Annotated in this window: 33 protein-coding genes (1 of these 33 running past the window's edge); 7 read left to right on the forward strand and 26 right to left on the reverse strand. The window is 31.0% G+C overall.

Annotation, left to right across the window (positions count from 1 at the left end; translation table 11 throughout):
- From WAO74_RS05145 to WAO74_RS05210, 14 genes are all read right to left on the reverse strand, one after another.
- The coding region (locus tag WAO74_RS05145) for an MFS transporter (RefSeq protein ID WP_422160104.1) at nt 1-1,385 on the reverse strand (1,385 nt) is incomplete at its 3' end.
- A gap of 10 nt (nt 1,386-1,395) precedes the next feature.
- Nucleotides 1,396-2,910 carry a glycoside hydrolase family 30 protein gene (locus WAO74_RS05150; RefSeq protein WP_422160105.1) on the reverse strand — a complete coding sequence of 505 codons (1,515 nt, stop codon included), beginning with the start codon at nt 2,908-2,910 and terminating at the stop codon, nt 1,396-1,398.
- 12 nt (nt 2,911-2,922) lie between these two features.
- Complete coding sequence (locus tag WAO74_RS05155; protein ID WP_422160106.1) at nt 2,923-4,212, reverse strand: glycosyl hydrolase family 17 protein; 1,290 nt, start codon at nt 4,210-4,212, stop codon at nt 2,923-2,925.
- Between the two features lie 31 nt (nt 4,213-4,243).
- Complete coding sequence (locus tag WAO74_RS05160) at nt 4,244-5,995, reverse strand: glycoside hydrolase family 3 protein (protein WP_422160108.1); 1,752 nt, start codon at nt 5,993-5,995, stop codon at nt 4,244-4,246.
- Between the two features lie 74 nt (nt 5,996-6,069).
- Nucleotides 6,070-9,489, reverse strand: a complete 3,420-nt coding sequence (locus WAO74_RS05165; protein WP_422160109.1) for a hypothetical protein — start codon at nt 9,487-9,489, stop codon at nt 6,070-6,072.
- Between the two features lie 151 nt (nt 9,490-9,640).
- A complete protein-coding gene (locus tag WAO74_RS05170) occupies nt 9,641-10,483 on the reverse strand; it encodes a glycoside hydrolase family 16 protein (RefSeq protein WP_422160111.1) in 843 nt (280 codons plus the stop codon).
- 17 nt (nt 10,484-10,500) lie between these two features.
- The gene (locus WAO74_RS05175; RefSeq protein WP_422160112.1) at nt 10,501-11,910 is read right to left on the reverse strand and encodes a hypothetical protein; all 1,410 of its coding nucleotides are present in this window, start codon (nt 11,908-11,910) and stop codon (nt 10,501-10,503) included.
- A gap of 45 nt (nt 11,911-11,955) precedes the next feature.
- Nucleotides 11,956-13,341 (reverse strand): glycosyl hydrolase family 16, encoded by a 1,386-nt coding sequence (locus WAO74_RS05180; RefSeq protein ID WP_422160114.1) that lies wholly within the window; start codon nt 13,339-13,341, stop codon nt 11,956-11,958.
- A gap of 3 nt (nt 13,342-13,344) precedes the next feature.
- Nucleotides 13,345-16,524 (reverse strand): glycoside hydrolase family 2 TIM barrel-domain containing protein, encoded by a 3,180-nt coding sequence (locus WAO74_RS05185; protein WP_422160115.1) that lies wholly within the window; start codon nt 16,522-16,524, stop codon nt 13,345-13,347.
- 412 nt (nt 16,525-16,936) lie between these two features.
- A complete protein-coding gene (locus WAO74_RS05190; RefSeq protein ID WP_422160117.1) occupies nt 16,937-17,854 on the reverse strand; it encodes a glucan endo-1,3-beta-D-glucosidase in 918 nt (305 codons plus the stop codon).
- A gap of 11 nt (nt 17,855-17,865) precedes the next feature.
- Nucleotides 17,866-20,049: a hypothetical protein gene (locus tag WAO74_RS05195; RefSeq protein ID WP_422160118.1), complete on the reverse strand. Its 2,184-nt coding sequence runs from the start codon at nt 20,047-20,049 to the stop codon at nt 17,866-17,868.
- A gap of 11 nt (nt 20,050-20,060) precedes the next feature.
- A complete protein-coding gene (locus tag WAO74_RS05200; RefSeq protein WP_422160120.1) occupies nt 20,061-21,539 on the reverse strand; it encodes a RagB/SusD family nutrient uptake outer membrane protein in 1,479 nt (492 codons plus the stop codon).
- 11 nt (nt 21,540-21,550) lie between these two features.
- A complete protein-coding gene (locus tag WAO74_RS05205) occupies nt 21,551-24,598 on the reverse strand; it encodes a SusC/RagA family TonB-linked outer membrane protein (RefSeq protein ID WP_422160122.1) in 3,048 nt (1,015 codons plus the stop codon).
- A 208-nt stretch (nt 24,599-24,806) separates the two neighbouring features.
- A complete protein-coding gene (locus tag WAO74_RS05210) occupies nt 24,807-27,608 on the reverse strand; it encodes a triple tyrosine motif-containing protein (protein WP_422160123.1) in 2,802 nt (933 codons plus the stop codon).
- Between the two features lie 202 nt (nt 27,609-27,810).
- On the opposite strand from WAO74_RS05210, the gene WAO74_RS05215 reads away from it, so the two are divergent.
- Nucleotides 27,811-27,990: a hypothetical protein gene (locus WAO74_RS05215; protein WP_422160125.1), complete on the forward strand. Its 180-nt coding sequence runs from the start codon at nt 27,811-27,813 to the stop codon at nt 27,988-27,990.
- A gap of 90 nt (nt 27,991-28,080) precedes the next feature.
- Here the strand turns inward: WAO74_RS05215 and WAO74_RS05220 are convergent, their stop codons facing one another.
- The 10 genes from WAO74_RS05220 to WAO74_RS05265 all read right to left on the reverse strand — a co-directional run bounded on the left by WAO74_RS05220 (nt 28,081) and on the right by WAO74_RS05265 (nt 44,820).
- Complete coding sequence (locus WAO74_RS05220) at nt 28,081-30,126, reverse strand: glycoside hydrolase family 97 protein (RefSeq protein ID WP_422160127.1); 2,046 nt, start codon at nt 30,124-30,126, stop codon at nt 28,081-28,083.
- Nucleotides 30,127-30,136: 10 nt separating this feature from the next.
- Nucleotides 30,137-31,783 (reverse strand): alpha-amylase family glycosyl hydrolase, encoded by a 1,647-nt coding sequence (locus tag WAO74_RS05225; RefSeq protein WP_422160129.1) that lies wholly within the window; start codon nt 31,781-31,783, stop codon nt 30,137-30,139.
- Between the two features lie 9 nt (nt 31,784-31,792).
- Nucleotides 31,793-33,667, reverse strand: coding sequence for an alpha-amylase family glycosyl hydrolase (locus WAO74_RS05230; RefSeq protein WP_422160130.1), 1,875 nt, complete (start codon nt 33,665-33,667; stop codon nt 31,793-31,795).
- Between the two features lie 9 nt (nt 33,668-33,676).
- Nucleotides 33,677-36,103, reverse strand: a complete 2,427-nt coding sequence (locus WAO74_RS05235; RefSeq protein WP_422160132.1) for a TIM-barrel domain-containing protein — start codon at nt 36,101-36,103, stop codon at nt 33,677-33,679.
- Between the two features lie 123 nt (nt 36,104-36,226).
- On the reverse strand, nt 36,227-37,195 hold the full coding sequence (locus WAO74_RS05240) for an alpha/beta hydrolase (protein ID WP_422160134.1): 969 nt from the start codon (nt 37,193-37,195) through the stop codon (nt 36,227-36,229).
- A gap of 66 nt (nt 37,196-37,261) precedes the next feature.
- Nucleotides 37,262-39,199 carry a glycoside hydrolase family 13 protein gene (locus WAO74_RS05245; protein WP_422160135.1) on the reverse strand — a complete coding sequence of 646 codons (1,938 nt, stop codon included), beginning with the start codon at nt 39,197-39,199 and terminating at the stop codon, nt 37,262-37,264.
- Between the two features lie 9 nt (nt 39,200-39,208).
- Nucleotides 39,209-41,515 (reverse strand): glycoside hydrolase family 65 protein, encoded by a 2,307-nt coding sequence (locus tag WAO74_RS05250; RefSeq protein WP_422160137.1) that lies wholly within the window; start codon nt 41,513-41,515, stop codon nt 39,209-39,211.
- Nucleotides 41,516-41,619: 104 nt separating this feature from the next.
- Nucleotides 41,620-42,273 (reverse strand): beta-phosphoglucomutase, encoded by a 654-nt coding sequence (gene pgmB / locus WAO74_RS05255; RefSeq protein WP_422160139.1) that lies wholly within the window; start codon nt 42,271-42,273, stop codon nt 41,620-41,622.
- Nucleotides 42,274-43,623: an MFS transporter gene (locus tag WAO74_RS05260; protein ID WP_422160141.1), complete on the reverse strand. Its 1,350-nt coding sequence runs from the start codon at nt 43,621-43,623 to the stop codon at nt 42,274-42,276. It abuts the gene before it with no gap.
- A 174-nt stretch (nt 43,624-43,797) separates the two neighbouring features.
- Nucleotides 43,798-44,820, reverse strand: a complete 1,023-nt coding sequence (locus WAO74_RS05265; protein WP_422160143.1) for a LacI family DNA-binding transcriptional regulator — start codon at nt 44,818-44,820, stop codon at nt 43,798-43,800.
- A 197-nt stretch (nt 44,821-45,017) separates the two neighbouring features.
- Between WAO74_RS05265 and WAO74_RS05270 the strand changes: the two genes are divergently transcribed.
- From WAO74_RS05270 to WAO74_RS05290, 5 genes are read left to right on the forward strand one after another with little or no spacing between them, the layout of a single operon-like run.
- Nucleotides 45,018-47,924 carry a SusC/RagA family TonB-linked outer membrane protein gene (locus tag WAO74_RS05270; protein ID WP_422160144.1) on the forward strand — a complete coding sequence of 969 codons (2,907 nt, stop codon included), beginning with the start codon at nt 45,018-45,020 and terminating at the stop codon, nt 47,922-47,924.
- Nucleotides 47,925-47,941: 17 nt separating this feature from the next.
- Nucleotides 47,942-49,552: a RagB/SusD family nutrient uptake outer membrane protein gene (locus tag WAO74_RS05275; protein WP_422160146.1), complete on the forward strand. Its 1,611-nt coding sequence runs from the start codon at nt 47,942-47,944 to the stop codon at nt 49,550-49,552.
- 22 nt (nt 49,553-49,574) lie between these two features.
- Nucleotides 49,575-50,669, forward strand: coding sequence for a SusE domain-containing protein (locus WAO74_RS05280; RefSeq protein WP_422160148.1), 1,095 nt, complete (start codon nt 49,575-49,577; stop codon nt 50,667-50,669).
- Nucleotides 50,670-50,695: 26 nt separating this feature from the next.
- On the forward strand, nt 50,696-52,375 hold the full coding sequence (locus tag WAO74_RS05285) for a SusE domain-containing protein (protein WP_422160149.1): 1,680 nt from the start codon (nt 50,696-50,698) through the stop codon (nt 52,373-52,375).
- 59 nt (nt 52,376-52,434) lie between these two features.
- Nucleotides 52,435-55,194, forward strand: coding sequence for an alpha-amylase family glycosyl hydrolase (locus WAO74_RS05290; RefSeq protein WP_422160151.1), 2,760 nt, complete (start codon nt 52,435-52,437; stop codon nt 55,192-55,194).
- Between the two features lie 26 nt (nt 55,195-55,220).
- Here WAO74_RS05290 and WAO74_RS05295 read toward each other — a convergent pair whose 3' ends face one another.
- Both WAO74_RS05295 and WAO74_RS05300 read right to left on the reverse strand, forming a co-directional pair.
- Nucleotides 55,221-56,354, reverse strand: coding sequence for a cysteine desulfurase family protein (locus WAO74_RS05295; protein ID WP_422160153.1), 1,134 nt, complete (start codon nt 56,352-56,354; stop codon nt 55,221-55,223).
- Between the two features lie 78 nt (nt 56,355-56,432).
- Entirely contained in the window at nt 56,433-56,981 is a 549-nt protein-coding gene (locus WAO74_RS05300) for a Smr/MutS family protein (protein WP_422160155.1), read from the reverse strand.
- A 63-nt stretch (nt 56,982-57,044) separates the two neighbouring features.
- On the opposite strand from WAO74_RS05300, the gene WAO74_RS05305 reads away from it, so the two are divergent.
- Nucleotides 57,045-57,671, forward strand: partial view of a hypothetical protein gene (locus WAO74_RS05305; protein ID WP_422160156.1) — the 5' portion only. 6 nt of this gene lie beyond the right edge of the window; 627 of the gene's 633 nt are visible here — the first part of the coding sequence; its start codon is at nt 57,045-57,047; its stop codon lies off the right edge, out of view.

The following is a 57,671-nucleotide window of genomic DNA, read 5'->3' on the forward strand; positions in this document are numbered from 1 at the left end:
GCTCTATCTTCACTTAAGCTATAATTCCACATAATCCAAATTGCAATACCAGCAGTTAATGCAGGAATCGTAATATCTGCAATTCGTAAATTGGTCATTGTTTCAGCGCTTTGCGTTGGTGCATCTGAAATAAAACCTACAAACTTTAAAACGAATCCTTGTAATACTAAGGCTAAGGCTTGTCCCATTTTTACCATCCACCAATATATTGCACCAAAAGTTCCTTCTTTTCTTGGCATTCCGTTTTCTAATTCGTCCAAATCACAAACGTCTGCAGTCATACTCATCATTAATGTAAACAAACCACCTAAACCAAAAGCCATAAAAGGGATTGGCATAAACATTAACCAAGGATTACCAGGATCGAATCCCCACCATTTTAAAATATAACCAACAATAGAAATTAATGTGGATATTATAAATGCATTTTTTTTACCGAACTTTTCAGCAATGGCAGTAACGATTGGAATTACTGCAAATGCAGTAACAATAGCAGTTATTGTAGAAAACCAAGCAGGCCAGTGACCAGCCCCAGCAAAATCGCCATTAAACATGTAATAAACAATGATAAAAAAACTGAATGATGCAACTAATTGAAAGCCATTAAATACTAAAAACGTAGCACCACAAAGTCTCATAAAAGGTTTACTTTTAGATACTTGAACAATCCCTTTAAATAAATCTACCATATTAGAACCTAAAGATTTTAGGTTTATTTCTTTTCTATTTTCCATATTAGCAGAGTCTATTCCTCTACAAAATATTGCAGGTAAAACACCTAATAACATACAAATAACACCTACAATAATTGAAAGTTGACGAACACCAATTGCTTGTGTTGCGAACAAATCCTCATCAGCAATTAACACCCAAAACCAAGGCACAATCATCCAAGCAATTTGACCAATTGTTTGAGAAAATGCCATTAAACGTGTTCTTTCATTATAATCTGATGTCATTTCATAACCCAAACCAACTAAAGGCGTTGCAAACATTGTGTTACCAATTAGAAAAATCATAGAAAAAATTAAGAAATACCAGAAATTAAATGCCTGTGTATTCTCTGGATCTAATTGCCATAAAACAGCAAATAAAATTCCACTTAAAATTGCACCTACAAAAATGTATGGTCTTCTTCTACCCCATTTCGAATTTGTGTTATCTGAGATAAAACCCATAATTGGGTCTGTAATTGCATCAAAAATTCTTGGTAAACCACCTAATAAACCTGCTAAAACAGGATCCATTCCGAAAGCGGTTAATAAGAAAAACATAAAAATACCTAAAGCTCCAGGTAATAAATTTAGCACTAAATGACCTGCACCAAATGCAGCTTTTTGTCCAAATGGAACTTTACCCCTTGCTTTTTTTACTTGAGTTGACATATAAATTATTTTAGTTGGTTTTATTATTAGTTGACGGAATTACGATTGATTGAATTGCCTGTCCTTGTAATTGAATATTTACACTTTTATCACCTAAATTTATGGTTATATTCTTGGCGGATTCTTTTTCGTTAAATACTACTACTGCTATAGAGCCATCTGGATTTTCTGCTGCAGCAACCATCAGACTTTCATCAGAATTATTTACGCCTATTACCTGCGCATTTGGTCTTATGAACTTACTGAAATGAGCCATTGTGTAATATAGAGGTGTAAAATAAACTTCGTCTGTTTCTGGGTTTACAATTACTGGAGCTATGCACCAGTTTTTAAACCAATTTGGACCTCCTTGAGTATCTAAAACCATATTCCAATCAATCCAACCATCTACCCAATTATTTAAACAACCTATAATATCTCTGGCATATCTATTTACTGGAGAATATTTTGGATGCATATGCTTATCTTTTTCTGGAGCCCAAGTCCAGCCCCAATCTGTAGCTTCTTTTTTCCAATACCAAACATCGTCTTTCCAAACTGGAACTTCTGCATCTATGCACGCTTCTGATTGAATTAAATATTTATTGGGTGCTTTTTCATGCGCATATTGCAACTCTTCTGGATAATAATGAAAAGTACTTGCGTACCAATGAATAGCTGTACCATCAAAATATTTACTAGTTTCTTCGGTTTTATATTGAGAATCTACCCATTCGTTTAAATGTTCTCTGTTTTGATCATATCCTAAAATTTTTATGTTTGGATAATCTGATCTTAATTTGGGGCCTAAATAATTCACCACAAAATTGGTCATTTCATCTGGTGTATAATGCATACTTTCCCAGTTACTATCGTTTCCTAAGGGTTCGTTTTCTACTGTAAAACCCCAAATATCTATGCCTTCGTTTTTGTAAGCAGTTACATATTTAGAGAAAAATAATGCCCAAGTATCATAATATTCTGGTAATAATTTTCCTCCTGTCCATTGTTTATTGTCTTTCATCCAAGGTGAAGCTGTCCAAGGAGAAGAAAGTATTTTAAAGCCATCTTTAGATACTTTCATAGCATCTTTAATCATTGGAATGATATCATCTAAATCTTCTTCTATTGTGAAATGAATTAGCTCTGTATCATTTTCTACAGGTGCATACGAATATTGTCCTAAAGAAAAATCACAAGAATTCATGTGAGTTCTTGTCAAAGAATATTTTGCTCCACTTTCACCAAAATAAGCTTCAATAATTGAATCTCTATTTTTTTTACTTAATTTATTTAACAAATATGCAGAGGCTTCTGTAAATGAACCACCAAAACCAGTAATTGTTTGCAACTTTTGCTCTGGTAATAAAGTTATTTGAACATTATTCTCTTGGTTTTCTATCTCAGAAAAGTTCTCTAATTTCTTAAGATTGTTACCACTTGCAGAAGTTTCATATACCTCTACAACTAACTTATCTTGTGCAACATCACAACTTAAAATCATAATCGATACTAATAAATAAAAAAAGGATTTAATTTGTTTCATCATTTGTGCTCATTATCTTCTATAATCTGTATTTGGTACTAAAACCGTTTTCATTAATGCATCTTTATTGCCATTAAATGTTTTTTTAATTTCGTTTCCATCTCTTTTTAAATCTTTAAAAACTCCTTGATCTACCAAATCCCAAATTGGATATTTTGCTTCACCTTTTAAAGTAAATAATCCAAAGTGATTTTCTGATCCTTGTGGGTTATGAGCATCTTTCCATTGTTCATCAAAAGCTTCAAAATAAAAGCAAGAAACACCTTCTTTGTTTGTCCATTCTCTTAAATGCTTATAATATAAACCTTGCTTATACTCGTCTGTTGCCCTAGAACCATGAATCCCATAATGTCCATCAGAAATGCTAGCCCACCCAGTTTCTCCTATGTGAATGGTTTTAGTGCTATCGATGCTTTTTACAAAACTCGAAACATCTTTGTATTGTTGTTTTGCAAAATTCAACGCACGTAACATCGCTTTATCTACTTTTTCTATTTCAGTAAGATTTTGCTCATTGTCTGGAACTTTCCAAAAAGCTGGATTGTAATGCGAGTTGTGATATGCATACGTATGCATAGACACATAATCTACTGCTTTGATAATTTTTTTCAAATCATCAACTCTATAACTAGGATCTCCTCCACCCCAAGAAGCAAAGTCATCTGAACACGTAATCCATAAATCTTTGGATAATTTATTTTCTTTCTTTAAATTTTGTAAGTGATTTACCCATTTTAAAATAACATTTGGTCTTACAAAATAACTTGTTGCCCAGCGAATCATAGCTTCATTACCAACAGCAATTACTTTTACAATGTCTGGGTATTTATTAGCCAGTGCAACTGCTCTTGCAATTTCTCCTTCGTTTTCTGGACTTTCAATTTCGTGATTTGGAGCTAATTCTGTCCAAGCGTTTAAACAATCTATCCAAGCACCCAACATTACATACATTTCGAAATTAGGGTCTTCTTGTTTTAGTTGATGTATTGCTTCTAAAATATTAGCAGCATGAGGTAGTTTAGGTTGCACATTGTAGGTGCGTAAAATACGAATACCCATTGCATTCATTAACCTTAAATCTTCTTTTAATTGAGGTATTGTTGGTTGGTTATCTTCCCTTGATTTTTCTCTATATCCTCCATAAGAAATTGCCAAATATTTTGGATTTCCAAGAATATCTGCAGCTGTTAACTCTTTCTTTGTTATCGACATTTCTGTTTCTTTTTTTTCTTTTTTATTTACACAAGAAACCATAAAAATGAAGCAAGTTATCCATAAAAGAGTCTGCATTTTATTTTTCATAATTGTCTTGTTTTATGATGATTCGTTTTTCTTATTTTTCAGTTATTTTAGAATATTCTAATCCATATCCAAATTCGAATAATGGTATATTGTTTTTATCCCAAAAATTAGGACCGTATTTTCCTTTAAAACTTTCTATTGATAATGGCCACGAATGTGGTAATTTTCCTTTAAAATTATAATCTCCAAAAAGTACTTCTGCTACTCCATCACCTTCAGAACCCAATAACCAAGCTATTAAAAAAGCCTCTGATTGATTTATTTGTTCTGTAACCACTAAAGGTCTTCCAGAAACTAAAACTACGATTGTTTTAACCCCTTTTTCTTGATATGTTTTTATATATTTTTGATGTTCCTGTGTTAATGTTAACTGTAACTTATTAGATTCGTGGCCAATATCCCCAAAAAATTCTGCATATGGTTCCTCTCCTACAACTATAATTGCAACATCAGCATCAAAATGTTTTTTGGTTGCTGTTTTATCATATACAACTTCTCCTTTCGAATGTTTTGTTATACCGTCTAAAATTGTTGTTGCTCCTTTATAATTTTCTTTGGTTCCTTGCCAATTAATGGTCCAACCTCCAGATTGTAAGCCTGAATTATTGGCATGCTCGCCAACAACCACTATCTTTTTTGTTTCTTTTGATAAAGGAAGTATATCATTAGTGTTTTTTAATAATACCAGAGATTCTCTAACTGCTTGCTTTGCAACTTTTCTATGTTCTTTTATTCCGATTTTAGAAATAAAATCTTTATTTGGAAAAGGATTCTCGAATACCCCTAATTTAAATTTTTGACGTAAAATTCTTTTTACAGCATCATCAATTCTATCCATAGAAACTTCATTCGTTTCTACACCTTGTTTTACACCATCGAAAAAATCATCTAAATCACCATCAACAGCCATTACAACATCTACGCCTGCATTAATAATATCATTACCTCCAAAACGTGAATACGCTTTCCAATCAGAAACTACAATTCCTTTAAAATTCATTCCCACTTTTAAAGTATCTGTAATTAATGCTTTGTGAGCATGCATAGAAATTCCAGAAATTGTATTAAAAGATGCCATAATTGCACCAATATTTTCTTTCACTGCAACCCTGTAAGGTGCTAATAGCAAATGGTTTATTTCTTGACTAGACAAAGAAGTATTACCACCTTCAATACCATAATCTGTAGCTCCATCACCAACAAAATGTTTTGCTGTTGCCATTACTGATGTTGGGTTTTCTAAATTTCCTTGATGACCAGTAACTGATGCTTTTGTTAGCTTTTCTGTAAGTGCTGTACTTTCTGAAAATGCTTCATATACTCTACCCCACTTTTCATTTAAAGGAATTGCAATACAAGGTGAAAAAACCCAATTAAAACCAGTTGCTCTGCTTTCTAAAGCTGTTATTTTTGCAATTTCTTCTACCAATTTTTCATTTTGAGTTGCGCCTAAACCAATATTATGTGGAAAAATTGTTGCACCTTCAAAGGTGTTTTGCCCATGAACTGCATCAACTCCAAATAATAAAGGAATTCCTAATCTTGTTGATAAAGCTTTCTTTTGAAGCACTGTAAATCTTTTTTGCCAATCCAAAGCAGTTTTACCTGGCAAAGCACCTTGGGTATGAATAATAGAACCTATAAATTTATTGGTAATTTCCTCATCAGCATTTTCTTCAAAATGTCTAATTTGAGTCATTTGCCCAATTTTCTCTTCTAAAGTCATTAGCTTTAAAAGTGAATCTACTTTTTGTTCAATTATGTCATCTTTACTTATCTTCACTTCTTTTGTACAGGAAAAATTTATCAATAAAAAACAACAAATTAGGTATGCGTAATAGTTGCTTTTCATCAATATTATTTAATTATTGATACTTTTAAATGACTAATTTCATTGGTTCTGTCAAATAATTTAGAACTCGTTTCTTTATCTAAAGACAGACCATTAAAAATTAAATTATTATCATCATTAAAAATTACTTCAATTGCATTTTTTTCTGATAAAGAATAAATAATTGGTACTTGGCAATAGGTAAAACACAACTGGTTTTTATCAATGTTTAATTGCCTTTTTTCGTTGTTGATATCGATAAAATTAAAAACTTTAGCTTCCTTTAAAAACTCTGAAGTTTTTAATAAACGAGGCATAAAAACAATTTTTCCTTCTTCAACAAAAACACCTAACTCACCAAATCTACTTAACAAATCTTCTTTCACTTGACCTGTCATTCCTGGTTGTTGTGCTCCTTTTCCAGCTGGTGTATGAGAATATGCATCTGTTGGAAAAGCACCATATAATTCAGGTGATTTATGAACTCCAATTCCTGCATTTATTTCGTAATAATGATCTAATAATTTACCAATTATAGTTTCATCAGCATTGGAATTGATTGCCAATAAACAGTTTTCTTGCACTGCTAACAGCAACTTAGAAACCATGTGCCAATAAATTGAACCTAAACCTTCGTAACCAAAGAAAGTTCCTGAACGACCTGTAAATGATTTATGATCAAAAATTTCTTCAAAAACATCTAAAATGTATTTTGATTCTTTTTCAACTAAATCTTTATAATCTTCAGAAAGATTGGCTAATGCATTTTTAACACTGTTAGCATTATTAAAATTACCATTAAAATGAAAGTTCCCTAAAACATCTTTTTCAACTAATTGTCTGTTTTGATCAGCAACTAATTTTTGTAGTAATTTTGAGTTTTCAACTTTTTTAGCTGGAATATTATTTTTCTTGGTAAATCTTGGTAAATCTTTATTTGGATATAAAATATAGCTGTATTGGTCTGGTCTAAACAAAGCTGAAGCTTTTAAACCATCTAATAAACCTAAAGCTTGTGTTGGTGTTAAATAACCAGAACTTAAAGCAGCAACTTGCCCTTCTAACATTTCTGATAGATAAGAAATTGATACTTCTTCAGCATTTTCAATTGTCATTAAATTGTATGCATGATACATATTATCATCGCGTTTATTTGCTCTAATGCTATGCTCTAAATAATTTTTAGTGATAGCAAAAAAGTGTAATAATGATGTTTTTGTTAGTGATGATTTGTTTGTTGAAAATCCGTTTTTGTAAATAAATTCTCTATAATCACTTGCAGGATTTCCTAAGCCATCCAATACTCTTTTGCGTTCATTATGTGTAACATTTCTTGATAAAATAGTTGCTTTTTCATCTAACGTTTTTAAAATATCATTAAATAATGATGCGACTTCATCAGAAATTTCGATGTTATTTGCATTCGAATTTGCTACAATACCTTCAAAGAAATCAATGAATCTTCTTAAGTAATATAAAGTTACCATAGAAACTCCATTACCAACCAAAGCATTGTTGGCGTCATTCCATTCTGGTCTTTGCGTGTTTAACCAAATTCCACCTTCTGGAATAAAGTTGGATATTTTTGCTAAAACAGTAACTAGTAATTTTTCAATTAAATTTACTTTATAAGGATTGTTCTTTTTATCTCTTAATAAAGTACCATCTGCACCAATTTTATTTCTTCTTTCATCGATTTCTGAATTTAATTTGTAGTCAAAATCGATAGTATCTTTTGAATTTTTTAAAATATCTGCATAAGATTTTATCTTATAAGGAACATTTGCATACACAAAAACATCGTCTGAAAATAATGAAGCTAATTTAGCAGGATAATGTTTTTCTATAAATTCTAAGAATTTTAACAAATAGATTATTTGATGATCACCCCAATAACCTATGTAAGACCAAGGATCGTGTTCTTCTATAATTTCCCAATCAAAACCGCCTTTTGTAACTCTATAAGGATTGTAACCATCGAAAGTTGTAGCGTTTAAAAATTTGTGAATCATACTCTCTATAAACTGAGGATATGAATGTGCTAAAGCTTCCCAGTTTTGAAAAATATCTCTCCAGTTACCTTCGTAATCTAAAATTTTAGAACCGTCAATTTCACTTTTTGTATTGATAGAAAACTTATTCCAAGGTCTACTTGGATCTCCATGTCTTCTGCTAAACTTTAATGGTAAATATTCTAAACACAAACGTTTAAAATCTTTATCATCATCATTTTCTGCTAATTTTTTGATAAAATCTAACGTGAATTTTTCTGGTAAAGTTGCTAAAGTATCTTTTTTGGCTGCAAATAATTGCTTATTTGCGTTTGATAAATAGGTTTTAAAATCGTCTTTTTCGATTGTGTAATTATCATCAAAAATTCCACCTCTCATGATGTTGAAAAGTGTGTTTGAAAAATGTCTTGTATTGATTAATGGATCGTTTGAAAGTTGCAATCCATCTGAAGCTGCTGCTAATCTTATTAACTTTTTAGTACCTTCATTAATACTGTTATCTATTAATAAGGCAACATTTTCATCATTTTTAATTAATTCAGAAATTCGAGTTACATCAGAAACAGTTTGATTTACATTGGCTACTTGCATCCAATTTTTTTCACTGTTCGCTTTTAAAGTTATTTCTGCATTTAAAAAGTAAGCACCTTTTTCTGCTTTTACATCAACTTCTTGCTCAAGTGGAATATTATTTCTAAAATTACTTAGCTGTTCAGATGACAATAAATATGTTGGATTTTTCAATCCTAAAGACCAAACTATGTTTGCCTTTAATGCTTCACTTGGTTCTGCTTTGTCTACAATTATTGCACTTAAAGCATATATACCCAAACCAACTTCTGCTTCTAATTCACATTTTTTATATGCGTCTACCAAATTACTTCTTGTAGCTTGCAAATCTGAATTTACACCATAAGGTAAAAGATTTTGCAAACCGTCTAATAAATCCACACTAATGTTTTCATTAGCCTTATTTTCTAATGTTGCTTTTCTTACAAAACCGTACTCGTCACTAGAATTCCATTCGTATTTAAAAGTTACGCCTAAATCGTTATTTATTTCTTCGAAAATAATTTTATTGCCGTAAATATTTTTATATAAATTTCTAGTAATTTTAAAAATACCAGCTTGTCTATCAGAAAATGGTTCCCATAAGTGAAATTTTCCATTCTTATGGATTCTAAATATTGATTTAGAACCTGTAATTTCTGCTAGTTCTGTAATTTTATCATCAGTGTAATAAGGAAATAAAGAGTAATCAGCATTTTTTCTACCTGCAGTTAAACCTCCATTACTTGATATAAACATCCAATGATTTGAGTCTGAGACAATGGTCATAAAAAAAGGACGCATTGCATGACTGTTAGATATTTTATAAAAAGATTCGTTTTGAATTGTTACTAATTCTCCAGTGATATTTTTTGAAATAGACATATTTCTTATGGCGAGTAAGTTGGTTACTCATTAATTTTAGTTAGTTAGGATCTACTTTTTCTTTACATTCAACAACAAACATTTTGTTAAATGTTATAAAAAGAATGATGATAAAAACAAATTATCATCATTCTTTTATTCTTCTTTTTTTTTATTGATAAACTCTTACGTAATCAACAATCATTTCTTGAGGAAAAACTGTTTCTGCATTTGGTGGTCCACCTACAAACGTACCTCCAACAGCAATATTCAAAATGATGTAGAATTCTCTATCATTAAAAACCCAATCTGTACCTGCTGGTAAATCTGCTGGTGTTATTTGATTGTATAAAACATCATCTACATAATAATTGATATAATTTTCACCCCATTCAATACCAAAAACATGAAAATCAGTATCAAAACGACTATTTGACAATTGGTAACTTTTGGTAATGGCATTTGCTGCTGAATAACCTGGACCATGAATTGTACCATGAGTTATAGTTGGCTCTTGACCTCTGTTTTCCATAATATCAATTTCACCTCTTTCAGGCCAAGTAATTGTTCCATTTGCATCATCACCTAACATCCAAAAAGCTGGCCATAAACCTTGACCCCAAGGTAATTTTATACGAGCTTCAATTCTACCAAACTTTGTTTGGAATTTTCCTTTTGTTAATATTCGAGCAGATGTATAGCCTGAGGTTAAAAAAGATTCTTTTTTAGCAATAATGTGCAACATTCCGTCTTTTACAACTACATTTTCTGAACGATCCGTGTAATATTGTAATTCATTATTTCCCCAACCAGGAATTCCTTGTGCAGTTCCATCACCTAATTCGTAAACCCAATATGGACTTAAAGGCGCTCCATCAACCTCAAAATTATCTTCCCAAATTAATCTATTTAGTTTTGTTACTGTTTGGGTTTCGCTAGAATCACAACTTGAAAATATTACCATTAAAACTATTAAGGGAATTATATTTACTATTCTATTATTTTTTAATTTCATATCTATTGTTTTTAATTTTATTTATAGAAATAAATGTTATCTACTAAAATATTTTTGATGGATGCATCTGTTACAAATACTATTTGCGCTAGGTTGAATTTACCTCTTAAAGAACTTAAAGTTGACAATTGCACATCGTAGCTTGCCCAATTATTCGTAGATAAAGTAGATGGTGTTAATCTAACTTCACCACTTGTATCATTACCTCCACCAAAAGCATTATCACTTCCTATGTCTACTAAACGAACTACTAAAAAATCCGATGCTTGCATCGCTTCTTCAACTCTAACATCGATATGAAAATGGGTCATTCCTGAAACGTTTATGGTAGGTTGGGTAAATTGAATTCCTACAAAGTTTAATTCAGAATACTTAATAATATTATCTCCATTAATATTGATATCATTTTGCCCTAAAGTTGTTTGAAAAGGTGCCCAATAACCATTATAATAGTCTACTTGTTTATTTACATATGCATCACTAAATATAGAAATTACATTTGAGGCATTTACTGTTGGAGTTGGTGCTGGTGTAAAGGGACCTAAAGATTCTAATTGCAAAGATCCTTCTGCTGTTACACCACCAATTGAAGCTGTAATTTTTGCAGTTCCTGCACCAGTTACAGTAACTTTACCAAATTCATCTACTGTTGCTACTGATGCGTCTGATGTTTCAAAATCAAAATATCCAGGTGCTGCACCTACAGCAGGATTTGTACCATCTTCTAAATTAAAGGTTTGCGTTAAACCATCAATGGTTATTGCTGAACCTATAAACGTTTGTTGAGCTATGTTTTGGCTGTTTAAAATAGCAGGTCTTGGTTGAGCTACAGTTCCTAATTTTTCGAATTGAACTTCGTCCAACCAAAAAGTATAACCACCTTCGTCATTCGCATTCTGTGCTCCTTCTGCATACCAAAAAAGCCCTGTTTCCTGTGTTAATTTCGACGGATCAGGAATTGGAACAATGTATTTTCTCCATTGCGTTGTAATTGGTAAATTACTTCTTACAGCTCTGTATTTATTTCCATTAGACTCTGTTAAACCAAAACCAATTTCATTAATTATTGCTCCTTTCGATGCTTTCGCCCAAAAAGTTAATGCATCGTAACCTGACAAGTCTCTAGGTGAGCTTGTAGGGAAATTTGCACCACCATAACCCGCTCCAAAAACTGGAATATCAAATCGCATTGATGCTGATCCTTGATAAACTTCTTTCGTATCTACTGAAAAAGCTTCTTGATAAGAATCGCCAAAAGGAAAGTAATCTAAACCTCCACTAAAAGCATCAATAAAAATACTTCCATCTTTTGAGAAAGTTGTTAAAACCGCTTGATCAGAAATTTCTCTTTCACAGCTTATAAATGCAAATGAAAACAAGCCTAAAATTAGAGCCGTTTTTAAATTTGTGTTTTTAAAATTTTTCATTTTATTATTTTTAATATTTTATGTTTTTACTTTGTAAATCATAATTTAATTATGAAAATAAATATTATCAACATATATATTATCTAAAGTAGAAGCGCTATTTAAAACAATTTGCGCTAATGCATCTCTTCTAGATAATCCTAAAGTACTCATGTCTATTGTTAAACTCATCCATTGTTTAGAAACTAAAACTGTACTGTTAAATACAGCTCCTGCTCTTGAATTGGGTTGATTAAAGTCTATTAAATCTATGTACATTACAGATGGCGCTATAATTGGGCTTGTTGTATACATATCTATGTGCATGTATCTCATTCCAGAAGCATTAACAGTTGGATTGGCAAATTGTATACCCACAAAGTTTAACTTACTGTAATTAATCATTGAATTATTATTAACAGAAATTTCAGATGATTCTGTTACTTGATAAGGTTGCCAATAACCATTAAAGAAGTCTACATTTATGTTTGTATAGCTATCACTATAAACGGATATTACTTGACTTGGGTCGTGAGTTGGTGTTGGTGCTGATTGGAATGGAATTGATTCAATTGTTAATGATCCTAAAACTGGTTTGTTATTAAAACTTGCAGTTATTTTTACATTACCAGGAGCATGAATAGAAATTATTCCAGCCTCATTAACGGTTGCTATGTTTATATCTGAAGATTCAAATGTAAAATACGAGGGCGCTATTTGAATTGTTTGATTTGCACCTGAACCTAAATTTACTGTTTGAGTTAAACCATCTATTTTAATTTGAGAATTTACAAAACCTGTTAAAGATTTGTTTTGACCATTAAAAATTGCGGTTCTATATTGCCCTAAGTTTCCTAATTTTTCAAACTTTAGTTCATCAATCCAAATTGAATATCCATTTCCATTTTCTGGACCTTCTGAATACCAAAACATACCTTTTTCATTAATTAATTTCGAAGCATCTGGTAATGCAATGGTATACTTTTCCCAATCTGTAGAAATTTTTAAATCTCTGAGTGTTACAATATATTTGTTTTCTTCAAAATCTTGTCCAAAACCAATTTCATTTATAGTACCTGAAGAGGATCCTTTAGCCCAAAAAGTAAGCGCATCAAAACCAGATAAATCTCTACCTGATGCAGTTTTAAAAATTGCACCTGCATATGGTCCTTTTGGGTTTCCTACATTTGGTACATTTAAACGCATAGAAGAAGAACCCATGTATTTAACCTCTGTATCTACTCTAAAAGCATCGAAATTAGAGTTTGCAAATGGAAAATAATCTAATCCAGCACTAAAACCATCTATATAAACATCACCTATTGTAGGAAAAGTAGCTAATTCTGCTTCGCTAGACAATTCTCTTTCGCAATTGGAAAAAGTTATGAATGCGAAAACCAACATCGCTATTGTTGCAATTGATTTAAGTTTTATATTATTTTTTAGTTTCATATATTATTTACCAATATTAATATGAATATAGGTTCTTATTTCCCATTCAGAACCGTTTGGAAAACCTACAGGACTAATTGTTGGTGCTGTAGCAAATTCAGAAGATGTAGCATTAGGAGAATATCTTGGAGAATATTGATTTAAAGACCTCCAAGTACCCATAATACCTACTTTAGTATCTGGTAAAATAAACCAATCTGGTTTGCCAACAGATGTAGAAAAATCTAATATAAATTGTAAAGGGAAGGTTAGGTTAAAATCTCTATGGTAATCAAAAGGCCCCCAATCGTTTACCTTCACCATTCCAGTTAATTTCATTTTATTATAAATCATTCTTAAATCTGCTCCAAAACGTGTTATCGTTCTTTCGCTATCACCATTTGCTTGACCTGTACCATAGTAAAAGTTTGAAATGAAACCAAATTCTGGTCTTAATTTAGATATAACTCTAGAATGAAGTTCCCATAAATCTTGTGCAGGTGCTGAGTTCGCAAAACGAAGTAATGAACGATTTGCTTGAAAACCAATAGCTGCATCTTGTGTAGTTGGTAAATGACGATAAACAAAACCTAAATTCATTGCGAATTTTGCATCTTCTGCTCTATCATTATCAAACTCATACATATAAGTTGCAGGAGTTGGATCGAAGGTTAATAAAATTTCTCCAGCAGTGGTTTCTCTACTTCCTGCTCTAACTGCAAAAGGATCATCTACGAAATTTCTTAATCTACCTGGAGCTCCAATATCATTAGGCATTGGCCCTACTAATGGTTTTTGGTACATAAAGTTAGGAGCTACTTGCCATTTACTTCCGAAATTGTAAGCAAATCCCGTTAAAAAATTTGTCATATTTCCACTACCAGAATCTTTCAATTTCCACCCAGTAAAGGTTAATGTTTGATCTGCTCCACCATTTGCAACTAAGCCCATTATTGAACCTTGTGCATACGCATTGAAACCACCTTTTGTATAGGTAACTTTTGCTTTACCACCCCAATTGTCTTTAGATTGAATTCTATCATTAAAAACTGTATAATTACCAGCTGTACCTGTTGTAACTTGATAAGTTCTACCATTTAAAGGTCTACCTGCCCAAATTGCACCCAGTTGAAATCCGAAATTATCGAACTCTCTAGCAATTGCTATTGTTGCTCTTTCTGTTGGTAATGCAGGAATTACACCTGTTCTAGCCTGAGTAGGATCTAAAACTCGATTTCCATTCGCATCAATACCATTACCTGAAACAATATCTTTATGATATAAAGCAGAGAAATCATAATTTCCTAATTTTCTGGTATATTTTAATAAAACTGCTGGGTTTGCTCCCCACCAAAGTTGAGGGCCAAATGCAGCTTTTACGCCATCTAAAACTCCTTTTCCATCTACTTCTACACCAAGAATTTCACCATTATATATATCTAAATTTGGACCATAATAAGCCTCTGGATATAAGCCAAATAAATCACCTTCATAACCCCAATGATAATGCCCTGTTCTGTAGAAACCACGCATATCAAAATCTTTTGCATTCCATTCAAATTCAGCATTATATACGCGTAATCTGTTATTATCTGTTAAAGTTACCACTCCATTTGGTGAATCTACTTGAATTGGTCTTCCAACATTTTCGTAAAAAATATCGTCAATAGGATTTCCTGCCACGTTTCCTAAAATATTAAAATTAACCTCAGCACTCATATTTTCTGAAGGTTTACCTGCAACTCCTACATAATAAGATTGCATATGGTCGAAACCTCTTCTGTCTGGATAAGTTTGTCCTGAACCATCAGAAAATTCAGGTGTGGTAAGTAAAGAGCCACCAGTGTTAAAAGTGGTAAACTCTGCTCTTAAATTGCTTAATTTTATTTTTTGATTATCTCCTAATGCAGCTCTATCTCCTCTTGCTCTTAAAACCGCATCCATTAAATTAATTTTTGCAAAATGACTTTGAAAATCTGCATAGCTACTTGCAAAAGGGTTAAATTGATGAGCCTCTTTTAATGCATAGTAAGACGCTCTTGGATATAATGTATACAAACCTCTTACATCTGTAGGACCTTTTGCTGCAATACCAAACCATTCTTCATTCATGTTTTTATCCCCTGGCTTTGCCTGGTCTCTGCTATAACCATTACTAGGCCAATTAGCCTTGGTATCATGAACGTCTGCATTTTTTCTTTCATCAAAACCTGATTTAAACCATCCATCACTAGATTGAAATGTAAAACCTCCTAAAGAATTTTCAGCTTTACCTAAGCCATATGCGTTTTCATAAATTTCTTTCCAATTACTTAACATATAAATTGCCTGCATTAACTGATCCTCTTTATTGTCTCTAGCATTAAAAGCATCCGAACCAAATTCAGTAAATAGTACAGGTTTATTAAATTCATTTTTAATTCTATCAAAGGCATCTACAAAAGATTCTCCACGATACATATTCGTTCCGTAAATGTCAATATCTTTACATTGTTCTGCAACAATATCTAAATACAATAAATCACCATTACAAATACCTATTGGATGAGAAGTATCTACTTTTTTCATAGCCAATGTAGCATCATTAAATAATTTATACATTGCTCTTGCTTCAGCTCTTTTAGCTTCATCTTGATCATTAATAACGATTCCTTCATCCGTTTCTGCGCCTTCCCAAGTTAAGTGATAATTGTTTTCGTTACCTAACATGAATAGTAAAAGACCTGGTGTATTTGCATACATTTTGGTCATTTTTACAGATTCATCAATAAGATGTTTTCGTACTTTAGGGTCTGCATATTTTGTTTGTGGATTCCAAACACCATCGATTGTAAGACCATAAGCACCAAACTGATGATTGATCATGGTGTAAATACCAAAATTCTCATACATATAAGTAATCCATTTTGGCGGCATACCTATATATGTTCTAATGGCATTTACACCCATATTTTGCCATAAGGGCATTTCTTCATCTAAGGCAGCTTTAATTATTTCATCTGGTTTTTCCCAAAATTTTGCATCAAGTACGTTATAACCAATTGGAACATAATCCCAGTTAATACCATTAACAATAAAATCTTTCCCATTCACCACAAGTTTGGAACCTTGGTCGTCATTCACAACTATTACCTTAGCTACATTCTGCGAAAAAATACTTGAAGTAACTAAAAAAAGCAACAATCTTAAAAAAATGTTCTTCATAAATTTGGTTTTAAAATTAAGATTTGCCCAACTTGTAGAGGAAAGCAAAATCGGTTATACTATTTGATAAATTAAACTTTTATAAATTTAAAGCGTTTATTCTGTGATATTCTTAAAAAACACCCCAACAACACATATACAATTTAAAAAACTGACAAATCCCTTGATTTAATATACTTTAGGTAAGCTTCTAATTCATATACTCTTTTTACATGTTGTGGCAATGTATGGAAATTTGAATGAGATCTTACTAAAAAAACTAGGTTAAAAAAATTATTAAAATGAATAGAAATATTTGATTCTTAAATTAAAGTATCAAAAAAGACTCCAATATTATAATCGAGTTATAAAAAAAATCTATTAAACAACAAAGGTCAGATTAACTGACCTTTGTTTGTTTTTAATTATTTAGTTATTCTAAAACTAAAATGAACCACCAATCAAATCCTGCATTTCCATCTGTAGTTTTAAGAATCATTTCATTAGGAGTGTTTCTATCAAAAATTTGATATTGATGATTTCCTCCTGTATAATATCCTATAAAGCTAAAACCTGAAAGAGCTATAGTTTCTACACCTCCAGGAGCAATAAGAGAATACGTTCCTGAATAATCTGCATACACATAATTTTCTATATCTGCACCATTCACATTTCCTCCTGTATTTGGACCTAAATCATTTACTATTAAAGGATCTCTTCCAAAAATATCACCATTTGTCATATGCATAAAAGTACCATCTGAACTAAATATAAATCTATCATCATACATACCAACACCTGCTTTTTCATCTGGTGCTGCTGAAAACCATTCTGATAGGACAGATCCTCCAACTGGACCTAATCCAAAATGACCAGGTTTTGCAGATTGAATTTTCCAAGTTCTTGATGTTAAGGCTGCCGGATTTGCAGGATCGAAGCCATACAATTTAGCTATTAATGCTTCTGGTGGAGCATAAGTTGCAAGCACATCTACTTGAATTGTTTTACTAGAAGTAACTCCTCCAGTACCTGAAGCAATAGCAGTAATTGTATATGTGTTTAAACCTAACTTACTAAATACAATCGTTTGCTCACCCGAAAGTGCTAAATAGTCTGTACCTTCATAAACTAGTTTATATGAAACAGCATTATCTGCAGTTACAGTGAATTTAACTTCACCACTTCCATCTCCATTAGGATTACTTGCATCAGAACCAGTAATTTCTGCTGTAATTTGAATATTTGTTGGTGTTATAATCTCTCCAAAAGAATATTTTTCTTCTTGACAACTGTAAAAAACAGTTGCCAAGGTGAATAATAATAGGTAATATAATTTATTAATATTTTTCATTTTATAATATTTTAGTAATAGTTAACATTGTCTATATATGCAGTAACAGTATCGTTATTGTTTTCCCCATTAACTTGTATTACAACTTTGTCTAAATCAGTTCTATCAATAGGGTTAGGATCTACCCCATTATTATTTAGATTAATCCAATTATCATTTACAAAATCAAAAGTGATTGTTTGCCATTGGTCTAAAACTATATCCTTAATAATTTCAGTTTGTGTTTGCCAAGAATTACCTCCTAAATCACTATTTTGTAATTTTAAAGAAACTTGATTATTCTGACTCCCTGATATACTAGATGATGGAACGTAAATCATTATTGAAAATACGTTTTTATTTACAAGATTGAATTTTTCTGTAATAGTAAAATTAACATTTGCATATTGCCCACCTGTATCTGTATATTCTAAAACTGTAGGTGAATTATTATCTGAATTGATAAATGGATTTGCAAAAGAAGTATTTGCACCAGCTGCATCTCCTACCCAAGCAGCAATTGTTCCAAAACCTTCAAAACCATCTCTAACAATTGGAGCTGTTTCTGGAATTTGAGCTAAACCATAATAAAAATCATCTATAAAACCGGTAACAGCATCATTATTGTTTTCTGAATTTAATTGAATTACTACTTTATCTAAATCTGTACGATCTACTGGATCAGGATCAACTCCATTATTATTTAGATTTATCCAATTGTCAGTTTCAAAATTAAATGTTACTGTTTGCCATTGATCTAAAACAATAGTCTTAATTATTTCTGTTTGAGTTTGCCAAGAATTACCTCCTAAACCACTGTTTTGTAATTTTAATGAAACTTGATTTGGTTGGCTTCCTGTAATACTAGATGATGGTACGTAAAGTTTTATAGAAAAAACGCTTTGTCCGTTTTTTAAATCAAATTTGCTTGGAGCAGTAAACTGTATATTTGCATATTGACCACCAGTATCTTTATATTCTAAAACTTTGCTAGAGAAGTTACCTGCGTTATTAAAAGGATTGTCTATAACATTTGCTCCTGCAGCATCTCCTGAAAAAGCAGGGATATTTCCATTTCCTTCAAAATTATCTGATAATAAAGGTGGTGAAGCGCCAGTTGGTGCTTTATAGAAATAAAGATTATCGATAAAAACAGTACCAGAACCAACAAATTTAAATTGTTTTAAAGTATTTACAGGTAAACCTTGATCTGTAAAATCTGTCATTGGAATGTCAAAACTATTCCATTCATTTACTACTAATTGTTTAGTTACAAATCTTTCATCTGCTGGTTGAACGCCATTAGGTAAAGGATAAATATCTATACTTGTAGCGTCTGCAGTCCATATATCAATATGGAGCATTTCCATAGATGAAGCATCAATTTCTGAGCCTATGTCAATACCTTGATAATTTAAATTGCTATACTGAATCATAGCATCCCCATTTAAATCAAATTCTGTGTATTGTGTATTTTGTCCCCAATTTGGATAAAAATTAGAGCCTGCAACATCTGTATAAGCATCACTAAATATAGAAATTACATCGACATCGTTTCTACTTGGTGGATTGGAAGCTGAAGCAATTGGTGCTAAAATTTCTGTAACTTCAAAATCTTGCATATATTCTGTAGTTTCGATTGCTCCACCTTTTACAATTACCTTAATTGAATAAGTTCCTGGGTTTTGATAAACATAATTTAATGTTTCGCCAATATTTGCTGTTTTTACTGGTTGTGTTACCCCAGTTTCTCCAGAATAAAACTCATACATTGTAGCAAAATCTGCTTTCGCATTTACGTTTACTTGTTTCGATATTGCTGCATCGTTTGCTATAGTTACTACTACGTTTTCTGGAGCTTTAAAAGAAACTACTAATTGCTGAGTTGCTTCTGCTTCATTTCCATTTAAATTCGCTGCAACAATTTTCACATTGTAAGTACCTTCTGCATATGTATGTTTTACATTTTCTCCCTGAGCCAACTTGGCAGGTGCTGTTGTTGCATCACCAAAGTAAATTTCAAAATTTGTTGCTCCTTCTGCACTTGGTGTAATTGTTACTAAACCTGTATTGTCTTGAGTAATATTGTAAGCTGCAGCTATATTGCTTGGTGGTGCAATATTATCAGCAAAAGATATATCTCTTAACTCTTCATCACATGCTACAGCCAAAAATAGCACGAATAAAAATTTATAAATATTTTTTATTTTTTTCATTTTCTTATATTTTAATAATTAGGATTTTGAGCCCAACGATTTCCTGTTAATTGAATTTCAATTGCAGGTATTGGGAATACTTCATGCTTGCCAGTAACAAAACCGTTAATTTCTGTTGCAGCTCTGCCTGTTCTTACTAGGTCAAAAAATCGATGACCTTCACCAACCAACTCTACTCTTCTTTCTTGAAGAATATTATCATATAGAACATTTCCTGAAGCTGAAATATTATTTAAAGTATTACCAAAAGCTCTTTCTCTAACTCTGTTTAAGTAAGATTGTGCTTTTGTATCATTTGGCGATGTACTTCTATTAAAAGCTTCTGCAGCCATTAAAAGAACATCTGCGAAACGAATAGCTCTATAATTATTAGGATTTGTTAGGTTTCTATCTCCTTGTGCATTTGCACTTCTTGTTCTTGGAATATATTTTCTATTAAAATAACCTGTATGTTCATAACCAACACCAAATGTAGCACCTGTTGCTGCAGCCCATGCATTGATATCTAAAATAGCAACATCTTTTCTTAAATCTCCTGCTTGAAAAGCGTCTACTACTTCTTGCACTGGAACATTAAAACTAAAACCTGATGTAAAATCTGGTCCTGTATAATTTCTAACTCCACTAAAACCTACTGCAACATTCCCTTCGCTACACTGTAAGCAACCAAAACCAGCACCCTGTCCATCAAAATATTGAACCTCGAATACAGATTCTGAGTTATTTTCACCAGCTTCTTCGAAAATTGAATTATAATCTGAAACTAAAGTATAAGCATTACTTGTAACAACACTTTCTAAAACTGGTGCAGCTAAGTCGTATTTTTGTTGATATAAATAAACTTTCCCTAATAATGCTTGTGCTGCTCCTTTTGTGATTTTACCAGGAATGTTTTGTACTACAGGTAAATTATTAGCTGCAAATTGTAAATCTGCTTCAATTTGAGCGTAAACATCCGCTTTAGGTGTTCTGTCTATATTAAACTGTTCTCCAAATTGTATTCTTTTATCAACAGAAAGCGGAACATCTCCAAACCATTTTACTAATTCAAAATAGTAATAAGCTCTTAAGAAAGTTGCTTCTGCAATTACAACATTTTTACCAGTAAAGTCTGTTTTATCTTTAAATTCTAAAATATAATTAGCTCTGTTAACACCTGCAAACATCCAATTCCAAATATCTCTTAACTGTGCATTTAATGGTGTGTGGGTCATGTCATCAACTTCCTGAATTCCTAAAACGTCTGTTGCACTTTCTCCACCAGCTAAAGTATTGTCTGAGGCTATTTCACCTAACATTACGTTTAAATAAGTAGATTGTAACAAATCGTAAGCACCAATTAGTGCATTTTGGTAATCTTCTTCTGAGTTAAAAAAATCTTCTGAATTGTCTGATGTTGGCTTTACGTCAACAAAATCGTCACTACAAGATATGTTTAAGCTTAAAATTAGAATAAGTACTGTGTATATTTTTATGTTTATTTTTTTCATCTTTTTATTTATTAAAAATTAACATTCATTCCAAATAAAAATGTTTTTGGACTTGGATAAAAACCTTGATCTATACCACCACCAATTGGAGAACCATTTGATGTTGTAGGATCATAACCTTTATATTTTGTTACTGTTAAAAGGTTGCTTCCAGAAACGTAAAATCTTAATTTACTGAATTGTAACTTATCTAAAGTTTTCTGACCAACACTATACCCTAATTGTACACTTTGTAATCTAAGAAAAGAACCATCTTCTACAAAAAAGTCTGAAAACAAATTATTACCAGTAGCCCCAGTTGTAACTCTTGGAACTGTATTGCTTGTTCCTGGTCCAGTCCATCTATCTAAAAAGTAAGTAGCTCTGTTTGTTAAAGGTAAAGTTCTTTCGTAATTTCTAACTATTTCATTTCCTAGGGATGCAAATGCATAGGCATTAAAATCCCAGTTTTTGTAATTGAATGATAAATTCAATCCCATTGTAACATCTGCAATTGGGTCTCCAATATAAGTTCTATCATCTGGATCGATAACTCCATCTCCATTTGTATCAACAAATCTTAAATCTCCAGGAGCTGCATTTGTTTGAGTTGCATGTGCATTCACATCTGCTTGAGTTTGAAATAAACCATTTGTTTGGTATCCATAAAAATAACCAATTGGGAAACCTGCTTCCATTCTAGATGGTGGCTCTTGACCTACACCAAAAGAACCGCCTTCTAATATTCCTGTATCATTACCTACAAAAGTTACGTTATTGTTTAATGTTGTGAAATTATAGTTTACATTAAAATTAAAGTCTTCTGAAACTGTTTCTTTATAACCAATAGCAAATTCAAAACCTGTGTTTTCTACAGTACCTGCATTTATAATTGGAACAGAAGATCCAGGAGCTGCAACACCAATAATTCCTGATGTCTGCGCAGAAACTAACAAGTCTTCTGTCGTTTTCTTAAAGTAATCCATAGTGATATTAAATTTATCAAACAATTCTACGTCTAAACCAATATCTAAAGGTATTTGTTGCTCCCATTTAATTTCTGGATTCGCAATAGGACCTGCTGCAATTCCTTGCACCAAAGTATTATTAAAAACATATTCTGCTTCTCCATTTAATACTGATACAAATCTGAAACCAGGAATTCTATCATTTCCAATAATACCATAACTCGCTCTTAACTTTAAAAAGCTAACAACATCTGAATCCTTTAAAAAATCTTCTTCTGATGCCACCCATCCTATAGATGCTGTTGGAAAGAAACCAAATTTATTTTTAGGTCCAAAATTTGAAGAACCATCTCTTCTTAAAACTGCAGAAAATAAGTATTTACCATCATAAGCATACTGCAATCTGGTAAAATATGATAATAATCGGCTGTCGTAACTTAGATTATCACCATTGTTATTATTTCTGAATATCTCTAAACCATCTCCATTTAGAACTGGATTTCCTATAATCAAATTATTTAAATCTTCTCCAGAAGCATTACTGGTTAAAATTGTATTAAACCTTCCAATAGATTGAAAAACAGAAGTTCCAACCATAGCCTTTACACTGTGTACATCATTAAATACTCTTTCGTAATTAATAAATGCATCAAAAGTGTAATCGAAAAAGCTTTGACTAAAATCTGTAAAAGTTGGAACATCAACATTAAAAACATTACCATTTCCAAAATTTCTAAGCTTATTATATGTATTAGAGTTAGCTACTGCATAATTTGCTTGATATCTTACATCTGCAGAGAAATAGTCGAAAAATTTATAATTTAAACCATAACTACCAGATATTTTGTTAACCGTAGATATATTCTCTGCGTTGTCTATTTGAGTTAATGGGTTTGCAACCTCTATTCCTGTTCCTACTGCAGGTGGTAAAGAAAAATCTCCATTAGCGTCACGCACAGGAGTTGTAGGTGGCATATTTAACGCATTAAATAAAATTGAACCTAAGGTGTTTTCTATTAAATTTTTCTTGTTTGTATTTGTATAAATAGTAGAAGAAGTGAATTTTAAGTTTTCTAAAACATCTGTATCAAAATTAAAACGGATGTTTCTTCTATTAAAATTAGCTTTGCTACCACCCACAATACCATCTTGACTTGTAGCTGCTATACCTAGAGAATATGTAGATTTTTCTGTTCCTTTATTTAAGGTGTAGTCTAAACTATATGTTGGTGCAGTTTCAAAAACTGAATTTTGCCAATTTGTTCCTCTACCTAAAGCACTAATATTAGTAAAAGGCAAAGCGTCTCCATTTGCTGCAAAAGCCTCATTTGCCAATAACGCATATTCTGTTGCATTTAAAAGTGGAATTTCTCTTGTTGTTTGTTGAAAACCTACAGACATGTTTAAAATAGATTGAAAAGCTGAATTCTTTCTACCGGTTTTTGTTGTAACCAAAATAACACCATTTGCAGCACGAACCCCATAAATACCTGCAGATGCATCTTTTAGAATATTAATAGATTCTATATCTGATGGATTAACAACACTTAAGTCTTCGATAACCCTTCCATCTAATAATATTAAAGGTCTACTATCTCCATTTGTAGAAACTCCTCTAATTCTAATATTAGAAGCTGCTCCAGGTGAACCAGAAGACTGTGTAATATTTACACCCGCAACTTGACCTTGCAATGCTTGCTCGATTCGAGTTGGGTTTAAATCTTCTATAGTTGCACTAGACACTACAGAAACAGCACCTGTTACCTCTTTTTTTCTTTGAGTTCCATAACCAATGACTACAATTTCGTCTAAAGATTCTGCTGATTCTTCTAGAGAAACATTAATGGTAGTTTCTTGATTAACCTGCACTTCTTTTTGTTTGTAACCTAAATAGTTAAAAACCAAAGTTGCACCTTTTTCTACTTTAATGGAATAAAGTCCATCAAAATCTGTTTCGGTTCCAGATGTTGATCCTTTAATGGATACACTAACTCCTGGAAGTACTCCTCCTGTAGAGGCCTCTTTTACAACCCCATTAACTGTGACTGTTTGCGCATTTGAGCCAAAAGCAATCAACAACATAAAGCATAGTAATGTTATTTTTTTTCTCATGAAAAAAGTTTTAATTATTGTTCATGTAAATTTAAGGTCAAAATAATATTGAAGTCATAATTTAACCTCAACAAAAAACATACATTGGTAAAAAAAAGCAATAATCCTAATATTAAAGGTATGTTAAGGAAGTGTTAAGTAGGAATACCAAGCGTAAAAAGGGTAATTGTTGTGGTATTGTATAGGTAGTTTTTACTTATTGCAATCTCTACACTTCAATAATATAGTTTGTTAAGTTTGCTTCATGGTCTAAATCCATTTTCTTTCTAAGCCTATATCTTTTAACTTCTACGCTTCTTGGAGATATATTTAAAAGTGGCGCAATCTCTTTAGAAGATAGGTTTAACCTGAGGTATGCACACAATCTTAAATCGTTTGGAGTTAATTGTGGATGCTTTGTTTTTATCTTTTTTAGGAAATTTTTATCTGCATTGTTAAATGCCTCTTGAAACATTTTCCAATCATCTGTATTGTTTAAGTTTTTATCAATAATTTTTACAACTTTATGAATACTGTCTTTACCCTCAGAAACCAACTCTGTTTTTATTGAATTTAAAAACTCGTTCTTTTTAATAATACTCATTGTAGAAGTAGCTAATTCTCTGTTTTTACTCTCAATATCACTTCTTAATTTATCATTATTTAATTTTATAATTTCTTGAGAAGTTTCTAATTCTTTTAATTCTGATTCCTTTCTAGTTTTTTCTAACAATTCTTCTTTCTGTTTCTTGTAATATCTTTTGGAAGCAATATGAACTGAATACAACGCAAATATTGACAGAAGTATATAGAATACTATAAGTGGGTTAGAAATATACCAAGGCTTATTTATTTTAAAAGTGTAGGAAGCTTCGTTACTACTTGGAATATCACCTATAATGGCTCTAACCTTTAAAGTATAAGAACCATGCTGTAAGTTTTTAAACAAAATAGAATTGGATTCTAAAGGAGCACTCCAAGTTTTATTAAAACCTTCTAATTGATATTGGTATTTAGTGGTAAGTATTTTGTTAAAATTAGATACACTATAATAGAACTCCAAGTTATTGTTATTATAATCTAAAGAGGCATTCTCTGATAATTTCAGGTTATTTCTAGGTAAATCAGTTACAAAACTATGCACTTCGTTAATATGCACTTTAAAATTAGCAGTTTCTGTTAAGTTTTTTAAGTCGACTTTTATATACCCATCTGAAGTACCAATTAAATATATTTCATTACCTATATTAATTATATTTTCGTAACCTGATGCTGCTTTCGCAATTGTCTCAGAAATTGCTATTTTATTGATTTCGGGTTGATTACTTAATTTACCTGGCGATAAATATTTAATATGATCTAAAGAAAAAGACCATAATTTATTTGTAGATGAATTGTTTACTAAATTTGCAGAAATAAAAGAATCCTCTGACACAAGTTTACTGTAAATACTGTCTTTTTTAAAAGAATCTAACTCTTTATCATAAATATATACACCTTTTTTATTTGCGTATAGAATTTCATTCTGATATTTTAAGATACTCGAGTGTATCCCTTTTTCTAAAGATTTTTCTAAATCTATTTTTGTAACCTCTTTATAATCTTTATCTAAGGTTAATTTGAATACTCCTTTATACTCATGATTTACAAAAATTCTATTATTGTCTGCGAGTTCTATCATTTTACTAGAATTACGAAAACCTTTAATTTTATGACTTAACTTCCATTTAGAATCCTGTTTCTTTAATACATACAAGCCTTCATAACAACCTTGAATTATGGTATTTTCGTTTATTTTTAAAATCTCCCAAGTTCCTTGATTTCTAAAAATACTTTCAGCTTGTTTACCTTTAATAATAAAAGTACCTGAATCATGCCCACAAAATAATTGGTTATCAATTTCTTTTAAACTCCATACTTGACCCTGAGTATTTTCTACAAACTCAAAATCATTATCAGAATTAACTCCTCTATAAAAAAGTCCTTGATTGGTTCCGAAATAAATATTGTCTTCATACACGATTGATGTATAAATGGTTCCTAAAAAATCGGTATTCTTATTAGACATTTTAAAAGGAGACGTGTTGTTAATGCAGACGATCCCATTATCTAAACCTAACCAAATATTCTTCTGACTATCTTCCATCACAGAAAGCACTGTGTTATTTATAAGTCCAGAATTTTGATTTATTTGGTAGTTTAATTCTCCATTTTCTTTTAAATAAATTAAGCCATCAGATATGGTTCCAATAGCAAAACCTTTATCTTCTAATTGTCTTACGCTGTATACAGTTTTACTGGTTAATAAGTTATCTAATGCTGTTTTCCACTTTATTGGACCCTCATTCTCTAAATAGTAGAAACCATTTTTTTGCGTTAACACAAGTAGTTTGTCGTCCTTTTTAAAAACTTCTACAATAAAATTATCTTTTACTATTTCATGATTAGAAACCAACTTTGCAGCTCCATTTTCTATTTTGAATAATCCTCTTTGCTTTTCATGAAAATAAATTACTTCATCTACCTTGGATAAACTATTAATTCTATTTTCTACATCGATAAATTTTACTGCCCTAGATTCTAAATTATAGAGATAAATTCTTTGTAGCGATTTAAAGAGCATAAATCCATCAATTTCTACAATGCTCCATATTTGCTCATCTTCGAGCATTTTAATGTTCTGATTTTTAACAATTGAAATATATTGAAGTTTCCCAATATCATTTCTTTCCCAAAACCCAAAACCCATATAAAATCCAGTAAATATTTTTTCTTTGTAAGCTTTTACAGATCTTACAATGGTTTCATTTGGTGTTTCATATAATTGCCATGAAGCTCCATTAAATTCTAGTAAACCTTTATTGTTTGCAACATAGATAAATCCTTTATCAGATTGAGAGATTCCCCAATTCTGATTTTCACCTCCATAATCTTTCGTATAATAGACATTTATAGGTGGAAGTTCTTGAGAACAAATTGAAAAACTAATAAAGAGAATTTGAATAAAAAAAAACCTAAAATTTTTAAACATTATAGTATCTTGTTTGGTTACGAATGTAAGAAATAATATACCAAATCTAATAAATTAAATAAATTGTATAGTAATAAATTAAAAATGTATAGAATCTTATTTATTTATAAATATAATAAATAACATGTTTTATTGGCAAAACGTTAAGAATTACGATTTATTTAATTAATTTTATGTTTTAAAACGATAAAGAATTTATTTAATGAAAAAGTTAGGCGTATCTAACATTCTAATGTTACTATTGTTGAGCATCATTATTCTATTTGCAGAGTATCTGTTTTTAACAGGTGATAAGTTGCATGGAATTTTTCTTGGGCTTTGGGCTCCTACATTATTGGGTATAATGATTTACTTAAAATTGATTAGTAATGAGCGTAGATAATATAGTATTCTACTTTTCCGTCTTTGTAGGAATTTGCGTAATTATTTGGGCATATTTTATGATCAGAGAATTTGATAAGGTTGGTAAAAATTAGATTTTCTTTTTAATACTAATTGCGAAACCACCACCTTCTTTTAAGCTAAATTTAATTTTAGCATCATTGTTGATATCAATTTTTTCAATCAAAATATCTAAAGGATTCTTATTCCAATGAGCATTTTCACCATCTTTATAAATTTTAGCTTCGTACGTTATTTCATCATCTAAAAAATCAAAGTTTATTTCAATTTCTCTTGCGTTTTCATCTGTAATACTTCCTAAAAACCAATCACCAGTTTTTCTTTCTTTTCGTACAATGGTTACAAAATCTCCAACTTCACCATTTAAAACTTTCGTTGTTTCCCAATCTACACCAACATCTTTTATAAATTCTAAAGGAGCTGGATTTGCTTCATAATGTTCAACTAAATCTGCTGCCATTTGCACAGGACTATAAATAACAACATACAATGCCAACTGATGTGCCAAAGTTGTATTTACTTGTTTACCCTTTTTATAATTATCAAATTTTATATGAAAAATTCCAGGTGTATAATCAATGGGGCCTGCTAACATTCTGGTAAATGCAATTATTGGTAAATGTTCTGGAGGATTTCCTCCTTTTGGATCCCAAACATTAAATTCTTGACCTCTTAAACCTTCTCTTGAAATTGTATTTGGATACGTTCTTCTTAAACCTGTTGGTTTTATAGGCTCGTGAGCATTAATGGCAATTTGATATTTGGCCGCTTTTTCTATAGTTTTATTATAATGATTTACCATAAATTGTCCATGATGATATTCTCCTTCAGGAGTAAGATTACCAACATAACCCGTTTTTAGAACGTGTATTCCTAAAGATTTCATTAACGCGAAAGCAGTGTCTTGTTGCTTTTCATAGGTTGTTACATTGCCATAAGTTTCATGATGCATAATAATTTCTACACCTTTTTGGTTTGCATACTTTACAAGTTCTTGTATATCATAATCTTTATAAGGGGTTACAAAATCGAAACCACCTTCATTAGGTCCCCAGCCTTTATTCCATCCTTCTACCAAAACACCACCAATATTATTTTTAGCAGAAAAATCGATAAATCGTTTTACATTTTCTGTAGTTGCTCCATGTTTGTCTTTAGTAAGATTCCAAGTTGATTTTCCTAAATGCATTTCCCACCAAACACCTGTATATTTTGTTGGTTTAAACGAAGAAACATCACCTAATTTATTTGATTCATTTAAATTGACAATTAAATTCGAGTGAATTAAATCTGGTGCATTATCTGTAATTTGAATAGTCCTCCAAGGAGTTCTGAAAGGAAGTTGCCTTTTTACTTTATAGCTTGTATTTCTAGAACCAACTAAAGTACTCTTAAAACTTAAATTTGTTGTGTCAACTGCTAAAGTCATTCCTGAATAATCTAACAAAGCTGCTTCATGTATACTTAAATGTATTCCGTTTTTACCAACTAAAGTAACTGGTGTATTTACGGCATTATTTGGAATAAATGTTTGCGCAAGTGGTTGATTTCTATAGTTTAAAGCATTAATTTCTGAGAGTTTTGTGGTGTTATATAAATGTTCATAAATATCCCAATCTCCAGGAGCCCAAAAAGTTTTATAATTTTCAGTTAAATTAAATTCAGTATTTTCTTCAGTGATTAAAACTTCTTTCAAGTTGTCTTGTTCTGGGAATTCGTATCTAAAACCAACACCATCATTATACACTTTAAAAACAAGGTTTAACCTTCTTTTTAAGTTAGATTTTTCTTGCAATTCTACTCGCAATTCATTGTTATGATTTACAACATCTAATTGCTCTCCCCAAGGCATTTGCCAAGTTTCATTAAATTCTTTTGTTGATGAATTTATTATTTCGAAATTATCTAATAATGAGTTTGCATCCTCTAAATCAAAACCTAGAAAAGATTTTTTTATGATGGTTTGTTGATTAAACGTTACTACGTAAAATGGTGAAGCTTTTTCATCTAAATTAAAGCGAACAGAAATTTTATTATCAGGTGATGTTACATTTGTCACTTTTTCTTTACTACAAGAAAAACTGATTAAAATGAAAAGCCCTAATATTTTTTTCATTATTAGTGATTTATATTTTTTCTAACAAAATAAGACTGTAAATAGACGAAAAATTAACTTTTCCTTCTTTAACTTCAAACTCTGCATCAGAATAAAAATCTCTTAATTTGTCTCCGTTTTTAAATATTGATGAAACATCAATACTCATATTTTCGTCGTACAAATTCATTCCAACAATAACTTTGTCTTCATTTCTTGTTCTAGAAAAAATCAATCCATTTTGATAAGAAATAAGTTGATGTTTTCCTGCTCCAACAGCCATATGATTTGCTCTAAACTGCCCTAATTTTTGCCAATGTCTAAGAATTTTTTTGGTTTCATCAGAATTTTGAATTTCATCCCAATTCATAAAAGAACGCAAAGTTGCATCACCAACTGTGCCTTCTATAGTTAAATCTCTTGCAGATTCATCTCCATAATAAACTTGCGAAGTTCCTGGAGTTAACAATAACATGGTTGCTGTTTTGTAAGGTATTTCTCTTTCTTTATCAAATGGCTGACCATCATCATGAGAAGTCATATAATTTAAAACTCCATAACCTTTTAAATTTCCGTTTAAAAGAGAATCGTATTTATAAAAAACATCTTTTTCTGCCATTTGTTTGGCATTCCATTTTATCTCAAAATTTATCAAACTGTTAAATGCTTTATCAAAATAATTTACTTTTTTATCGCCAAAATCAAATGCTTTTCCATGCGATATTGCATAATTATACACTTCACCCACTAAATAAAAATTGTTATTATCTAAAACCTTATCAGGATTGTTTTTCTTGTACTCTGCAAAAGCTGCATCACATTCTTGCTTGAATTCCTGCCAAACAAATTCTTCTGTATGTTTCACAGTATCAACTCTGTAACCATCAATTCCGAATTCTGTAATATAATCAGTCAACCATTTCATAATATAAAAACGAGGTGCTTTTGGATGACCAGTTCTTTCGAAAAACTCTTTCAATTCTTTTATTTCTTGTTCATATCTGCCTTCAGCTTTCCATTTTTCGATTAACTGTTTTGGCAATTCTACAGCTTCATTACTCTCAGTTTTAATATCAGGCAAATTCTCAACTAAAGAGCAAGCTGTTGTTGTTTCATAATTTTGATACGTACAAGTTGGCGAAGTTCTTACCCAATCACTTGGCCAAACAGGATCTTTATCTGTAACTGGACCTGTGTGATTAATTACAGCATCTAACAACACACGAATTCCTTTTTTATGGGCAGTTTCTACTAACTCTTTTAAATCTTCTTTGGTTCCATAATTTGGATCGATATTCGTCCAATCTTTTGCCCAATAACCATGGTAACCATAAGAAACTCCTGTTCCTTCATCTGTACCAGCATGAATTTGCTCAACAATTGGTGTCATCCAAATGGCATTGATTCCTAAATCTGTAAAATAACCTTCTTTAATTTTTTGAGTGATTCCTTTGATATCTCCACCTTCAAAACCTCTTAATTTTCCTGTTTCTTTAGTTCTATTAAAATTGATATCATTGGTTGTATCTCCATTATTAAAACGATCTGTTAGCAAAAAGTAGACGTTTGCTCCTTCCCAAACAAATTCTTTCTTTTTCCCTTCTGAAATCTTTTCTGAAGGTTTTTCTTGACAGCTAAAAATCGATGTAAATACGAATAAGACAAGTATATTTTTCATAATAAATTTTTATTGAAGTTTTAAAATAAAAGATTCCAAAGGTTTTACATCTACTCTTACTTTCGCTTGATTATTCTTTACAACTAAAGTTGATGAATAAGTATTATACAGTTGATCTGTAACTTTATATTCACCCTCTTTTAAGTCCCATTTTTTAATGATATCAGCTGGTAAACCTAACTCAAAACCATAAGTGTTTTCTGAATTAAAATTAGAAATGATAATTAGTTTTTCATTGTTTTTCCAACGCACATAAGACAACACTTTTTCATTGTACCATTGCGTATTTTCTCTATTAAATTGATGAATATCTTGGTATTCACCCATTAAAGCATTAGAAGTAATTGTAAAGTTCAGTAAACGCTTGTAAAAATCTCTTAAATCTAATTCTTCTTTTGTTAATTGCCCTCCATCAAATTGTTTGTTATTTACCCATTTTTGTAATGAAGGAACACCTACATAATCGAAAATGGACGTTCTAGATGGAGAACCAAAACCTGCATTTTCTGAGCCATCTTCACCAAATTCTTGTCCGAAATAAATCATGGTTGGAGATGTTGAAATCGATGTAGAAACCACCATAGCTGGTTTTGCTTTTAAAGGATTTCCTGCAAATTCTGGACTTGCGATTCGTTGTTCATCATGATTTTCTAAAAAGTGCAACATATTGTGCTCAATATCTTTTAGATATTCTTGTATTGGAGGTATATGATCTGTTAATCCTTTTCCTTGCATAATATTTTTAATGGTATCGTACAACTGCACTTTATCATACAAATAATCCATTTTTCCTTTTCTAATATAATCTCTATACAAACTTGGGTTATATACTTCTGCTAATAAAAAGGCCTCAGAATTTTTCATCTTAATGTTAGAATTTAGATAACTCCAAAACTCAACTGGTACCATTTCTGCCATATCAAACCTGAAACCATCAACCCCTTTTTCTAACCAATATAAAGCAATATCTCTAAATTTTACCCAAGAATTTGGAACGGTTTTATCTTGCCAGAAATCAAAATGTTTTTGATAATTTTCGTTTTCAAAACCTGCAGGTAATTCATTAAAATCTTTTTTTCCATCAGGAGAAATTCCATAATTAACTTTTACAGTTTCATACCAGTCGTAAAAACTAGGCTTTGGAGAACGCGAACCATTTCCTGTCCATTTTGCAGGATTTTCATCAAATTTTCCATCAGATAAAGGATGATTTTCTCCCCCTAAAGGTTTGTATCCTTTTAAAAAATCGGGTACTTCAAAAGCTTTATTTGGTGCGTAATAAAAGTTATTATTTACATCATATTCAACAGAAAAATTATCATCTGCACCAAAATCTTTGGTTCCTTCAGGATTGGAAATACTTTGGTAGTTTCTAGCAACATGATTTGGTACAATATCAATAATTACTTTTAAATCGGCTTTGTGAGAACGCTCGATTAAAGCTTCGAATTCTTGTAACCTGTTTTCTATATTTTCTGCTAAATCAGGATTTACATTGTAGTAATCTTTGACAGCATAAGGAGAACCAGCTCTACCTTTTACCACATCTGGATCGTCATTTGAAATTCCGTGTTTTGTATAATCTCGAATCACATCATGATGTGGAACCCCAGTATACCAAATATGGGTAACTCCTAAATTTTTGATTTCTGACAAGGCTTTATCTGTAAAATCGTTGAACTTTCCTACTCCATTTTCTTCAATAGTTCCCCAAGGTTTATTGGTGGTGTTTGTGTTTCCAAACAAACGTGTAAACACCTGATAAACAACCTGTTTTTTAGGTTTATTTTCTACAATCATCTTCTTTTCTAATACTTTATTTTGTGTACAACCAACTATTATTGCTAAAATTAAAATGATACAAAGGCTATGTATTTTTTTCATAATTGATTTTTATTTTAATGAAATGGTTACTTTTAATTCTTTATTTAGATTCCATTTTACAGGTATTACTATAGAATTATTTTCTGTTAAAATTTGATTTCTTTTACCATCTACTTTTATCTTTTTGGGTTGCCAATAGATATTATGAACTATTAATTGAATTTCTTTTTCTTCTGGATTCCAATTTTCACCTAATTCTGCTTCAAATTCTATTTCTAAAACTCGTTTTGACAATTCAGCTTCGAACTCCATAATTTCAAATTGTCCTTTTTCAAAAGCATTTGCTGTTAATCCATCGTCATTATAAAAAGTTCTTTCACTTTTTGCTACAGAATCATCAAAATAATAATGAAGTTCTAATTTATTTGCATTGTAATTATCCGTTGTTTGCACCAATTCAGTCATCAAAATAAATGCGCCTCCCCTTACATAAGTGGGAATTGATTTATCCTTCACTTTAACAGTTTTCGTTTGTCCTCCTTCAATTTTTTCATCAAAATAAAAGTTAAACCAATTTGCAGTTTTTGGAAAATAAATTTCTTTTGTTTTTACTGAATCTTTTATAATTGGAGTAATTAAAAAGTCTTTTCCCCATAAATAGGTTTCTGAGTTTTCAATCAATTTTACATCATCTTCCTCAAAGAAAATAGGTCGCATTAAAGGTGTTCCTTTTTGATTGTTTTCAAATGCTAAATTATAATTGTAAGGCAACATTTTGTAACGTAACTCAATAGCTTTTTTAGCATGTTTTTTTGCAAAATCGCTTCTAAAAACAGGTTCACTTGGCACATCTTCTTGTGCATGAGGTCTAAATATTGGCTGAAAAACACCATATTGCAGCCAACGTGTATATAAATTATCATCTAAATTTGCCCCTGCAAATCCACCTAAATCTGAGTGCATATAACCCAAACCTTGCATACCCATTTGCAACGCAATTTCTGGTTGACTTTGCAAACCACCCCAAGTTCTATTGACGTCTCCAGACCAAGGTATCATTCCAAAACGCTGAGAACCAGAAGATCCTGCACGCATTAAAATAAAAGGTCTTTCAGTTGGATATTCTTTTAGATAACCTTCAAAAATTAATTTTGCCCAATCATGTCCATAAATATTATGAATTTCATCTGCTTTTTGATTTTCATTAAAAGTTACCCAATTTGGTAAAACTTCGGGTTCGCCTAAATCTCCCCAGAAACCTTTAACACCAAAATCTAAAATTTCTTTGTAGATATTCCAAAACCAATCTTTGCCCTCTTTTTTGTAAATATCTACAATCCCTGTATTTCCAAAATAGAAATTGTATTTCGCAGAATTATTGAGAGTATCTTTCGCTAAAATTTCTTTTTTATCAGCTTCTTCCCATTTTTTTGAATTTGATAATACAAAGGGCTCTGTAATTAAAACGGTTTTTACACCTTTATTTTTTAAACGCTCAACCATACCTTTCATATCTGGGAAAGAATCTTTGTCAACTTCCAAATTGCCCATAGTTCCTTGAATGGTTTTTCCAAACCAATACAAGTCTAAAATAATTGCATCTACTGGAATGTTTTCTTCTTGAAATTTTTGAATTGTTTCTTCGGTTTCTTGTTGTGAATGATAGCCAAATCTGCTCGAAAAATTTCCTAAAACCCATCTTGGAGGTAAAGGTTGTTTTCCTGTTAAATTGGTATAATTATCAATCAAATCAACCCAAGAATCACCGACAATAATTTGATACGTTTTGCGACCAGAAATAGTTTCGTAGGTTAAAGAATTGTCTTTTTTAGAATCCAAATCTAAATAACCAATGGGTGCATTATCAAAATGAATCATGTATTTTTTTGATGAAATTACCAAAGGAATTGTAAAATTCATCAACTCAGAATAGGTTTCATAACCATAATGAGCCCTATTGTAAAGAGCCAAACGATTTCCTCTTCTATTCATTCCTAAAGCTCTTGCTCCACCACCAAATAAAACTTCATTTTCAGTTAAATTAAACTCAATTTTTTCGGTTTCATTATAAACAATATTGCCTTTTACATTGTCTAAAGGAATATGTTTTGATTTAAAATACCCTCTTTTTTCTGAAGTGATTTCGCTGTCTTTATAAAAGTAGGAAATTTGAAAAGGAGCTTTTTGAATTTTTATAGAAATGCCATCAGACTTGTAAATTATTTCGTTTGTATTCTCATCAATTTTAATGTGAGTCAGTTTTGGTTGTAAAACCACTGCATGTGAATCATTATTTTTTTCTTCCTCTTTAGTTAAAAAGGTTGTTTCAATTATTTTAGAATTGTAAAAATTGATGAAATATAATCCATCTGAAACTTCAATTTTAAATTGATTTTCTTTTACAAGATTCGCACTTTTAAAAACCCTATCTGAATTTTGAGAAAAAATGGAAATAGATAGAAAAAGTAATAAGAATAGATTTTTATAATTTTTCATATTAAATATTAATGTGTTCTCGATACAATTTCGATTAAAAATCGAAATAACTCGAACTGACAAATTGTTATTTTATTCTACCTAAAAGTTTTTTAAAACCTTAAAGGTATTGCACTGTTTTGTTTACTTTTTTAATAAAAAAGTCAATGGAATATCTACTCTTTTTTGCCAAGAAAGTTCTGAATGATTGGTGCCTTCAAAAAATAAATTTTTAAAATTTGAATCAGAATAACCTCCATTTTTAAAAATCGAATCTACTTTTGGTGCATATTGAGGATAGTATTGATCTAAGGTTTTATTTCCGTAATCAAAATACATTTTATGGCTTTCAGTACTTGGTAAATTCTCCTCTAAATATTCAAAAATTGCTTGTGGCAGAGCGTTATTTTCTTTTGGTGAACCACCAACCCAATGTGTAGAAATACATGCTGCACCTTCAAAAACCTCTGGATATTCTGCAACTGCATACATAGACATTAAACCTCCCATAGATGAACCTGCAACAAAAGTGTTTTCTTTATTAGTGTATACAGAATATGAATCGTTTATATAGGGTTTTAGCTCATTAACTAAAAACTTTAAATATTCATCTCCTTTTAAATTGATGTTAAAATTATTTTTCGAAGCGTCTTCATACAAAGCATCTTTGTCCTCTTTTGATAAAAAATCCATTGCCTTTTCTGGAAACAAATCTTGCCAACGTATTTGCGGAATATTATGAATTCCGACTACTATAAAATCTCTTACAACTCCGTCTTTCATTAATTGCGTTGCAACTTCATCAATTTTCCATTCTTGTTTGTTCCAAGTGGTGGTTTCATCAAATAAATTTTGTCCATCATGCATGTATAAAACTGCATATTTTTTTTCTGATGAATAGTTTTCTGGCAACCAAACATCAACAGGTCTTGGTACAATATTTTTTGAAGGAAAAGAATCTACTCTTATCAATTTTCCACCTGCTAAAACTGAATTTTCCAATACTTTTGTAGTAATATTCGAATATTTGTTTTGTTCTTTTTTTGTTTCTGTATTTTGAGATTTGCAAGAAAAAGTGATTAAAATAGAAAATAGGATGAATACATTTTTCATTTTATAATTTTAAAAAGTTCTCGATATAAATTTTTTCATTCTTCAAAAATTCACTCGAACTGACAGTTAGTTAGTTTTTGTAGTTAAAATAATACTTCCTTTTTCTTTAAGTTCGATTTCATCTTTCCAAATAAACTCTTCTTCAGAAACAATATTTTTTAACGTTTTTCCCTCTAATCCAACTTCTACATATCGTTTTAAATCTATTGTAATTGGTTCATCATTTTTATTGATAATGTGCACAACTGTTTCATCACCTTTTATTCTAAACAAGAAATAAGTTCCCATAAATGGCGCAAAATGAATGGTTTTACCAAACTGAATTGCTTCACTTTTTTTACGATAGTTTAAAACTTTACTTGTGAAATTTTGCATTTCTATTTTTTCTGATGATAAACCTTCACCTGTAAACGCATTTATTTGATCTCCATTCCAACCTCCAGGAAAATCGGTTCTAATTAATCCATGATCTCCAGGGTTTGCAGTATCATCCATTAGAATTTCTGTTCCGTAATAAATTTGAGGTATTCTTGGTAGCATTAGCATGTAACTTAAAGCCATTTTCGCTTTGGTAACATCCTCATCTAAAGCCGTAAACATTCTTTTTTCATCATGATTGTCTAGGAAAATCATAATGTCATTTGGGCTTGCATAATAAAAATCGTTTGCTAAACCTTCATAAATTTTAACTAATCCTGTTCCCCAAGTTTCATCTTCATTAATTCCTTCTATGATAGCTTTCTGCATTGGAAAATCCATCGTAGATTTTAAGTTACTTTTATAACCATCTTTATTTATTGCTCCTTTTTGCCAATAACCAACTAGCAAAGGATTGTAACTCCATTCCTCGCCTACAATAGAAAAATTTGGATATTCTTTCATAATGGTTCCTGCCCAATTTGCCATAAATTGTTTGTCTGGATAAGGATAGGTATCTTGACGAATGCCGCCCAAACCTAAAGTTTCAATCCACCAAATTGAGTTTTGAATGATGTATTTTGCTAAAAACGGATTTCGCTGATTTAAATCTGGCATATTTGCCACAAACCAACCTTCGTTATTTCCTTTTTTATCAACTTCTGAAGCATATAAATCTTGATTTGTAGTTCGTCTGTGATTGGAACCTATATTTTTATCATTTCCCCAAGAATTAATATTGTCTTCGTAGTTTTTTTGGTTGTTTACCCAATCATCAAAGGGAAGACCTTTCATCCACCAATGTTCTAAACCACAATGATTTGCAACTTGATCCATAATTAGTTTCATTCCTTTTTCTCGTAATTTATTTGCTAAATTTTTATATTCTTCTAGCGTTCCAAAACGCGGATCTACTTGATAATAATCTGTAATTGCATACCCATGATAAGAACCTTTAGGCATATCATTTGTTAAAACTGGAGTTGGCCAAATTGCTGTAAAACCTAGATCAGAAATATAATCTACACCATTTATAATTCCTTGTAAATCACCTCCATGACGTTTGTAACCATCAGTTCTATCTATGGCAGTTTCTTTTAAATTTTCAACAATATCATTGTTTTCATCTGCATTCGCAAATCGATCTGGAGTAATTAAATAAATAGCATCAGAGCTATCAAAACCTTTATAGTCTTCTGCAGTTTTTTCTCTATTTTTTAATTCGTAAGTATGTGTTTTTTTTGTACCATCGTCAAAAGTAAAAACGATATCGAATTTACCTGCCTTTGCATTTTTATCAATGTTTAAATCAATAAACAGATAATTTTTACTTCTTGCTTTGTTTACTTTTTTTAAAGAAACTCCAGCATAAGAAATAGATGGTTTTGAGTTGCCAATATTATCTTCTTTTACCAATAATTGTAGCGAAGTATCTTTAAAATCAATCCACCAATTTGTAGGTTCTACTCTTTCTAAAAAAGTATTTGAAACAGAAACTTCAGAAACATTTTTTAGGATTTCTTCTTTTTTGCAAGAGAGAAAAAATAATATTGATAATGAAAACAAAATGTTTCTGAAGAGTTTCATGTTTATATTTTAAGCTGTTTGTAAATTATTAGGTGAAACGTTTACGACTTCTCCATTTACTAAAATTTGTAAATTAGAATTGCCTTCAATTTCAAAATAAGTTTCATTTTGACCAACATTTACTTTTATAATTTGATTTCTAAAATTAACTTTAAATGTATAAGATTTCCATTGTTTTGGAATTTTTGGAGAAAAAGAAAGCATATTATTTATAATTCTCATGCCTCCAAAACCTTCCACAATACTCATCCAAGTTCCAGCCATAGAAGTAATATGCAAACCTTCTTCTACTTCGTGATTGTAATCGTCTAAATCTAAACGTGAAGTTCTTAAATAAAAAGTATAAGCTTGTTCCATTCTATCTAACTTTGCAGCTAGAATACTATGTACACAAGGCGAAAGCGAACTTTCGTGAACTGTAAATGGTTCGTAAAAATCGAAATGGCGTTCTAATTCCTCTGTAGCAAAATGGTCTTCAAACATATAAAAACCTTGCAAAGTATCTGCTTGTTTTATGTAAGGTGAACGTAAAATTCTGTCCCAACTCCATTTCTGATTGATAGGTCTTTGGCTCTTCTCTAAATTGGCAACTGTAATTAATTCTTTGTCTAAAAATCCATCTTGTTGTAAAAAAACATTGTGTTTTTCTGAATATGGAAAGTATATATTGTCTGAAACTTTTTTCCATTTCATTAGTTCATCATCAGAGAAATTAGTTTTTTCTTTGATTCGGATGTAATCAGAAATATGATCCGATTTTACAATATTGATGTTTTCTAAAGCATAATTTATACACCATTTTGCAATGTAATTTGTGTACCAATTATTATTGATGTTATTTTCATATTCATTCGGACCAGTTACGCCCAAAATCATAAATTTATTTTTGTTTGACGAAAATGTTGCTCTTTGTTGCCAAAAACGTGCAATACCAATTAGTACTTCTAATCCTTTTTCTGGGATGTAAGAATAATCGTTTGTAAATCTGAAATAGTTAAAAATTGCAAAGGCAATTGCTCCATTTCTATGAATTTCTTCAAAAGTTATTTCCCATTCATTATGGCATTCTTCGCCATTCATGGTAACCATTGGATACAATGCTGCTCCATTTTTAAAACCTAATTTAGTTGCGTTTTCTATGGCTTTTTCTAAATGATTATATCTGTATTCTAATAAAGTTCTTGCAACAGATTGGTCTTTGGTTGCCATATAAAATGGAATGCAATAGGCTTCTGTGTCCCAATAAGTGCTACCACCATATTTTTCTCCAGTAAATCCTTTTGGTCCAATGTTTAAAGAAGCATCTTTCCCTAAATACGTTTGATTTAATTGAAAAATATTAAATCGAATACCTTGTTGTGCTTTTATATCACCATCAATGGTAATATCTGACATGTTCCAAATTTTTGCCCAAGAATTTTTCTGCATTTCTAACAATGCATCAAAACCAAAACTTACAGCTTTGTCTAAAATATCTTTTGCAGCATGAATTAAATCCTCTTTTTTATGATTTCTATCCACTACATAACCTCCAAATTTATGAATTGTGTAGGTTTGATTTTTTTTAATTTCTTGTTGATAATTACATGAAGTATAATTTGTTGTTTTAGTATTATTACATCCCGTAATTACTTCATCATCATTTATAAACAATCGAGATTCCATAAAAGTACATGTATAAAAATGTGTTTTCATGGTTCTTGCCTTAATAAATGACTGTTGGTTGTTTTGATAAACTTCTAAAACATCCCAAAATTGATCATCCCAATTGGTATCTTCATTGGTAATACCAGCATCTAAATAAGGAGAAAAAGTTATTTTACAATCTCCATTTAAAGGGGTAACACTATATTTTATTGCACCAACCTCATCTAATTCTAAACTTAAAAAACGCTGGGTTTCTACTTTAACTTTAATACCATTTTGTAATTGAGCTTCAAAACTTCTAGACAACCAACCTTCTTTCATGTTGAGTTCTCTTTTAAATTTTGAAACAGACTTACACGTATTTAAATCTAAGTTTTCAGTATTAATAAGTACATTTATTCCTATCCAATTTGGCGCATTTAAGACTTTTGCGAAATACTCTGGATACCCATTTTTCCACCATCCAACACGTGTTTTATCTGGATAATAAACACCAGCAATATAACTTCCTTGAAATGTTTCACCTGAATAGTTTTCTTCAAAATTAGCACGTTGTCCCATGGCTCCATTTCCAATACTGAACAAACTTTCTGAAGATTTTACCATTTCTTTGTCAAATCCTTCTTCGAGAATTGACCAAGCGTTTGGTTTTATATAATCTTGATTCATTTTTTTTTCTTTTTGAGAGAAAAGAACAGAGAAGAAAGAATAAAGATAAGTCTGGAATTATTTTAGAATATTTCTTTTTTCTTGTTTCTAAACTCTTGTTTCTTTTAACTAACTATTAATTTTTTTATAAAATTGGTATTGATTTCAGTAAAATCTTTGAAATTAAATTGAGCTTCAGAAAGCACATTTTTATCACCAATGCCAATGCTTACCATTTTTGCAACATTTGCAGCTTCAACCCCAGCAACAGCATCTTCAAATACAACACAGTTATTAGAATTAACTCCTAATTGTTTTGCTGCAAGCAGAAAAACTTCAGGGTCTGGTTTGGCTTTGGTTACATTATTTCCGTCTACAATGGTATCAAAATAATGCAATAAACCTACTTTCTCTAAAATTGGTTGTGCATTTTTACTAGCTGACCCTAAGGCAATTGGAATTTTATTTTCTTTTAAAAATTCTAAAATTTTAGGAACATCTGGCAGAATCTCTGATTCGTCCATATTTTCTATGTACTTTAAATAGTCTACATTTTTTTCGACCATCCAAGTATCAAATTCTTTTTGTGTTGCTTCTCTATTACCAATTTCTAACAAAATTTCTAAACAACGTTTTCTACTAACGCCTTTAAATAGTTCGTTTTGTTCTTTGGTAAATTCGAAACCTAATTCGTTTGCTAGCTTTTTCCAAGCTAAATAATGGTATTTTGCAGTGTCTACAATAACACCATCTAAATCAAAAATAAATCCTTTTTTCATTTAATTCGTTTGCACTACATCATCTACATCTTTTACTTTGTAGACTAAAGCTGCAGCAATTAAGAAACTAAATCCACTAATCATTAAAGCGAAAATTGCTTCATTATTGTAAGCATATTTTACTAATGGACCGCCAATTAAAGCATTGATAATTTGTGGAATTACAATGAAGAAATTAAAAATCCCCATGTAAACTCCCATTTTTTTAGCAGATATTGAACCTGCTAAAATTGCATAAGGCATTGCTAAAATACTTGCCCAAGCAATTCCAACTCCTATCATAGAAACAATTAACCAATTTTCATCTGGCATTATGTAAATTGATAAAAGTCCTAAGCCTCCAATAATTAATGAAATAGCATGTGTTCTTTTTCTTCCAATTTTCTTTGCGATATAAGGTAAAGCAAATGCATAAAATGCTGAAACAAAATTGTAAATCCCAAAAAGAATTCCGACCCAATCTCCTGCATTTTGATATGTTACACTACTACTATCTGTGTGTGGTAAACCGTAAATGTGTTGCGCTATTGCAGGTGTAGCAAAAACCCACATTCCAAAAAGTCCAAACCAAGAAAAGAATTGCACCCAACTTAATTGACGCATTGTTGTTGGCATCTTTTTGAAATCATCAAAAATATCCATCAAACTAGAACTTTCTTGTTCTTCTTGAGTATCTGCAGATTCGTTATCAAAACTTGCTAATTCTTCTGGAGAATATTCTTTGGTAGTTGAAACTGTAACTAAAATCGAAATAATTAAAATAATTGCTCCAATAATAAAAGACCAAATTAAATTTGCTGGCACAACACCTTGGGAAGTTTCGTTTGAAACACCAAACCAATTTGCCAAAGCGTAAGGAAGCCAAGAACCAATTACGGCTCCAAAGCCAATTAACGCTGTTTGAATACTAAAGCCTGCTGTTCTCTGATCTGTTCTTAAATTATCGCCCACTAACGCCCTAAAAGGCTCCATAGCAATATTAAAAGAGGCATCCATAATCATTAAAAAACCTGCTCCAACCCAAAGTGCTGGTAAAAAGGCTATAAAAATATCTGCTTGTGGCATTAACACCAAACCAATAGAAGCTAAAATAGCTCCAACTAAAAAATAAGGTTTTCTTCTACCGAATTTTCCCCAAGTTTTATCACTATAATAACCAATGACGGGTTGAACAATCAATCCCATTAGAGGAGCAATAATCCAAAACCAAGAAAGTTCGTGTACGTCTGCACCAAATATTTGAAGAATTCTACTTGCGTTCGCATTTTGAAGTGCAAAACCCATTTGTATTCCTAGAAATCCAAAACTCATGTTCCAGATTTGCCAGAAGCTTAATTTACGCTTTTCCATTATCGAATATTATTAATGAATATTACGATAAGTTTTTATGACTTATCAATTATTAAAGTGTGGAATGAAATTTATTGATAAATCTTAATATGGTAACAAATATATGTTTTTTTTACGAAGTTGATAAAAAACATGTATTTTTTTTACGACGACGGTTTCGTAAAGGAATAGTATTTACGACGACGTTTTCGTAGATTCTCTCAACTTTAAGTCGCTAGAAATTACAATTTTCTTAGGTTTATAAATTGCAGACTCGTTTTCAATTCTTTCTATTAAAAGTTCTACAGCTTGCTTACCCATTGTAAAGCCATGTTGTGCAATTGTAGTAATAGATGGAGAAGAATATTCAGATATTAAACCGTCTGTAAAACCAATAATTGAAATATCATTTGGTATGTGCAAACCTTTTTCTTTGGCTATTCTCATTGAGTTTGCTGCATAAATTTCATTTACAGCAAATACTCCATCTATATCCTCTTTGAATACTTTTTCAATTTGATTTTTAATGTCTTTATTCTCATCTATCTCAATTATTAGATTCTTATCCGTTTTAATATAAGCCTCTATTAATGCTTTTTCATAACCCTGTCTTCTTAGTGTTCCTACATTTACATGTTTAGGCGTAGTAATTAAAGCTATTCTATTTCTACCATTTTCCAACAAATGTTTGGTTGCTTTATAGCCAGCTCCAACATCATCTACAACTACTTTATCACATAGAATTTCATCTACAACTCGATCAAATAAAACCAGAGGAATTTCTTCAGAAACCAACTCTTTTAAATGATCAAACTCTCTATTCTCTAATGTTTCACTAGCTATTGAAATAATGATACCATCTACACTACCATTAGATAAAACCTTTAGTGTTTCAACTTCTTTTTTATAAGATTCGTTAGAAAAACAAACCATAATATTATACCCTTTTTTATTTGCGCCATCTTCAATTCCCATAATTACTGTAGAGAAAAAATGATGCACTATTTTAGGCAAAATAACACCAATCACCTTGGTTTTTTGGTTACGTAATTGCAATGCTAAATGATTAGGTTTATAATTGTAATGATTAGCATAAGCCTGTATCTTTTCTTTAGTTTCTATACTTATCTCATGGCTATCTTTTAACGCTTTTGAAACCGTAGATGTTGAAACTCCTAATTCTTTTGCTATTGTCTTTATGGTAATTTTTTGCTTCATTTTTTATAGAAAGAAAAGTTTTGGTTTATTTTTTTTGCTAATTTAATGAATTTTAAGTAAAAAAAGTTGTCAACACGAAACCGATTTCGTAACTTTTAAAGTATTAGAATTAAGTATTTCTTAACTATATTTATAACGTGGAATGTGAATTTATTGTTAACCAAATCAAATTTACATTATTATTTAACAAATTATACATGAAAAAATTTAAATTATTTTTAATTGGAATTCTCTTTATTTCTTCTTTTGCCGCATTTGCTCAGCAAACAGTAAAAGGAGTTGTGAAAGAAAATGCTACTGGGCAACCTTTGCCTGGAGTTAGTGTTGTAGTGAAAGGAACTACAACAGGTACTGAAACAGATTTTGATGGAAACTTTACAATTGACAAGGTAAAAACCGGAGATATTCTTGTTTTCAAATATTTAGGTTATGCAGATAAAGAAGTGGTAATAGCTTCTAATTTTAACCTAATAGTGCAATTAGAAGAATCAGCAGAGTCTTTGAATGAAATTATAGTTATTGGTTATGGTACAACAACCGTAAAAGATGCTACAGGTTCTGTGGAGGCAATTACTGCCAAAGAATTTACTAAAGGTAACATTGTAACTCCAGAAAACTTATTAAGTGGACGTGTTGCTGGGGTAAACATTACTACAAGTGGTGCTCCTGGTTCTGGTTCAGAAATTAGAATTCGTGGAGGTTCATCTCTAAACGCTTCAAATAATCCTTTGATAGTTATTGATGGTCTGCCATTATCTGGCCTTGATTTAAATAGTATAAACCCAAATGATATAGAGTCTTTCTCTGTATTAAAAGACGCTTCTGCAACTGCAATTTATGGTTCTAGAGGTGCGAATGGAGTTATTATTATTACTACTAAAAAAGGTAGAACAGAATACTCATTAGATTATGACTATCAAGTTGCATTTGCAGAAATTAAAGACAGAATTAATGTTTTTGATGCAAATGCCTTTCGCCAACTTATTGCACAACAAAGACCTGGAGATGTAGGTTTATTAGGCAATGCAAATACAAATTGGCAAGATCAGGTTTTTCAAAAGTCTGTTTCTACACAGCACAATATTAGTGCAAAAGGGCAAATTTTTAATAGAATTCCTACAAGACTTTCTGTAAACTTCTCTGAAATTGAAGGAAATATTTTAACATCTAAATTTGATAGATCAAACGTTTCTTTATCTATGAATCCATCATTTTTTGATGATCATTTAAAAGTGAATTTAAACTACAATAGAGCTTTTGTTAACGAAAGATTTGCAGATGCTGGACAAGTGAATGCAGCTTTACGTTACGATCCTACACAACCTGTGTATGATCCAACATCGCCTTTTGGTGGCTTTTACCAACATATTACTAGAACTCCAGGAGGTATCTTAATTGATAATGGTACAAGAAACCCGGTTGCAGCACTATTGCAAAATGAAAATAGATCTAACAGATTTAGACAATTTGGTAATTTAAAAATTGATTATAAGTTACACTTTTTACCTGAGGTTATAGCTAGTGTAAGTGCAGGTTTCGATAAATCCGTTCAAGAGGGTTCTTTTTTTAATCCTTTAAATAGCCCTGCAAACTATACAGATTTATTTATTGGAGGAGAAGGTTCATATACAAACGAAAGTCTGAATGAAAACTTTAATGCAACATTAAACTACAATAATACTTTTGGCAAATTTAAAACGGATGTTTTAGTAGGTTATGATTATCAATCTTTTAATGGTAATGGAGATAGCACTGGAAACACAAGAAACCCAAATGACGCAGGTTTTACTTCTTATGCAAATACACCTGTTGTATTAATTGGATTTTTAGCACGTGCTAATTTAACTTTTAATGAAAAATACCTGTTAACGTTGAACTACAGAAGAGATGGTACATCGCGTTTTGGTCCTCAAAACAGATGGGGTGATTTTGGAGGAGCTGCATTCGCTTGGAGAATGAGTGATGAAGCTTTCTTAAAAAACAATAAAGTAATTTCTGAATTGAAATTGCGTGCTTCTTATGGTATTAATGGTCAACAAGATGGTATTACAGGTGATTTATACTTGGATAGATATCGTTTTGGAAACCAAGGTTCTGGATATATTTTTGGTGGTGTTCCAATTCAATCAACCATTCCTTCTGAAAGAAGTAATTTAAGATGGGAAAACGTTGCGACTATAGAATTTGGGCTTGATTATGGTTTGTTTAATAACAAAATTTCTGGTTCTATAAATGCTTTCCGAAAAAATTCAACTGATTTAATTTCGGATGCACCTGTTGCAGATGGTTCTAACTTTACCAATAGAGTTTTACAAAATATTGGAGACTTGGAAGTAAATGGTTTAGAATTTACAGTAAATGCTGATGTTATAAAAACAGAAGATGTAAATTGGAATATTAACTTTAATGCTACTTATTTAGATAGAGAAATTAAAGAACTTGCTTTAGGGCAAGATATTACAACAGGAGGCATTGCAGGTGGTACAGGTAACTTTATACAATTATTTAGAGAAGGTTTTGCACCAAACTCTTTTTACGTATTTAAACAATTGTATGACACATCTGGAAACCCAATAGAAGGTGCTTATGCCGATTTAAATGGAGATGGTATTATAAATACGCAAGACAGATATTTAAAAGAGGATCCACAAGCCGATTTAAGTTTTGGTTTTCAATCTAGTTTTAATTACAAGAACTTCGATTTAGCATTCAACCTTAGAGCAAATATTGGTAACTATGTATACAATAACGTAAACTCTGGTTTAGCTCAATACGATTTACTACAAGACAATGCAGTATTAGGGAACATCCCAACATCTGTTTTGAATACAAATTTTAATAGCACTTCAGATGTTATTATATCAGACATTTATCTTGAAAATGCATCATTTTTAAGAATGGACAACATTACCTTTGGATATACTTTTGATAGACCAATCAAAAAATTTGCATCAAATAGCATCCGTTTATGGGCTGGTATGCAAAATGTATTTACAATAACTAACTATACTGGTTTAGATCCGGAATTAGGAAGTGGTGGTATAGACAACACAAATTATCCACGTCCAAGAACTTTCTTGGTTGGAGCTAATATTAAATTTTAATTACTAAAAAATTAATGATGAAAAAAATATTTAAAATAGAAAAAATAGCCATCCTATTTTTGGTCATGGTAGTTGCTCTGTCATCTTGTACAAAAGATTTAGACATCACACCACAAGATGATCAAGACTTATTAGGTGAAGATTTTTTTACAAAAGAAACTGCTTACAAAGAGTTACTAGCAGGCGTTTATGGAAATCTCTCTTTAACTGGGGTTGATGGTCCTGGATCATCAAATATTGATGGTTTAGATGCAGGAACAAGTCAATTTGGACGTGTATTATTATACCTACAAACACTCTCTGCAGATCAAATGATCTGGTCTTATGAAAATGATCCTGGAACTCGCGAAATACAGCGTAATATTTGGAATGCAGATGACCCTATTGTTTATGGAATGTTTGGTAGAACTCATGTAACTATAGCTTTTGCTAATAATTTTTTAAGAGAAACTACCACTGCCAAGTTAGATGAAAGACAAGTTTCAGCAACTACGAGAGCAGAAATTGTTAAGTTTAGAGCAGAAGCTAGATTGTTAAGAGCGATGTCTTATTATTATATGATGGATTTGTTTGGTCAAGCAAACTTTTCTACGGAAAATGATGCAATTAATGCACAACCACAAGCATACAACAGACAACAATTGTTCGACTATGTAGAGTCTGAGTTAAAAGATATTGAGGCAGATTTAGCAGATCCAATGTCTGTAGAACATGGAAGAGCAAGTAAAGGAGTAGCATGGATGATTCTAGCTAAAATTTATTTGAATGCAGAAGTGTATATTGGACAACCTAAATATACAGAGTGTTTAGATTATTGTAAAAAAATAATAAATGGAGGTTACACTTTAGCATCTAATTATTTGCATAATTTTATGGCAGATAACAACACAAATTCTGCAAGAAATGAAATTATTTTTCCTTTAATTTCTGATGGTACTTACACTCAAAACTATGGTCCAACTACAGTTATGATTAACGGTTCTGTTGGTAGTATAGAAGCCAATGGAGCGCCTCTTGGTGTTGCTGCTGGTGGTTGGGGAGGCGCCTTAAGATTAAGAAAACAATTTGTGCAATTATTCGATGCAAGTATTTTTAATAACGATGCCAGAAATACAATTATTTCTTCTGGAAGAAATATTGAAATTACAGATATTTCTGATAGAGATCAAGGCTTTATTTTACAGAAATATTCGAATGCAAAATCTACAGGTGGTTTTGGTGCAGACCAAACTTTTGTAGACACAGACTTTCCTTTATTTAGATTAGCAGATGTTTATTTAATGTATGCAGAAGCTCATTTAAGAGGTGGTTCTGGTGCAAATCCTGGAGATTTAACTGCTTACATAAATGCATTAAGAACAAGAGCAAATAATCCTCAAAATAATTTAACCCTAGCAGACATCAATTTAAATTTTATTCTTGATGAAAGAGCTAGAGAGTTACATTGGGAAGCTCATAGAAGACAAGATTTAGTTCGTTTTGGCAGATTTACTGGTGGTTCTTACAATTGGGTTTGGAAAGGTAATGGAACTAATGGTATAGCTTTACCTACCAATTTAAACTTATATCCAATACCTTCTGCAAGTTTATCTTCTAACCCAAATTTGACTCAAAATGCAGGGTATTAATTTTAAAATTAAATTACAAAACATGAAAAACATAAAAAGATTTTCAGCAATAGCATTCTTTGGACTATTTTTATTAATATTCCAAGCGTGTGATGACAGCTCTGAAACATTTACTATTTCTGCTCCAACTGCTCCAGTCTTGGCCGAATTAAACTTCACAGATTTAGTTTTAGACGCTGTAAACACAAATAACCCAGCAGTTACCTTAAATTGGAACGAAGCTGATTATGGTATACAGGCATCTATAAGTTACGCAGTTCAATTTTCGAAAGATGATGTATTTACTGCTCCTGTAACTGCTTCTGCAGTAACAGGGAGAACTTCAGTGACTTTATCTATGAGTGAAGTAAATACAGCAGCTGGTAATGCAGGTTTAAATCCTTTCGAATTAAAACCAATTTTTATTAGAGTTGTATCTTCTTTAGGCTCTCAAAATACTGAGAAATCCATGTCTAATATTATACAATTCAATGTATATCCTTACTTTAATTATACATTTAAAGACTATTATTTAGTAGGCGATGCTACAGCTCCTAATTGGAATAACAATAGTAATAACCCAGCATTATTTAGAGATCCTGCAGATAGTAATAGATTTTATTATACAGGATATTTTGGAGCCGCTCAATTTAAAGTACTCGAAGTAAAAGGACTTTGGCAACCACAATGGGGCACAAACGATGGAACTACTATTGATGTAAACCCTGGTGGAGGGACAGATCCTGGAACTTTTCCAAAAAATAACAGTTCTATTACAACAGCTGGTTTCTATAAATTCACAATAGATTTTGCTACAAACAAATTTACTTTTGAGCCTTTTAATGCAACTGGTATAACCAGTCCAGCAAGTTTATCTTTACAAGGATCAAGTACTGCAAATTTAGCTTTATCACCATTATCTTTCGATGGCCATATTTGGTATGCTAATAGTGTTCGATTAACACCTGGAGATGTAGAATTTGTAACAGGTGCTGGAGATAAATGGGGAAGTTCAACTTCTTTTTCTGGAACTGCAACCAATGGTGGTGGTACAATTCCTGTAATTGTTGAGGACGATTATGATGTTTGGTTTAATGACTTAACTGGACAATACATATTTATTCCTTTAAACTTATAATATCAATTAATTTTAAAAAATAAAAAATGAATAATTTTATAAAAAAGTTAAGCTATATATTTCTTTCATTAACCTTATTATTAGGCTCTTGTGACGTAGAAGAAAGCTTAACAATTACAAGTCCTGATGCAGCTTTTGTGCTAGACACTCCAGGTATAAGTAGTGTGTTTTTAAATTTTTCGCTTCCAAATAATCCTGCATTTACCATTACTTGGAAAGATGAGATAAATACATCTGCAGACTATACTGTAGAAATGTCTACAGATGCAGATTTTACAACACCTGTTTCTTTAGGGAATACCACAAAGAATAATTTCTCGATGACAGTGACAGCTTTTAACGAGGCAATTAATAATGCTGGTGTTACAAACTTTAGAGATGTTGCAATTTATATGAGAGTAAAAGCAAATAATTTAACTACAAATACTGTTTTATTATTAGTAACCACATATCCTGTAAATGCACCTACTATTACTGGTGTTTCAGATGGTGATTCTTTTGTATTAACATTAGCAAATAATGATGCTACTGCCTTAACGATTGGTTGGAATGATCCTATTTTAAATTCAACGTTAAATTTAGACATTGAATATATTCTAGAAGCAGCTTTAGATGGTACAAGTTTTGCGACACCAATAGAATTGGCAAAAGTGAAAAACATGAATAGTGTTTCTTTAACAAATGCTAAATTAAATACAGCTGCAATTCAAGCAGGAATTGCTGTAGACACTACTGGTAAATTACAATTAAGAGTAAGAGCAATTATAACAGATACTGCTACAGGAACTGTTTTAGAAAGAGTAGCTACAAGCGTTACTATTAACGTAACTACATACTTAACTGTTTTAGATTTATCTACAACTTGGGGTGTAGTAGGTTCTGCAGCTAACAATTGGGGTGCAACTCCAGATTTACCATTCTTTAAAACGGATGTTGATGGTGTTTTAGCAGCTTATGTTAACTTAATTGATGGTGAATTTAAATTTAGAGAAAATAACGATTGGGCTAACAATCTGGGTAGTACAAGCTCTACTGGTGGTGCATTAACTGCTAATGGAGATAATATGACTGTAACTGCTGGATCTTACAAAATTGTTTTAGATTTAAATAATATGAACTATACAATAGAAAGTTTTTCTATAGGTATAGTTGGTGGTGCTTATAACAATTGGGGCGCTACTCCAGATTTTATGTTAGAATACGACCAGTATTCAGATGTATTTAGAGGTCTTGTTACTTTTATTGATGGTGAGTGGAAGTTCAGATTAAATAACGATTGGGGAACCAATTGGGGTGATACTGGTGCTGATGGAACTTTAGAACTAAATGGAGCTAACATCGCAATTACAGCAGGAACCTATTTCGTAACTTTTGATATGAACGATTTAACTTACGAATTAGAGGCAGTAACTAATGTATGGGGTCTTGTAGGTGGTGCTTATAATAATTGGGGAGCTACTCCAGATGCACAATTTAAAAGAGATTGGTCTAAACCTTTTAACGATGTTTGGATTTTAGAAAACGTTACCTTAATTGATGGTGAATACAAATTTAGAGCTAACAACGATTGGGGAACCAATTATGGAGATTCTAATGGTGATGGTGTTTTAGAATTAAATGGTGGTAACCTAAATACAGTTGCAGGTACATATTCTTTTGTACTGGATTTTTCGGATTCAAATTCACCTACTTACACAAAAAATTAAATTTAAATTATTTAAGAGCTATCTAAAATGATAGCTCTTTTTTTTTATTACATCTAACTATGAAAAAAATTACTTTATTCTTTTTTCTATTAACAACCATTGCCTATACTCAAGTTCAGACAGCAAATTTTACGGTTTCACCAACAACATTTGAAGAAAACGAAGAAATTACAGTTACAGTTTCAGGTGTAAATACAACAACTTGGGGTGTTTCAGATATTTATCTTTGGGCATGGTCTTTTGATGTAAATGATGAAAACATTATGGACTCTCCAACCAATGGAAGTTGGACAAACTCGAATGAAGCTCAAAAGTTAACCAATAATGGTAATGGAACATATTCTTTTAGTTTTACACCAACAACATTGTATGCCAGAACAGGAATTGGTAAAATAGGAATGTTAGTAAAAGCAAAAAATGGAACAGGTGATAAAAAATCTCAAGATCAAGTTTATGAAGTGGGTAAATTTCAACTTACCCTAACTACACCATCTGTAACAACTACAATTATAAATTCTGGCGAAAACGTTGCTGTATCAGCATCCGCTAGTTTACCTGCAAATTTTAATTTAAAAGCAAATGGAGTTTCTGTAGATCAAAAAACGAATATTACAAAATATAATTTTACTACTCCTGTTACTGTAAATACTAATTTTGTATTAGAGGCTGTAAATAATGGGGAAACTAAAAGTGCAACATTTCAAATAATTGTTAAACCTACTGTAACTGAGGCTTCCTTGCCAAGTAATTTATTAGATGGTATTAATTTTGATGAAAACGATCCTACAAAAGTAACTTTGGTTTTATATGCGTTAGGAAAAGAGTTTATTCATGTTATTGGCGATTTTAATAATTGGGAAATAAACAATAATTATTTACTTAAAAAAGATAGTTCTAAAAATAGATTTTGGATAGAGTTAACAAGTTTAACACCACAAACAAATTACTCTTTTCAGTATTTAATAGATGGTAAAATAAGAGTTGCAGATCCTTATTCTACTCAAATATTAGATCCTGTTGAAGATCAATATATCAATTCTACAACCTATCCTAATTTACCTGTTTATCCAACAAATAAAACAAATCATGCAGTTTCCTTATTAAGAACTGGTGATACAGAATACAACTGGCAAGTAGTAAACTTTCAAAAGCCTGCAAAAACAGATTTAGTAATTTATGAGTTATTAATTAGAGATTTTGATGAATTACATAGTTTTGATGCTGTAAAAGCACGTTTAGATTACTTGCAAGAACTTGGTGTAAATGCCATAGAGTTTATGCCTGTTAATGAATTTGATGGAAATTTATCTTGGGGATATAATCCTTCTTTTCATATGGCTCTAGATAAATATTATGGCTCACCAAAAGCATTTAAACAATTAATAGATGAATGTCATAGAAGAGGTATAGCTGTAATTTTAGATATTGTTTATAACCATGCAACAGGTCAAAATCCATTTTATAGAATGTACAATACTGATGATGGGAATTATGGTGGGCAAGCAAGTGCAAATAGCCCATTCTTTAATCAAACTCCAAAACATGCTTATAATGTTTATAATGACTTTAATCATAGTAAACAAGATGTAAATGATTATGTAAAAAGAACTACACAATATTGGATTCAGGAATTTAAAATAGATGGTTTTAGATGGGATTTAACAAAAGGTTTTACACAAAATTGTACAGCAAATGATGAAGGCTGTACAGGTAATTTTCAGCAAGACAGAGTAACTATTTTAAAAGAATATGCTGATTATCAATGGGAAATAGATCCAAATTTTTACATAATATTTGAACATTTAGGTGGTAATACTGAAGAGTCTGAATGGGTGAATTATCGTTTAAATGAAGGTAAGGGAATTATGATGTGGGGCAACCATAATTATAACTACAGACAAGCTGTAGCTGGTAAGAATAATGATTCTAATTTTTCTTGGATTTCATACAAAAATAGAGGTTGGTCTGTACCTGCAAATATAGGTTATATGGAAAGCCATGATGAAGAGCGTTTAATGTACGAATGCATCACTAATGGAAACTCTTCTGGCAGCTACAACATTAAAAACTTAAATACTGCTTTAAAACGTCAAGAAATTGCTAGTGCCTTTTTCTTTACTGTACCTGGTCCAAAAATGATTTGGCAATTTGGAGAATTAGGTTATGATATTAGTATCAATCAAAATGGTAGACTTGGAAATAAACCTATTTTATGGAATTATTTTAACATACAAGAAAGAAAAAATATTTATAATGTATACAACAATTTAATTCAGTTAAAGCAAAAATATGACATTTTTAAAACTTCGAACTTTACAATTGATGCCACTAATACAAACGGATTAAAGAAAATTCAATTAACAAATACTTCATCTGCAGAAATACAATATATTAATGTAATTGGAAATTTTGGTGTAACCACTCAAAATATAAATCCTGTTTTTCAAAAAACTGGAGCTTGGTACGATGTTTTAAACAACAATCAAATGATAAATGTTACAAATACAAATACCCTAATTTCTTTAGCACCTGGCGAGTTTAAGGTATATGCAAATAATGCTGCTGTACTCTCAACTGAAAATTTATTTTTAGAAGCTGATGTTCTTATATATCCAAATCCTGTGAAATCATCTTTTAAATTGAATATTGAGAGTACCAATCTTATTATATATTCTGTTAATGGAAAAAAAATTAAAGAATTTTCTGGAAACTTTTCAACCAATAAAAACTTTTATGTAGAAAATTTAAAAAAAGGTTTTTATCTCTTAGAAATTAAAAATGATAAAGGAAGAAGCTACAAGAAGCTTATAATCGATTAAGTTCATTAAATTTAAAAGAGCTGCTTCTAAAGCAGCTCTTTTATTTTTTGTAAAGTAAAATTGATTTCTTCTTTTGTGGTAAATTTCGAAAACGAAAAACGAACAGAAGTATTATTTGCTTGCTTATCACTTAATATTTCTGCTAAAACATGAGACCCTTTACTGCTTCCACTTTGACAGGCAGAACCTCCAGAAACAGCAATTCCAAGCATGTCTAAACTAAATAAAAGCATGTCGTTTTTTATTGGAAAACGAACATTTAAAATCGTATAACTACTCTTTTCTATTTGAGAAGAAAAACCATTAAATTGAATATCTTTTGATATTTTTTGTAACTCATCAATAAAATAATTTTTAATTTCTAGTTGATGATTTTTGTCTTTTTCTAAATTCGAATAAGCAATTTCTAAGGCTTTTTCCATACCTAAAATACTGTGCACATTTTCTGTACTAGACCTTGCTCCCATTTCTTGATCTCCACCAAAAAACATAGGTAAAATTCCAAATCCTTTTTTAAAGTATGCAAAACCAACACCTTTTGGCCCATGAAATTTATGTGCACTCGCTACAATAAAATCTATAGGCGTTTCTTTTAAATCTATTTTGTAATGGCCAATTGCTTGCACAGTATCAGAATGAAAAAGAGCATTGTGTTTTTTACATAAAACACAAATTTTATCAACAGGTAAAATGTTACCAATTTCATTATTGATAAACATTAAACTCACTAATGTTTTAGCTTTTGAAGTGGATAATAATTCTTCTAAATGATTTAAATCTACAGCACCAAATTCATCAACATTTACAAAATCTAAAATTATATTCTGCTTTTTTTCTAGAAACTCACAACAATGTAAAACTGCATGATGTTCAATTCTTGAAGTAATAATTCTCTGAACGCCTAAATGTAAAACTGCATTTTGTAAAATAAAATTATCGGCTTCTGTGCCACCAGCTGTAAAAACAATTTCACTAGCAGAAACATTAAAATGTTTGGCTATATTTTTTCTGGCAGTTTCCACAGCAGATTTTGCTTTTCGACCAAATTGATGCGTAGAAGATGGATTTCCAAAATTTTCTTGCATAGAAATATGCATCAATTCTAAAACCTCAGCATCAATTTTTGTAGTTGCAGCATTATCTAAGTAAACAGCTTTCATTTGGTAAAAATACGCTTTTATCGGTAAAAATTTTCTTGTCTTTTGATTCTCTACTCTTCAATCTTGATTCTTCTTTCCCTAATCTACACTATTCTGAAAAACATACACTTCTGTAGCTCCCAAACCATATTTTTTATAAGATGCATCGTAATATTTTACAGGATATTTGTTTAACAAACTATATAATTCCGATTTTAAAACCCCTTCTCCTACTCCATGTATAAATACGATTTTCGAAATTCTTTTATTAATGGCATATTCAACTTTATTTTTTGCAGTATCTAATTGTAAATTTAACATGTCGTAATTATCCATGCCTCTAGTTGATTTTGTAAGATGATGAATATGCAAATCAACTTCCATAATAACCTCATTTTTGTCTTTGGTAAAATGGCTTTTTTTCTTTGTTTTATTTTCTGTCTTCTGTTTTAAAAGCGGATTATTAATATCAGAAAACTTGGTTAACTCATGCTGGTCAATACCAATTTTTACCAATTCAGATTCAGAAAAATTAAAAATCATTCCATCTTCGGTTTCGACAGAAACTTCATCTTTTGAAATATTTACAACTTTACCTGTTAACACATCATCTAAAACAGCTACTTTATTTCCAATTTCTAAACGCATTCTTAACCTTATATTAATTTAGTTGAATTCTTTTTTGACTTAATTTTGTACAAAAATAAGAACATGCTGAAAACTTCAACTATATCTATTGAAAACTTCTTTGAAAATGCCCATAAAAAGGTTGTAATTACAGATGATAGAAAAAAACAGTTACAAATAGTTGCAGAAACGATTGCAAAAGAATATGCTAAAAATGAAATTGTAAATCTTAATTTTATCTGTACTCACAATTCTCGAAGAAGTCAATTAGGACAAGTTTGGAGTTTTTATGCTGCAGCCTATTTCAATCTAAATATTCAATCATTTTCTGGAGGAACAGAAGTAACTGCTTTTTATAGAAATACGGTTAAAACTTTACAGAAAGCAGGTTTCTTATTCAAATTAGAAGATTTTTCGCATCAAAACCCAAAATATCAAATTACTTTTGATGGTAGTAGAAACTATATTTTAGGTTTTTCTAAGTTGTATGATGACACTATGAATCCAGAAAAATTTATAGCCATTACAACTTGTAATAATGCTGATAAAAATTGTCCATATATACCCACTGCAAGCTACAGATTTCATTTGCCTTTTGTAGACCCAAAACATGCTGATGGGACTCCAAATCAAGATGAAGCTTATTTAGAAACGAACAAACAGATTGCTGCAGAGGTCTATTTTATTTTTACATCCGTAAAAAAATTACTC

Origin of the sequence: Polaribacter sp. (assembly GCF_049276715.1) — a bacterium.
In the GTDB taxonomy this organism is placed as follows: domain Bacteria; phylum Bacteroidota; class Bacteroidia; order Flavobacteriales; family Flavobacteriaceae; genus Polaribacter.

Excerpts from the sequence above, each read along its gene's own strand:
- WAO74_RS05150 (WP_422160105.1), bottom strand. The coding sequence starts at position 2,910 with ATGAAACAAATTAAATCCTTTTTTTATTTATTAGTATCGATTATGATT.
- WAO74_RS05155 (WP_422160106.1), bottom strand. The coding sequence starts at position 4,212 with ATGAAAAATAAAATGCAGACTCTTTTATGGATAACTTGCTTCATTTTT.
- WAO74_RS05165 (WP_422160109.1), bottom strand. The coding sequence starts at position 9,489 with ATGTCTATTTCAAAAAATATCACTGGAGAATTAGTAACAATTCAAAAC.
- WAO74_RS05170 (WP_422160111.1), bottom strand. The coding sequence starts at position 10,483 with ATGAAATTAAAAAATAATAGAATAGTAAATATAATTCCCTTAATAGTT.
- WAO74_RS05175 (WP_422160112.1), bottom strand. The coding sequence starts at position 11,910 with ATGAAAAATTTTAAAAACACAAATTTAAAAACGGCTCTAATTTTAGGC.
- WAO74_RS05180 (WP_422160114.1), bottom strand. The coding sequence starts at position 13,341 with ATGAAACTAAAAAATAATATAAAACTTAAATCAATTGCAACAATAGCG.
- WAO74_RS05185 (WP_422160115.1), bottom strand. The coding sequence starts at position 16,524 with ATGAAGAACATTTTTTTAAGATTGTTGCTTTTTTTAGTTACTTCAAGT.
- WAO74_RS05190 (WP_422160117.1), bottom strand. The coding sequence starts at position 17,854 with ATGAAAAATATTAATAAATTATATTACCTATTATTATTCACCTTGGCA.
- WAO74_RS05195 (WP_422160118.1), bottom strand. The coding sequence starts at position 20,049 with ATGAAAAAAATAAAAAATATTTATAAATTTTTATTCGTGCTATTTTTG.
- WAO74_RS05200 (WP_422160120.1), bottom strand. The coding sequence starts at position 21,539 with ATGAAAAAAATAAACATAAAAATATACACAGTACTTATTCTAATTTTA.
- WAO74_RS05205 (WP_422160122.1), bottom strand. The coding sequence starts at position 24,598 with ATGAGAAAAAAAATAACATTACTATGCTTTATGTTGTTGATTGCTTTT.
- WAO74_RS05210 (WP_422160123.1), bottom strand. The coding sequence starts at position 27,608 with ATGTTTAAAAATTTTAGGTTTTTTTTTATTCAAATTCTCTTTATTAGT.
- WAO74_RS05215 (WP_422160125.1), top strand. The coding sequence starts at position 27,811 with ATGAAAAAGTTAGGCGTATCTAACATTCTAATGTTACTATTGTTGAGC.
- WAO74_RS05220 (WP_422160127.1), bottom strand. The coding sequence starts at position 30,126 with ATGAAAAAAATATTAGGGCTTTTCATTTTAATCAGTTTTTCTTGTAGT.
- WAO74_RS05225 (WP_422160129.1), bottom strand. The coding sequence starts at position 31,783 with ATGAAAAATATACTTGTCTTATTCGTATTTACATCGATTTTTAGCTGT.
- WAO74_RS05230 (WP_422160130.1), bottom strand. The coding sequence starts at position 33,667 with ATGAAAAAAATACATAGCCTTTGTATCATTTTAATTTTAGCAATAATA.
- WAO74_RS05235 (WP_422160132.1), bottom strand. The coding sequence starts at position 36,103 with ATGAAAAATTATAAAAATCTATTCTTATTACTTTTTCTATCTATTTCC.
- WAO74_RS05240 (WP_422160134.1), bottom strand. The coding sequence starts at position 37,195 with ATGAAAAATGTATTCATCCTATTTTCTATTTTAATCACTTTTTCTTGC.
- WAO74_RS05245 (WP_422160135.1), bottom strand. The coding sequence starts at position 39,199 with ATGAAACTCTTCAGAAACATTTTGTTTTCATTATCAATATTATTTTTT.
- WAO74_RS05250 (WP_422160137.1), bottom strand. The coding sequence starts at position 41,515 with ATGAATCAAGATTATATAAAACCAAACGCTTGGTCAATTCTCGAAGAA.
- pgmB (WP_422160139.1), bottom strand. The coding sequence starts at position 42,273 with ATGAAAAAAGGATTTATTTTTGATTTAGATGGTGTTATTGTAGACACT.
- WAO74_RS05260 (WP_422160141.1), bottom strand. The coding sequence starts at position 43,623 with ATGGAAAAGCGTAAATTAAGCTTCTGGCAAATCTGGAACATGAGTTTT.
- WAO74_RS05265 (WP_422160143.1), bottom strand. The coding sequence starts at position 44,820 with ATGAAGCAAAAAATTACCATAAAGACAATAGCAAAAGAATTAGGAGTT.
- WAO74_RS05270 (WP_422160144.1), top strand. The coding sequence starts at position 45,018 with ATGAAAAAATTTAAATTATTTTTAATTGGAATTCTCTTTATTTCTTCT.
- WAO74_RS05275 (WP_422160146.1), top strand. The coding sequence starts at position 47,942 with ATGAAAAAAATATTTAAAATAGAAAAAATAGCCATCCTATTTTTGGTC.
- WAO74_RS05280 (WP_422160148.1), top strand. The coding sequence starts at position 49,575 with ATGAAAAACATAAAAAGATTTTCAGCAATAGCATTCTTTGGACTATTT.
- WAO74_RS05285 (WP_422160149.1), top strand. The coding sequence starts at position 50,696 with ATGAATAATTTTATAAAAAAGTTAAGCTATATATTTCTTTCATTAACC.
- WAO74_RS05290 (WP_422160151.1), top strand. The coding sequence starts at position 52,435 with ATGAAAAAAATTACTTTATTCTTTTTTCTATTAACAACCATTGCCTAT.
- WAO74_RS05295 (WP_422160153.1), bottom strand. The coding sequence starts at position 56,354 with ATGAAAGCTGTTTACTTAGATAATGCTGCAACTACAAAAATTGATGCT.
- WAO74_RS05300 (WP_422160155.1), bottom strand. The coding sequence starts at position 56,981 with ATGCGTTTAGAAATTGGAAATAAAGTAGCTGTTTTAGATGATGTGTTA.